General features: G+C 71.6%; 58 protein-coding genes, 1 tRNA gene and 1 riboswitch (1 of these 60 running past the window's edge). Of the genes, 24 read left to right on the forward strand and 35 right to left on the reverse strand.

Annotated elements, in window-relative coordinates; translation table 11 throughout:
* Positions 1-132 precede the first annotated feature (132 nt).
* Positions 133-876 carry a hypothetical protein gene (locus tag ACZ7IF_RS27230; RefSeq protein ID WP_470976316.1) on the reverse strand — a complete coding sequence of 248 codons (744 nt, stop codon included), beginning with the start codon at positions 874-876 and terminating at the stop codon, positions 133-135.
* 436 nt (positions 877-1,312) lie between these two features.
* Positions 1,313-2,416, reverse strand: a complete 1,104-nt coding sequence (locus tag ACZ7IF_RS27235; protein ID WP_470976319.1) for an ROK family transcriptional regulator — start codon at positions 2,414-2,416, stop codon at positions 1,313-1,315.
* A gap of 55 nt (positions 2,417-2,471) precedes the next feature.
* Here ACZ7IF_RS27235 and ACZ7IF_RS27240 point away from each other — a divergent pair, with 55 nt between their 5' ends.
* Complete coding sequence (locus tag ACZ7IF_RS27240; RefSeq protein ID WP_470976321.1) at positions 2,472-3,566, forward strand: Gfo/Idh/MocA family oxidoreductase; 1,095 nt, start codon at positions 2,472-2,474, stop codon at positions 3,564-3,566.
* Positions 3,567-3,664: 98 nt separating this feature from the next.
* A complete protein-coding gene (locus tag ACZ7IF_RS27245) occupies positions 3,665-4,870 on the forward strand; it encodes an ALF repeat-containing protein (protein ID WP_470976324.1) in 1,206 nt (401 codons plus the stop codon).
* 69 nt (positions 4,871-4,939) lie between these two features.
* Here ACZ7IF_RS27245 and ACZ7IF_RS27250 read toward each other — a convergent pair whose 3' ends face one another.
* The 4 genes from ACZ7IF_RS27250 to ACZ7IF_RS27265 form a co-directional block, all read right to left on the reverse strand.
* Positions 4,940-5,797, reverse strand: coding sequence for a fumarylacetoacetate hydrolase family protein (locus ACZ7IF_RS27250; protein ID WP_470976326.1), 858 nt, complete (start codon positions 5,795-5,797; stop codon positions 4,940-4,942).
* A gap of 139 nt (positions 5,798-5,936) precedes the next feature.
* On the reverse strand, positions 5,937-6,584 hold the full coding sequence (locus tag ACZ7IF_RS27255) for a YidC/Oxa1 family membrane protein insertase (protein WP_470976328.1): 648 nt from the start codon (positions 6,582-6,584) through the stop codon (positions 5,937-5,939).
* Between the two features lie 113 nt (positions 6,585-6,697).
* Positions 6,698-7,006 (reverse strand): DUF6412 domain-containing protein, encoded by a 309-nt coding sequence (locus tag ACZ7IF_RS27260; protein ID WP_470976331.1) that lies wholly within the window; start codon positions 7,004-7,006, stop codon positions 6,698-6,700.
* Between the two features lie 88 nt (positions 7,007-7,094).
* Positions 7,095-7,961, reverse strand: a complete 867-nt coding sequence (locus ACZ7IF_RS27265; RefSeq protein ID WP_470976333.1) for a class E sortase — start codon at positions 7,959-7,961, stop codon at positions 7,095-7,097.
* 47 nt (positions 7,962-8,008) lie between these two features.
* On the opposite strand from ACZ7IF_RS27265, the gene ACZ7IF_RS27270 reads away from it, so the two are divergent.
* On the forward strand, positions 8,009-9,010 hold the full coding sequence (locus ACZ7IF_RS27270) for an SEC-C domain-containing protein (RefSeq protein WP_470976336.1): 1,002 nt from the start codon (positions 8,009-8,011) through the stop codon (positions 9,008-9,010).
* A gap of 129 nt (positions 9,011-9,139) precedes the next feature.
* Positions 9,140-12,301, forward strand: a complete 3,162-nt coding sequence (locus ACZ7IF_RS27275; RefSeq protein WP_470976338.1) for a DEAD/DEAH box helicase — start codon at positions 9,140-9,142, stop codon at positions 12,299-12,301.
* Here ACZ7IF_RS27275 and ACZ7IF_RS27280 read toward each other — a convergent pair whose 3' ends face one another.
* Positions 12,302-13,330, reverse strand: a complete 1,029-nt coding sequence (locus ACZ7IF_RS27280; RefSeq protein ID WP_470976340.1) for a hypothetical protein — start codon at positions 13,328-13,330, stop codon at positions 12,302-12,304.
* Between the two features lie 29 nt (positions 13,331-13,359).
* Complete coding sequence (locus ACZ7IF_RS27285) at positions 13,360-13,902, reverse strand: GNAT family N-acetyltransferase (RefSeq protein WP_470976343.1); 543 nt, start codon at positions 13,900-13,902, stop codon at positions 13,360-13,362.
* Between the two features lie 159 nt (positions 13,903-14,061).
* On the opposite strand from ACZ7IF_RS27285, the gene ACZ7IF_RS27290 reads away from it, so the two are divergent.
* Positions 14,062-14,244, forward strand: a complete 183-nt coding sequence (locus tag ACZ7IF_RS27290) for a hypothetical protein (protein ID WP_470976346.1) — start codon at positions 14,062-14,064, stop codon at positions 14,242-14,244.
* Between the two features lie 88 nt (positions 14,245-14,332).
* Positions 14,333-14,632 (forward strand): hypothetical protein, encoded by a 300-nt coding sequence (locus ACZ7IF_RS27295; protein WP_470976349.1) that lies wholly within the window; start codon positions 14,333-14,335, stop codon positions 14,630-14,632.
* A gap of 419 nt (positions 14,633-15,051) precedes the next feature.
* Here the strand turns inward: ACZ7IF_RS27295 and ACZ7IF_RS27300 are convergent, their stop codons facing one another.
* The 5 genes from ACZ7IF_RS27300 to ACZ7IF_RS27320 form a co-directional block, all read right to left on the reverse strand.
* On the reverse strand, positions 15,052-16,395 hold the full coding sequence (locus ACZ7IF_RS27300) for a DUF445 domain-containing protein (protein ID WP_470976352.1): 1,344 nt from the start codon (positions 16,393-16,395) through the stop codon (positions 15,052-15,054).
* An 84-nt stretch (positions 16,396-16,479) separates the two neighbouring features.
* A complete protein-coding gene (locus tag ACZ7IF_RS27305) occupies positions 16,480-17,247 on the reverse strand; it encodes a DUF1707 SHOCT-like domain-containing protein (protein WP_470976355.1) in 768 nt (255 codons plus the stop codon).
* A 79-nt stretch (positions 17,248-17,326) separates the two neighbouring features.
* A complete protein-coding gene (locus tag ACZ7IF_RS27310; protein ID WP_470976358.1) occupies positions 17,327-18,301 on the reverse strand; it encodes an ABC transporter ATP-binding protein in 975 nt (324 codons plus the stop codon).
* Between the two features lie 11 nt (positions 18,302-18,312).
* Entirely contained in the window at positions 18,313-19,149 is an 837-nt protein-coding gene (locus tag ACZ7IF_RS27315; RefSeq protein WP_470976583.1) for an ABC transporter permease, read from the reverse strand.
* A gap of 40 nt (positions 19,150-19,189) precedes the next feature.
* Positions 19,190-19,981: an ABC transporter permease gene (locus ACZ7IF_RS27320; RefSeq protein WP_470976586.1), complete on the reverse strand. Its 792-nt coding sequence runs from the start codon at positions 19,979-19,981 to the stop codon at positions 19,190-19,192.
* Between the two features lie 187 nt (positions 19,982-20,168).
* Here ACZ7IF_RS27320 and ACZ7IF_RS27325 point away from each other — a divergent pair, with 187 nt between their 5' ends.
* Complete coding sequence (locus ACZ7IF_RS27325; protein WP_470976360.1) at positions 20,169-22,598, forward strand: transglycosylase domain-containing protein; 2,430 nt, start codon at positions 20,169-20,171, stop codon at positions 22,596-22,598.
* A gap of 6 nt (positions 22,599-22,604) precedes the next feature.
* Here ACZ7IF_RS27325 and ACZ7IF_RS27330 read toward each other — a convergent pair whose 3' ends face one another.
* The 3 genes from ACZ7IF_RS27330 to ACZ7IF_RS27340 form a co-directional block, all read right to left on the reverse strand.
* A complete protein-coding gene (locus ACZ7IF_RS27330; protein WP_030158619.1) occupies positions 22,605-22,925 on the reverse strand; it encodes a DMT family transporter in 321 nt (106 codons plus the stop codon).
* Between the two features lie 32 nt (positions 22,926-22,957).
* Positions 22,958-23,037, reverse strand: a riboswitch (guanidine-III (ykkC-III) riboswitch).
* A 46-nt stretch (positions 23,038-23,083) separates the two neighbouring features.
* On the reverse strand, positions 23,084-23,425 hold the full coding sequence (locus tag ACZ7IF_RS27335; protein WP_079427293.1) for a GroES family chaperonin: 342 nt from the start codon (positions 23,423-23,425) through the stop codon (positions 23,084-23,086).
* Between the two features lie 57 nt (positions 23,426-23,482).
* The gene (locus ACZ7IF_RS27340; RefSeq protein WP_007264333.1) at positions 23,483-23,800 is read right to left on the reverse strand and encodes a DUF3618 domain-containing protein; all 318 of its coding nucleotides are present in this window, start codon (positions 23,798-23,800) and stop codon (positions 23,483-23,485) included.
* A gap of 116 nt (positions 23,801-23,916) precedes the next feature.
* On the opposite strand from ACZ7IF_RS27340, the gene bcp reads away from it, so the two are divergent.
* The 4 genes from bcp (at position 23,917) to ACZ7IF_RS27360 (ending at position 25,490) form a co-directional block, all read left to right on the forward strand.
* Positions 23,917-24,384: a thioredoxin-dependent thiol peroxidase gene (bcp, locus tag ACZ7IF_RS27345; protein ID WP_469114344.1), complete on the forward strand. Its 468-nt coding sequence runs from the start codon at positions 23,917-23,919 to the stop codon at positions 24,382-24,384.
* A gap of 133 nt (positions 24,385-24,517) precedes the next feature.
* The gene (locus ACZ7IF_RS27350) at positions 24,518-25,081 is read left to right on the forward strand and encodes a hypothetical protein (RefSeq protein WP_470976362.1); all 564 of its coding nucleotides are present in this window, start codon (positions 24,518-24,520) and stop codon (positions 25,079-25,081) included.
* A gap of 133 nt (positions 25,082-25,214) precedes the next feature.
* The gene (locus ACZ7IF_RS27355; RefSeq protein WP_470976589.1) at positions 25,215-25,364 is read left to right on the forward strand and encodes a hypothetical protein; all 150 of its coding nucleotides are present in this window, start codon (positions 25,215-25,217) and stop codon (positions 25,362-25,364) included.
* Positions 25,365-25,406: 42 nt separating this feature from the next.
* A tRNA-Leu gene (locus tag ACZ7IF_RS27360) sits at positions 25,407-25,490 on the forward strand.
* A gap of 60 nt (positions 25,491-25,550) precedes the next feature.
* Here ACZ7IF_RS27360 and rdgB read toward each other — a convergent pair.
* The 4 genes from rdgB to ACZ7IF_RS27380 all read right to left on the reverse strand — a co-directional run bounded on the left by rdgB (position 25,551) and on the right by ACZ7IF_RS27380 (position 27,787).
* Positions 25,551-26,153, reverse strand: a complete 603-nt coding sequence (gene rdgB, locus ACZ7IF_RS27365; RefSeq protein ID WP_470976365.1) for an RdgB/HAM1 family non-canonical purine NTP pyrophosphatase — start codon at positions 26,151-26,153, stop codon at positions 25,551-25,553.
* Positions 26,154-26,161: 8 nt separating this feature from the next.
* On the reverse strand, positions 26,162-26,548 hold the full coding sequence (locus ACZ7IF_RS27370) for a hypothetical protein (RefSeq protein ID WP_470976368.1): 387 nt from the start codon (positions 26,546-26,548) through the stop codon (positions 26,162-26,164).
* 100 nt (positions 26,549-26,648) lie between these two features.
* Positions 26,649-27,383, reverse strand: coding sequence for a ribonuclease PH (gene rph / locus ACZ7IF_RS27375; protein WP_361597624.1), 735 nt, complete (start codon positions 27,381-27,383; stop codon positions 26,649-26,651).
* A gap of 95 nt (positions 27,384-27,478) precedes the next feature.
* Positions 27,479-27,787 carry a PTS sugar transporter subunit IIB gene (locus ACZ7IF_RS27380; RefSeq protein WP_469114350.1) on the reverse strand — a complete coding sequence of 103 codons (309 nt, stop codon included), beginning with the start codon at positions 27,785-27,787 and terminating at the stop codon, positions 27,479-27,481.
* Between the two features lie 157 nt (positions 27,788-27,944).
* On the opposite strand from ACZ7IF_RS27380, the gene ACZ7IF_RS27385 reads away from it, so the two are divergent.
* Together ACZ7IF_RS27385 and ACZ7IF_RS27390 are read left to right on the forward strand one after the other, a co-directional pair.
* The gene (locus ACZ7IF_RS27385; protein WP_470976372.1) at positions 27,945-29,246 is read left to right on the forward strand and encodes a PTS transporter subunit EIIC; all 1,302 of its coding nucleotides are present in this window, start codon (positions 27,945-27,947) and stop codon (positions 29,244-29,246) included.
* A gap of 242 nt (positions 29,247-29,488) precedes the next feature.
* Positions 29,489-30,745: a PTS transporter subunit EIIC gene (locus ACZ7IF_RS27390; protein WP_470976375.1), complete on the forward strand. Its 1,257-nt coding sequence runs from the start codon at positions 29,489-29,491 to the stop codon at positions 30,743-30,745.
* 114 nt (positions 30,746-30,859) lie between these two features.
* On the opposite strand, the gene ACZ7IF_RS27395 is transcribed toward ACZ7IF_RS27390, so the two are convergent.
* Positions 30,860-31,612, reverse strand: a complete 753-nt coding sequence (locus ACZ7IF_RS27395) for an MBL fold metallo-hydrolase (RefSeq protein WP_470976378.1) — start codon at positions 31,610-31,612, stop codon at positions 30,860-30,862.
* 195 nt (positions 31,613-31,807) lie between these two features.
* Between ACZ7IF_RS27395 and ACZ7IF_RS27400 the strand changes: the two genes are divergently transcribed.
* Positions 31,808-32,224 (forward strand): hypothetical protein, encoded by a 417-nt coding sequence (locus ACZ7IF_RS27400; RefSeq protein WP_470976380.1) that lies wholly within the window; start codon positions 31,808-31,810, stop codon positions 32,222-32,224.
* Positions 32,221-32,574: a DUF488 domain-containing protein gene (locus tag ACZ7IF_RS27405; protein ID WP_470976383.1), complete on the forward strand. Its 354-nt coding sequence runs from the start codon at positions 32,221-32,223 to the stop codon at positions 32,572-32,574. Before ACZ7IF_RS27400 ends, ACZ7IF_RS27405 begins: the two co-directional genes overlap by 4 nt.
* A 59-nt stretch (positions 32,575-32,633) precedes the next feature.
* Here the strand turns inward: ACZ7IF_RS27405 and ACZ7IF_RS27410 are convergent, their stop codons facing one another.
* The 8 genes from ACZ7IF_RS27410 to clpS all read right to left on the reverse strand — a co-directional run bounded on the left by ACZ7IF_RS27410 (position 32,634) and on the right by clpS (position 37,997).
* Complete coding sequence (locus ACZ7IF_RS27410) at positions 32,634-33,059, reverse strand: DUF7144 family membrane protein (protein WP_470976386.1); 426 nt, start codon at positions 33,057-33,059, stop codon at positions 32,634-32,636.
* Positions 33,060-33,233: 174 nt separating this feature from the next.
* Positions 33,234-34,184: a PLP-dependent cysteine synthase family protein gene (locus ACZ7IF_RS27415; protein ID WP_470976388.1), complete on the reverse strand. Its 951-nt coding sequence runs from the start codon at positions 34,182-34,184 to the stop codon at positions 33,234-33,236.
* A complete protein-coding gene (locus ACZ7IF_RS27420; protein WP_361597648.1) occupies positions 34,184-34,462 on the reverse strand; it encodes a MoaD/ThiS family protein in 279 nt (92 codons plus the stop codon). Before ACZ7IF_RS27420 ends, ACZ7IF_RS27415 begins: the two co-directional genes overlap by 1 nt.
* Positions 34,463-34,544: 82 nt before the next feature.
* Positions 34,545-34,652, reverse strand: coding sequence for a putative leader peptide (locus ACZ7IF_RS27425; RefSeq protein ID WP_311736929.1), 108 nt, complete (start codon positions 34,650-34,652; stop codon positions 34,545-34,547).
* 77 nt (positions 34,653-34,729) lie between these two features.
* Complete coding sequence (locus ACZ7IF_RS27430; protein ID WP_470976391.1) at positions 34,730-35,152, reverse strand: M67 family metallopeptidase; 423 nt, start codon at positions 35,150-35,152, stop codon at positions 34,730-34,732.
* A 141-nt stretch (positions 35,153-35,293) separates the two neighbouring features.
* Positions 35,294-36,739: an amino acid permease gene (locus ACZ7IF_RS27435; RefSeq protein WP_470976394.1), complete on the reverse strand. Its 1,446-nt coding sequence runs from the start codon at positions 36,737-36,739 to the stop codon at positions 35,294-35,296.
* 341 nt (positions 36,740-37,080) lie between these two features.
* A complete protein-coding gene (locus tag ACZ7IF_RS27440; RefSeq protein ID WP_470976397.1) occupies positions 37,081-37,683 on the reverse strand; it encodes a DUF2017 domain-containing protein in 603 nt (200 codons plus the stop codon).
* Positions 37,683-37,997: an ATP-dependent Clp protease adapter ClpS gene (gene clpS / locus ACZ7IF_RS27445; RefSeq protein WP_470976400.1), complete on the reverse strand. Its 315-nt coding sequence runs from the start codon at positions 37,995-37,997 to the stop codon at positions 37,683-37,685. Before clpS ends, ACZ7IF_RS27440 begins: the two co-directional genes overlap by 1 nt.
* Before the next feature lie 81 nt (positions 37,998-38,078).
* On the opposite strand from clpS, the gene ACZ7IF_RS27450 reads away from it, so the two are divergent.
* Together ACZ7IF_RS27450 and ACZ7IF_RS27455 are read left to right on the forward strand one after the other, a co-directional pair.
* Positions 38,079-39,410, forward strand: coding sequence for a nicotinate phosphoribosyltransferase (locus ACZ7IF_RS27450; RefSeq protein ID WP_470976403.1), 1,332 nt, complete (start codon positions 38,079-38,081; stop codon positions 39,408-39,410).
* 339 nt (positions 39,411-39,749) lie between these two features.
* A complete protein-coding gene (locus ACZ7IF_RS27455; RefSeq protein ID WP_470976406.1) occupies positions 39,750-40,334 on the forward strand; it encodes a nicotinamidase in 585 nt (194 codons plus the stop codon).
* A 6-nt stretch (positions 40,335-40,340) separates the two neighbouring features.
* On the opposite strand, the gene ACZ7IF_RS27460 is transcribed toward ACZ7IF_RS27455, so the two are convergent.
* Together ACZ7IF_RS27460 and ACZ7IF_RS27465 are read right to left on the reverse strand one after the other, a co-directional pair.
* Positions 40,341-40,643 (reverse strand): hypothetical protein, encoded by a 303-nt coding sequence (locus ACZ7IF_RS27460; protein WP_470976408.1) that lies wholly within the window; start codon positions 40,641-40,643, stop codon positions 40,341-40,343.
* 112 nt (positions 40,644-40,755) lie between these two features.
* Entirely contained in the window at positions 40,756-43,167 is a 2,412-nt protein-coding gene (locus ACZ7IF_RS27465) for an immune inhibitor A domain-containing protein (protein WP_470976411.1), read from the reverse strand.
* Positions 43,168-43,563: 396 nt separating this feature from the next.
* Here ACZ7IF_RS27465 and ACZ7IF_RS27470 point away from each other — a divergent pair, with 396 nt between their 5' ends.
* The gene (locus tag ACZ7IF_RS27470; protein ID WP_470976414.1) at positions 43,564-43,917 is read left to right on the forward strand and encodes a hypothetical protein; all 354 of its coding nucleotides are present in this window, start codon (positions 43,564-43,566) and stop codon (positions 43,915-43,917) included.
* Positions 43,918-43,989: 72 nt separating this feature from the next.
* Here ACZ7IF_RS27470 and ACZ7IF_RS27475 read toward each other — a convergent pair whose 3' ends face one another.
* Both ACZ7IF_RS27475 and ACZ7IF_RS27480 read right to left on the reverse strand, forming a co-directional pair.
* On the reverse strand, positions 43,990-44,733 hold the full coding sequence (locus ACZ7IF_RS27475) for an RDD family protein (protein ID WP_470976417.1): 744 nt from the start codon (positions 44,731-44,733) through the stop codon (positions 43,990-43,992).
* 77 nt (positions 44,734-44,810) lie between these two features.
* A complete protein-coding gene (locus ACZ7IF_RS27480) occupies positions 44,811-46,343 on the reverse strand; it encodes an RDD family protein (protein ID WP_470976420.1) in 1,533 nt (510 codons plus the stop codon).
* A gap of 290 nt (positions 46,344-46,633) precedes the next feature.
* On the opposite strand from ACZ7IF_RS27480, the gene ACZ7IF_RS27485 reads away from it, so the two are divergent.
* Positions 46,634-47,113 (forward strand): SsgA family sporulation/cell division regulator, encoded by a 480-nt coding sequence (locus tag ACZ7IF_RS27485; protein WP_470976423.1) that lies wholly within the window; start codon positions 46,634-46,636, stop codon positions 47,111-47,113.
* Positions 47,114-47,148: 35 nt separating this feature from the next.
* Here the strand turns inward: ACZ7IF_RS27485 and ACZ7IF_RS27490 are convergent, their stop codons facing one another.
* Positions 47,149-48,519, reverse strand: coding sequence for an FAD-binding oxidoreductase (locus tag ACZ7IF_RS27490; protein ID WP_470976426.1), 1,371 nt, complete (start codon positions 48,517-48,519; stop codon positions 47,149-47,151).
* A gap of 96 nt (positions 48,520-48,615) precedes the next feature.
* Between ACZ7IF_RS27490 and ACZ7IF_RS27495 the strand changes: the two genes are divergently transcribed.
* Positions 48,616-50,133, forward strand: coding sequence for a tetratricopeptide repeat protein (locus ACZ7IF_RS27495; RefSeq protein ID WP_470976429.1), 1,518 nt, complete (start codon positions 48,616-48,618; stop codon positions 50,131-50,133).
* Between the two features lie 164 nt (positions 50,134-50,297).
* Here ACZ7IF_RS27495 and hppD read toward each other — a convergent pair whose 3' ends face one another.
* Entirely contained in the window at positions 50,298-51,443 is a 1,146-nt protein-coding gene (gene hppD / locus ACZ7IF_RS27500) for a 4-hydroxyphenylpyruvate dioxygenase (RefSeq protein ID WP_470976432.1), read from the reverse strand.
* 129 nt (positions 51,444-51,572) lie between these two features.
* Between hppD and ACZ7IF_RS27505 the strand changes: the two genes are divergently transcribed.
* The 4 genes from ACZ7IF_RS27505 to ACZ7IF_RS27520 all read left to right on the forward strand — a co-directional run.
* Positions 51,573-52,043 (forward strand): Lrp/AsnC family transcriptional regulator, encoded by a 471-nt coding sequence (locus ACZ7IF_RS27505; RefSeq protein WP_470976435.1) that lies wholly within the window; start codon positions 51,573-51,575, stop codon positions 52,041-52,043.
* Positions 52,044-52,131: 88 nt separating this feature from the next.
* Positions 52,132-52,740: an ArsR/SmtB family transcription factor gene (locus ACZ7IF_RS27510; RefSeq protein WP_470976438.1), complete on the forward strand. Its 609-nt coding sequence runs from the start codon at positions 52,132-52,134 to the stop codon at positions 52,738-52,740.
* A gap of 37 nt (positions 52,741-52,777) precedes the next feature.
* Positions 52,778-53,002 carry a hypothetical protein gene (locus ACZ7IF_RS27515; RefSeq protein WP_470976441.1) on the forward strand — a complete coding sequence of 75 codons (225 nt, stop codon included), beginning with the start codon at positions 52,778-52,780 and terminating at the stop codon, positions 53,000-53,002.
* Positions 52,999-53,939: the 5' portion of an MFS transporter gene (locus ACZ7IF_RS27520; protein ID WP_470976444.1), read on the forward strand. 355 nt of this gene lie beyond the right edge of the window; 941 of the gene's 1,296 nt are visible here — the first part of the coding sequence; its start codon is at positions 52,999-53,001; its stop codon lies beyond the right edge, outside the window. The genes ACZ7IF_RS27515 and ACZ7IF_RS27520 overlap by 4 nt, the downstream gene beginning before the upstream one ends.

Raw genomic sequence — 53,939 nt, forward strand, 5'->3', positions numbered from 1 at the left:
CCGCGGGGTCTGGTGCGGTGCATCGCAAGGCGGAGGAGCGCAGCTCGTACTCGGCCGTACTCGCGCGCTCCGACAACGCGGCGAGGTGCCGTGCCAGACCCCGCGGGCCCGCGAAGATCGCCCGGACAGGGCCTAGGAGGGCGTCCTCATCCTCCGGGCCCCGAGCAGCAGCCCGCCCCCGGCGGCGAGGGCGGCGACGGCCGCGCCGCCGTAGGCCCACTCCCGGGGGCCGGTGTGCGCGAGCGAGCCCGCCTCGGCCGGGTCCTGCGGCCCCTGCACCGAGAAGCGGTACCCGCCGGCCTCGCCGACCCACTCGCCGTCGTCGGCCTTGCGCTGGACCAGCGCGGCGTCGGCGACGACCTCGCCGAGCGGAGCGTCGGGGGCGAAGGCCAGCCGCACCTTGACGGTGGCCGAACCCCCGGCCGGGACGGAGAAGCCGGAGAACCGGCTCCCGCCGTCGAACACGGCGATGATCTCGTCGCGGTCCGAGCGCTCCAGGGTGACGGGGTAGGGGCCGCCGGGCGCTTCGAACTCCATCCGGAGGTGGGCGGGGCGCAGGGCCCGGGCGGCGTCGGTGAAGACGACCACGGGGTGGATGGCCGTGCAGGTGCCGCTCGTGGTGTTGGTCAGGTCCAGCAGCCAGCTCTGCGGCCCGGCACCGGCCCGGTAGACCGCCGGCCCGCCCCGGATCCGCGCCCCGATGGGGAACGCGGTGGCCTTGCCGTCGCCGCAGGTGGCGTGGGCGCGGGAGGGCAGCGCGGGGGCGGGGCGGGCACCGCCGCCGTTGCCGATGTCGGCGGTGGCGGCGGTGGGGGTGCCGAGGGCGAGCAGGAGGGCGGTGAGGGCAAGGGCGTCGCGGACGTTGCGCAGTCGCATGGAAGACCCTTTGCTGCTCGCCGGACGGAACCATGAACGGAACGATGATCGGACGAGGCGACAATCGCCCCGCCCCGTGCCCGCACCCTGCCACGACCCCCCGCCCCCGGGCCCGCACCCCACGCCCGAGCCCTGCCGGTTTACGCCCAAACGGCGGCCGGGGTCAAACGCACCCCGCCCCGCCGACGCCGACCCAGCCCCGCCGGCGTTTGAGGCGCGGGATTCGGGGCGGAGCCCCGAGGAACGGTGGAAGGGCGGGCAGGGGACCTCGCCCCGCGCAGCGGCCCACCCCGCCGCACCCCATTGACCCCGCCCACCGGCATCCCACCAGCCCCGCCCGGCCCCGCCCGGTCCCGCCCGGCCCCGCCCGGCCCCCGCACCCCCGGCCAGGGGAACGGCCCGCCCCCACCCCGCCCGGCCAGGGCAAGGGCAGAGGTCAGGTCCAGCCGAACACCCGGCCCCGGACCAGGGCCGCCGCGCCCTCCGCGACGCCGGCCGGGGAGCGCGTGACCGACGGGGGGTGCTCCAGCAGGACGCGGGACGCCAGCGCCGAGCGGACCCCGGCCACGAAGGGCTCCGGGTCCGCGTCCACCACCCGGCCACCGAGCAGGATCCTGTCCACGTCCAGCAGCGCGGCCAGGTTCGCCGCCCCCTCCCCCAGGATCCGCGCCGCCTCCGCCAGGTCTCCCCGGGCCACCGCCGCCAGGCAGAGCACCTCCAGGCAGCCGCGCCCCCCGCACCGGCACGGCGGGCCGTCCAGCCGGAGCACCTGGTGGCCGAACTCCCCCGCCGCCGAGCGCGCCCCCCGGTGCACCGCCCCGTCGAGCCGCAGCCCGGCCCCGAGTCCGGTGCCGACGTGGAGGTACACCGTGGTGCCCGAGCCGGGCCCGGCCGGAGCCCCCGCCGCGACCCCGGCGTTGGTGTCCTTGTCCAGCACCACGGGCAGCCCCAGCCGCCCCGCCAGTACCTCCCGCAACGGATACCCCGCCCAGTCCGGGAACCCCGTCACCCTCCCGAGCACCCCGCTGCGCCAGTCCAGCGGGCCCGGCGCGGCGGCGCCCACCCCGAGCAGCGGCGGCCCCGCCCCCGCCTCACCGGAAACCCGCGCGACCGCTCGTACGACGCAATCCACCACCGGTTCGGGGCCGGCCCCGAAGTCCAGCGGCCCGCTCCACCGCGCGAGCACGCCGCCCGCCAGGTCGACGCGGACCGCGCTCAGCTCGTCGCGGTCCAGGTGCACCCCGACTGCGTGCCGGGCCCCGGGCACCAGCCGCAGCAGGGTGCGCGGCTTGCCGCCGGTCGAGGCGCCGCGGCCGGCCTCGGCCACCAGCCCCTCCGCCGCGAGCCGGGCGGTGATCTTGCTGACGGCCTGCGGGGTGAGTCCCGTACGGGCGGCGAGTTCCGCGCGGCCCAGCCCGGGCGCGCCCGCGGCGCGCAGCAGGTCCAGCAGCAGCGCCTCGTTGTGCCCGCGCAGCGCCGGCAGGTTCACCCCGACACCGCGGCCGCCACCGCCCTCACCATCCCCGTTACCCCTGTTCACCAGCCCATTGTCCACCCTCCTTGCACTTACGCAACGCTGTTGCCAAAGTGGTCCCATGAACGCCTCCCCCTCCGCCTCCTCCCCGCTGCGCGTCGCACTCATCGGCTACGGACTCGCCGGCTCCGTCTTCCACGCCCCGCTGGTGTCCGCGACCGGGGGCCTCCTCCTCGACACCGTCGTCACCTCCGACCCCGGCCGGCAGGCCCAGGCGCGCGAGGCCTACCCCGACGTCCGCATCGCCGCCTCCGCCGACGAGCTGTGGCAGCGGCCGGACGCCCCCGACCTGGTCGTCGTCGCCTCCCCCAACAAGACCCACGTCCCCTTCGCCACCGCCGCCCTCACCGCCGGCATTCCCGTGGTCGTGGACAAGCCGCTGGCCGCCACCGCCGCCGAGGCGTACGGACTGGCCGCGCTCGCGGAGCGCACCGGGACCTTCCTCTCCGTCTTCCAGAACCGCCGCTGGGACAACGACTTCCTCACCCTGCGCCGCCTCCTCGCCGACGGCGAGCTCGGCGAGGTCCAGCGCTTCGAGTCCCGCTACGAGCGCTGGCGTCCGCAGCTCAAGGGCGGCTGGCGGGAGTCCGGAGCCCCGGAGGAGATCGGCGGCCTGCTGTACGACCTCGGCAGCCACGTCGTGGACCAGGCGCTGGTGCTCTTCGGTCCGGCGGTACGGGTCTACGCGGAGACCGACGTGCGCCGCCCGGGCGCCGAGGCCGACGACGACACGTTCATCGCGATCACGCATGCCAACGGCGTCCGCTCCCACCTCTACGTCAGCGCGACCGCGGCCCAGCTCGGCCCGCGGTTCCGCGTACTCGGCTCGCGCGCCGGCTACGTCAAGTACGGCCTGGACCCGCAGGAGGCCGCCCTGCGCGAGGGCCTGCGGCCGGGCGGCCCCGACGGGCAGCCCTGGGGCGAGGAGCCCGAGCACCTGTGGGGCCGGCTGGGCTCCGGCGAATCCCCGCTCACGGGCGGCGGCATCCCGGTGCCCACGGCCCCGGGCGACTACCCCGCGTACTACGCGGCGGTCGCGTCGGCCCTGCGTACGGGCGGCCCCGCGCCGGTCACCGCCGAGGAGGCGGCCCGCTGCCTGGCGGTACTGGAGGCGGCCCGCAGGTCCTCCCGCGAGGGGGTGGCGGTGGACGTGTGATCCGTCCGGCGTGACCGCACTTTGTCGGAAAATCGATGCATAGCGCACCGAATTGCGATCTATCCTGCACAGGCTGCCGATCATCACACGTGTGAAGAATGGAAACCCTGCCTGTGAAGCTGCCCCGGATCGCGTCCGTCGTGGCCACCGCCGCGATCGCCCCGGCTGTCCTGCTCTCCTCGCCCGCCTTCGCCGCTGATGCCGCGTCGGCGGCAGCCCCGTCGTCGCCGACCGCGCCCGACCAGGCCGCGAAGCCCGCGGAGACCCCGGCGACGACTCCGGCAACGACCCCGGCGAAGACCCCTGCCGAGGACCGGGCCGAGATCCAGGGGATCCTGAACGACCCGGCGAGCGGTCCCGGCGTACGGGAGGCCGCCGCGAAGGCGCTCAAGGGCGACGCCGCCGCCATGCGGCACTTCCTGACGGTCGAGCGGGCCGTGCAGCAGCACATCGACGACTACGTCCGGATCTCCCAGATCCACTACGCCGGCGGGAAGGCCGTCAAGGCCGCGGCCAAGGAGGCCCTGCTCAAGGACACCAAGGAAGCCTTCGACGCGTTCCTGAGGGAGGGCCAGCACGTGGCCCGCCTCGAGGACGACCGCGTCGAGATGCTGCGCATGCTCAACGGCGCCGGCAGGGGCATCACCCAGGCCGTCAACGACCTGCTGAGCAACGGCACGCGCGAGCAGATCCGCGAGTTCGTCGCCACCGGCCAGCACAAGATCCGCGCCGTGGACGACCGGGTCGCGCTGTTCTCGATGCTGAACGGCGCGGGACCGGGCCTGAAGGAGGGGATCATCAAACTCCTGGAGGGCAACGCGACCCCGGAGCAGCTGCGCGAGTTCGTCAAGACCGAGCAGCACGTGCTGCGCGACGACGACAACCAGGTCCTGATCTCGAAGATGGTCAACAACGCCGGCCCGGAGCTGAAGAAGGCCGCCCTCGCCGCGCTCAAGGGCACCCCCGAGGACCGCGCCGCGTTCCTGAAGACCGGCCAGCACGTGGCGCGGGCCAAGGACCAGGCCGCCGGCAACACCGGCGGCTCGGGCAACACGGGCAACACGGGCGGCACCACCGGCACCGGCACCGGCACCGGCAGCACCGGCGGGGTCCAGCCGGCCGTCGCCAAGGGCACGACCGGCAACGGCAACGTCACCCCGGCGGGCGGCTCCGGCTCCGGCCCGCTCGCCAGCACGGGCGCCGGCTCGGAGACGTGGATCGCCGGCACCGGCGCCGCCGCGCTCGCCGCCGGCGCCGGCCTGGTGTTCGCCAACCGCCGCCGCCGCGCCTCGGACGAGGGCTGACCGGAACCGCCACACGCACGGGGAGGGGCGGGCCGCCACCGGCAGCCCGCCCCTCCCCGCACTCACGCCCTACGCGCTCTTGAACTCCTGGCGCTGCCGGCCGAGCTTCTCGATCTCCAGCTCCACCACGTCACCGGCCCGCAGGTACGGCTTCGGCTCCGGCTGGCCCATGGCCACGCCGGCCGGGGTGCCGGTGACGATGACGTCACCCGGGTACAGGGTCATGAACTGGCTCAGGTACCGCACGACCTCGCCGACCGGGAAGATCTGGTCCGACGTGTTCCCGTCCTGCTTGAGCTCACCGTTGACCCACAGCTTGACCCCGAGCACCTGAGGGTCCGGGATCTCGTCGGCCGTGACCAGCCACGGACCGAGCGGGGTGAACGTCTCGCAGTTCTTGCCCTTGTCCCAGGTGCCGCCGCGCTCGATCTGGAACTCGCGCTCCGAGACGTCGTTGACCAGCGTGTAGCCGCCGACGTGCGCGAGGCCCTCCTCGGCGGAGCCCAGGTAGCGGGCGGTGCTGCCGATGACGACGCCGAGCTCGGCCTCCCAGTCGGTCTTCACGCTGCCGCGCGGGATGAGCACGGTGTCGTCGGGGCCGACCACGGTGTCCGCGGCCTTCAGGAACAGGATCGGCTCGGCCGGCGGCTCGGCACCGATCTCGGCCGCGTGCCCGAAGTAGTTCAGCCCGATGCCCACGACCTTGCCGATCCGGCCGACCGCGGAGCCGATCCGCAGCCCCTCGGCGTCCAGCACCGGCAGCTCGCCGCCCGCCGCGGCCTCCCGTACCCGGGACAGCACGGACTCGTCGGACAGCAGGGCGCCGTCCACATCCGTGATCAGGCCGGACAGGTCCCGCAGGGTCCCGTCCTGGTCGAGCAGCGCGGGGCGCTCCGACCCTACGGGTCCGACACGCAGCAGCTTCATGGGCATTCTCCCGTGGTCGTGGATGGTCGACCCATGGGCATGCCGGTGGAACGGGCATGGCACGGGCCGGCCGATGGGTTGCGGCCATCGGAGGATTGGTCGATCCTCCAAGATGTCCGACCAATCCGCAAGACCCTGTTCACAGACTGGAACGCGCTGCTCCGTCCTTGCGGTACTGGAGCCACGCCCGCTCCCCCACCGACCAGGCGGTGGTGGTCAGCAGGTAGAGCCCGGCGGCCAGCGGGACCACGGCCGCCGTGACCAGCGTCCCGAACGACAGCAGGGGCAGTACGCCGCCCAGCTTCCGCATCGCCGCCACCTGCTCGGCACTCAGCGCGGGCTGCGCACCCTTGCCCTTCCCAGCGGGCATGACAGGCGCCGGCGCGGCCGCGGCGGCACGCCGCCCCCGCACCGCACTCCAGGCGGCCACCACCGCGATCGCCGCGAACAGCCCGAGGAACACCAGCCCCTGCGCCCCGAACAGGCCGCCCTCCTCCAGCGCCCCCGTCCAGCGGGCGCCGAGCGGCGCGGCGAACAGCCGGTGCCCCAGCAGCTCACCGCCCGAGGAAAACGCCTGGTACATCAGGTAGAACACCGGCAGCTGCAACAGCATGGGCAGGCAGCCGGCAGCCGGGGTCGCCGCACGGAACGCGGCACGCCCCAGCGGGTGCAGCGCCAGCCGTACCAGAACGGTGAACAGCACGATCGCGGCAGCGGTCGCGGACTCGGCCAGCACCGGCTCCAGAAGCCGGCCCAGCTCGACAACAAGATCAGCGAAAACGGACACGCGGGCCCTCCAGGGGTCTCGTCGAACGTCGAAGGAAATGCGCTTCGGCGTGACGACCCGCGAGGGGCGACAACAGCGATGGATCAGCAGAAGGCAGGAGGCACTGCGCGCCCCTACGCGGCCGTCATGACCAGACGGCCGGGTGCCCTGGGCCGAGACCGGCCCGAGGCGTCGGGATCGCGCTGCGGCAGGAACGCCGTGCGCTGCTCGCGATCACGGATCGCGGTACGTATTCGGTGCGGCGGCACGGGCCGTACGAGGCACGCGGCCAGCACGGCGGCCCCGACGGCGACGGCAGCGGCCAGGACGACCACACCGGCGGCCAGCCCGGCCTCCCCGGACACCAGCCCGAGGAACCCGCCGAGCAGGAGCAGGGCGACGAGCAGCTGCGCCGCTCGCGAGGACGACAAGGCGGAGGACACGACGGAAGACCGCGCACGAACGAGCCGCTCGAACACCATCCCCACCCCCTCCTCGAATCCTCATCGAATGACGAACTCACGACCGATACTAACGGTCCGCACTGACAACGGTCTTGAGAGCCCCCCACACCACCAGCCGGTACTTGGAGGTGTACTCGGGCGTGCACGTGGTCAACGTGATGTACGACCCCACCACCTCGTACCCGTACCCGGGCTTCACCCCGCTCCGCGGCACCGGCGCGATGACCCCCACGTCCCCCGGGCTCGTCTCCGCCAGCACCTTCCCCACCACGTACACGTACCGCCGCCCCCGCACGTCGACGAACACCTCGTCCCCGTCCCGCAGCCGGTTCAGGTACCGGAACGGCTCCCCGTGCGTGTTCCGGTGCCCGGCGAGCGCGAAGTTCCCCTCCGCACCGGGCTGCGCGCTCCCCGGGTAGTGGCCGGCGTACCCCTTGTCCAGCACGGCCCGCTTGTCGACCCCCTCCGCGACGGGCACGGCGAGCCCGAGCCGCGGAATCCGCAGCACGGCGTACGCCTCGTCGCGCGCCGGGACCCGGGCCGCCGGCCCCTTCCCCGGATCGGGCTTCCCGGGCGAGGGCGACGCCACCCCACCCGTCCCCGGAGCACGCGATGCCGGAGGACCACTGGAACCCCCCTCGACAACCACCGGATCCCCACCCCCGCCCCCACCCACATCCCCACCGGAATCAGAACGGGCCCCGGAATCGGAACGGGCCCACCCCTCCTCCAATGCCTGGACCTGCTCCTGCGCGGCGGCCGCGGCCTGCCGGTTGGTCCACCACACCTGGTGCACGACCAGCAGCGCCACGACCACACCCAGCGTGGTGAGCGCCTCGGCCCCCACCCACAGCAACCGCGCGAAACCGGCCCGCCCCACCGGCCGGCCGCCCCCCTGCACCACCACCCGCACGCGATCCCGCACGCCGGGCACCCTAAGACCTCCCCCCGCAACTGACCAGCAGCAGTACCGTGTGAACCATGCGCCCCGACACGCCTGCCGAGCACATCGCCGAAGCCGAGCGCCTGATCCGCACGGCGACCCGCTACCCCGAGGACCAGGAGCCCTTGCTCCTCCAGGCCGCGGCCCACCTCGAACTGGCCGACTCCCGGGAGCGCGCGAGCGCCCTGTACGACCAACTCCTCTCCGCCTCCCCCGCCAACCCCCACCTGATCAAGGCCCGCCAGGCCGCGAACCTGTGGGAGTACGGCCACGAGGCCGAGGCCCGCGCCCTCATCTCGGGCATCCGCGCCGCAGCGCCCACGGACCCGGCCCCCTGGGAAGTCATCGCCGAAGCCCTGGAATCGCACGACGAACTGGAAGCCTCACACGAGTGCTTCACCGAGGCGGCGACCCTCCTCACCTCGGAGGACACCCCCCTCACCCACGCCACCACCGCACTCCTGACGGGCCGCCACCGCGTCCGCCGGCTCCTCGCCCTCCCCCACGACGACTGGGACATGGTCGCCGACACCCGCCACATCGGGCCGATCCCGCTGGACGAACTCCACGACCCGAAGCGCATCTGGGCCCTGGGCTCCAACGACCCGGCCGAACTCCGCGCCGAGATCGCCCGCCTGCGCGCCGAACTCGGCGACCGCCGCGCCGCCCTGTCCCGCCCCTTCCCGGTGGCGATCCTGCACTGGCCGGCGCGCGAACTGGCCGAACTCCTCACCTCGTACCCCACCCTCGCGGCGGAGTACCCCACCCGGGAGGCCCACCTCACGGCGGTGGAATCCTCCCTCCGCGCCCTGGCCGCCTCGGGCACCACGAACCTCGGCATCGTGACGGGCAGCGTCCCCTCGTACGAAGCCTTCGCGGCCTCGGAGAAAACCTCCCCGGCCTCCCCGGCCCTCCTCCCGGAATACGCCACCACCCTGGCCGCCCGAGGCAAAGCCACCCCCTGGCCCCCCACCCCCACGGCCCCCTGCTGGTGCACCTCGGGCAAGCCGTACGCGGAGTGCCACGGGGCGAACCTCTGACCTGAACCAGCCAACATTTGACCGGAAAATCCCCTCATAGGCCATCAGCACATCGTATTTCGGCAGCTACCGTCGGCCACCCTTGCTACAACCGACGTGCCGATGATCCATTTACGAGTGGGGGGTTCCGTGTCTTCAGATGTGCGCCCGAGTGGGCCGAAGCCAGTGATCGGCGTGCATGAAACGCTGATCACGACTGCGTTGGAAGAACAGCTCAAGGAGCTCATTGCCACTGGAGCCGTCGTGATAGACGGCCAAGTGAGCGTGGACTCATCGCAGCACGTTCTGACTCGGCACGTGGCCCACGCCGTCGGCGAGGTGTTGAAGAGGCTGCCCCCTGGTGAGCAGGTCCGCGCGGCGAATGAAATCCTCCACTCCCTGAGCGCCTACGAGGGCGCTCAGGAGTGGGTCGGCCCCATCGCCAACGGGCCACGTCAGCTGCTCGCCGTGACGGAGCCGGCAACGGTGGCGCCTTCTGGGGCTGCGGCTCCCCACGTCGTCCGCCCTTCAACCCCCTTCTCCGACACGGCGCTCATCACCAACTCCCCGGAGGACCCGAGCCTCGGAGCCGAGCTGCGCGCAGAGCTCGCCACGGCAGACCGGATCGACCTCCTGTGCGCCTTCGTGAAGTGGACAGGGCTTCGCATCCTCGAAAAGCCCTTGAAGGCGGCAGCCGCCCGCGGCGTCCCCATCCGCGTGATCACCACCACGTACATCGGGGCTACCGAGCGCCGCGCCCTGGACCGGCTGGTCCGGGAGTTCAACGCCGAAGTGAAGATCAACTACGAGCTACGGTCGACGCGCCTCCACGCCAAGGCTTGGCTCTTCCGCCGCCACTCACGCTTCGACACCGCCTACGTCGGCAGTTCGAACCTTTCCAAAGCGGCGCTGCTGGACGGCCTGGAATGGAACGTCCGCCTCTCCGGGATTGCAACCCCGGACGTGTTGCGCAAGTTCGAGGCCACTTTTGATGCGTACTGGAGTGAGCGCGCCTTCGAGTCGTACGACCCTGATCGCGACGCCCAGCGACTGGACGAAGCCCTGAAGATCGCAGGCAGCTCGGGTGGCATCAATGCCGCGCGGGCGATCAGCCTGTCCGGCCTGGAGGTACACCCGTTCCCGCACCAGCGCGACATGCTGGAGCGCCTTGAGGTGGAGCGTGCGGTGCACGACCGCCATCGCAATCTGCTGGTTGCCGCCACTGGCACCGGAAAGACCGTAATGGCGGCTCTCGATTTCAATAAGCTACAGCTCAAACTGGGCCGCAAGCTGCGCCTCCTTTTCGTCGCACACCGTAAGGAGATACTCGACCAGTCTCTCCGCACATATCAAAACATCCTCAATGACGCAGACTTCGGCGAGTTGTTGTACAGCGGTGAGATCCCAAAGGAATGGAACCACGTCTTTGCCAGTGTGCAGTCATTGAACGAGCGCATACTGGAACGACTCCCGGCCGCCCATTTCGACGTCATCGTCATCGACGAATTTCACCACGGCACCTCGCCCACCTATCGCAGGATCATCGAACACTTCAGGCCCCTCGAACTTCTGGGCCTGACGGCAACGCCGGAGCGGATGGACGGCCTCACCATCCAGGACGAGTTCTTCGATGGGCGGATCGCTGCGGAGATGAGGCTGTGGGAAGCCCTTGAGAACGATCTCCTCTGCCCCTTCCATTACTTCGGCATCAGCGACAACACCGACATGAGTGCCGTGGCATGGAAGCGCGGGGACTACGACGCCTCCGCCCTCAGCAGCGTGTTCACCGGCAACAACGAGCGAGCCCGGCTGGTCGTTCGGGCACTCCAGGAGAAGCACACAGCACCTGAGGCCATGCGCGCCCTCGGATTCTGCGTCTCCGTCGCCCACGCAGAGTTCATGGCTGACTTCTTCAACCAGGCCGGATTCCAGGCGGTCGCACTGTCGGGCGAGACTCCGCGCCCCCTTCGCAAGGCCGCACTCGATGACCTTCGAGCGGGGAAGCTGAACATCATCTTCTCCGTCGACCTCTTCAACGAGGGGCTCGACGTCCCCGATGTCGATACCTTGCTGCTGCTCCGCCCGACGTCCAGTGCCACCGTCTTCTTGCAGCAGTTGGGGCGAGGTTTGCGTCGCAGCGAGAACAAGCCGGTCTTGACGGTCCTCGACTTCATTGGTCAGCACCGCAAGGAGTTCCGCTTCGAGGAACAGTTCCGCGCGCTCACCAATTTGACCAGGAACCGACTGATCAGCAGCATCGAGCGAGACTTTCCGCAGTTGCCGTCCGGCTGCCAGATCCTCCTTGAGTCGAAGGCCAAGGAAAACATCCTTGCCAACATCCGCAACCAGATCAACGTCAACGTGAAACAGCTCGCCCGGGAAGTCGCCGCGTACGGCGAGGCAAATATCTCCGCCTATCTCAAGGAGAGCGGTCGGGAGATCAAGGAGATCTACCGAGGGAACGGGAACTCGTGGACGGGGTTGCTACGGAGGTCCGGACTCCTGACCACGCCGGCACCGGAGGGCGAGGACGCCCTACTCAAGCGCGTCCCTGCCTTCCTCCACGTAGACGATCAGGCTCGGGTACAGGCATACACCGCACTACTCGGGGACAACGCCCCCAAGTACGCGGCTCTCGATGAACTCGGGCAGGCCTACGCCCGCATGTTCTTCTTCTCCCTGTGGCCGCTCGGCACCAGCGTCTCCAGCTACCAGGAGGCGTTCGACTCCCTCCAATCCCAACAGGCCTTCCGCAGCGAGCTGCGTCAGGTACTGGCCCACGGCCTGGACCGGGCCGACCACATGCCGCTGCCCCTGATCGGCGATCATGCCTCGCTACCGCTGTCCGTCCACGCGTCGTACAGCCGCGAGGAGATCCTGCCGGCACTGGGCCAGTCGGTGATAGGCGGCTTCATGCCGGGGCACTTCCGAGAGGGCGTGAAGTGGTGCGAGAACATCCAGACCGACGCACTGCTGATCACCCTGGAAAAGGATGAGAAGGACTTCTCCCCGCAGACCCGGTACAAGGACTATGCGATGAACGAGGTCCTTTTCCACTGGGAGTCACAGAACCAGACCTCCGAAAGCTCCCCCACCGGCATTCGGTACCGGGAACACGTCAAGAACGGTTCACGCGTGCTGCTCTTCGTCCGGCGCTTCAAGAAGACGGACATCGGCGGTCCCCAGGCATGGATGCTGCTCGGGCCCGCCGACTACGTCCGCCACAACGGCAGCAAGCCGATGGCGATCGAGTGGAACCTCCACCACGAGATGCCGGCTGACGTGTGGTCGTACTCCGCCATCACCAACTAGTCACGTAGCGGTAGGGCCATCCCCCACCCCCGGGAAAAGAGTGAGCTGTTGGTGGCCGCGGGCCGTGGCCGTGGGTGGGGTGGGACGGGTGGCGCCCAGGGTCAGGAGGGTGTGGAGGGCCGCGATGACTTCCGTCGGGGTGTCGCGGATCATCGACGGGGTCGCGCTGACCACCAGGATCCCGTGGGCCTCCAGGCGCAGGCGCCGGCGGAGGGTGGCCTGCCAGGCGTCCCGCGTGTAGTGGTACTCCGCCGAGTCGACCTCCAGGGCCACGCCCTCGTCGGGCCAGTAGGCGTCCGGGCTGGCCAGGAAGGTGCCGTCCGGGGTGTAGAGGCGGGCGTTCCACAGCGGGGTCGGGAGGTCGGTGCCGGTGAGGACGTCGCGGGCCCGGGCCTCGGCCACCGAGCGGACCCCGGCCAGGAGTTCCGCCGCCGCGGCGCGGACGGCGGGGCGGGCCAGGAGGCGGGAGGCACGGAGTTCGGCGTGCAGGTCGTGCGGGTGGCACCAGCCGGCCTGGACGACCTGGGCCAGGACCGAACGGACCCGGTCGGGGTGCGCCTCGGGTCCCGGGCGGGCGGCGAAGTCGGCGGCGGCGCGGACCGGGCGGGCGCTGGGGACGCCCGCGACCGTGATGGTGCGCGGCCAGCGGGAGGTGGTCAGGGGCCGGACCTCCGGGGTGCCGGTGAGCCGGCGCGGGGCGCGGATCAGTACGTCGGCCGGGGCGGGCGGGGTGTCGCGGATGCCGAGGAGGGAGAGGGCCGCGGCGCCGGTGAGGGCGGCGGTCTCGCCGGAGAGCGGGTCCCCGGCCGGTTCGGCGGCGTACAGGACTGCGGCCAGGGCGCGTTGGCGGTGGTCGGGCGGGCCCGTCTGGAGGAGGTAGACGCGGGGCAGCAGGCGTTGCCAGGGGCCGCCGGGGCGGGTGCGGGAGGTGACGGTGCCGTCGGGGACCCCGGCGGTGGCGGTGAGCTGGCGGCGGGTGGCGAGGCCGAGCTGGCGGCGGGCCACTTTGACGTTTCCGGGAGCGATCATGGCCCGGTCATGCCCGCTGCGCATCCGGTCTAGCCGGGGCGGCCAGGGTGGTTCGGGGACAGGAAGACGACGACGCCCGTCTGGGTGCCGGGAAGCGCCGGTACCTCGTGCCAGCCCAGACGGCGGTACGTGGCCACCGTGTCCGTGGCCAGCCGCGAGGTCAGCAGCCAGGCCCGCCGCTGCGGGGCGTCCTCGGTGATCTCCGCGAGCAGGGCCCGGCCGGTGCCGTGGCCGCGCGCGTAGGCCCGTACGGCGAGCTCGTCGACCTCCAGCGCCCCGACGAGCAGCTCCCGCACCCGGCCGGGTCCGAGCTGGGCGGCGACCTGGGGGTACGCACGGTGCTGCGGGAAGGGGTTCGGCGTCAGCCAGCCGGTGGCGAACCCGTCGACGCCGGCCTCGGACTGCGCGAAGGCCATACGGAACCCCGGGCGCCGGACGTCCGTCTGGAGGCGGGTGGAGAACTGACGAATGGTTTCTTCGCATTCGTTCCAGGGCGCGGCGGAGAAGACGTCGGCGTAGGCGTCGACCAGTTCGTCCTGGAGGTCCAGGACGGTGCGTCCATAGGAGATCACTGTGTCGACTCCTGGGGTGATTGGGGCTGATTCCTGCTGGAAGACCGAATTTACGCCCAACAGGTTCCCGCACCCGGTGATGCGCAGAAGCGGCGAGTGTGCGACAAATCGCCTCCGCGTCGTCCGTGTCGCGGACCGGGGTGGGGCGTTGAGCAACCCGTGAACACGGACAGACTGCTGCTGGCGGCGGGACGGTGCGCGCTCGCCTTCCTCCTCGTCCTCGGGGTCGTCGCGCTGTTGCCGCGCACCGTGCGGGAGGCGGTGCCGGACGCCGTGGTGGGCGGGGCGGTGCTCGTGCTCGGGGCGGTGGGGGTCCGGCGGGCGTCGAGACGCCCGCGTTAGGTTTGACGGAGTGGCTGCGGTCCCGGCGCCGGCGCCGGCCGTGTGCAGAGCAGTTCATCGGAAGACACGACGTGTGAGGGAGTTCGAGATGGCTCGGGTACCGAGTTCCGCGGTGGCGGCGGCAGGGCTGGTCGGCGGTTACGCCGTGGCCCGCTGGACCAAGAAGCGGCCGCTGGGCGGTGTCGTCCTCGGCGCCGCCGGGCTCGTGGCCGGCCGGGAGTGGCACAAGCGCGGCGGGGTGCCCGCGGCGGCCGGGCTGGGAGCGCTGTACCTCGCCGGCTTCGCGGGGGCGCATCCGCTGGCGAAGAAGGTCGGGGCGTGGCCGGCCGTTGTCGGGGCCGCCGGTGTCGTCGCCGCGACGGCCTGGGCCGTGGCCGACCGGGGCTGACCAGTCCCGCCGGGGGGTGTCCCGTCCCCCTGGCCGGGGCCGTTCCCCTGGCCGGGGTTGCGGGTGGGCCGCTGCGCGGGGCTGTTCCCCTACCCGCCCTTCCACCGTTCCCCGGGCGCTGCCCGGACCCGCGCTTCAAGCGCCGGCGGGGCTGAAAGACCCTGGGGGCTCCGCCCCCGGACCCTCCCCCGGCTACCGCTGGATGGTGCCGCAGGGGTGGGTGGGGCGCCTGGAACGCCGGCGGGGCTGGACGGTGCTGCGGGGGTGGGCGGGGCGCCCACGTGCCTGCGAGGCCGGAAGGGCCGCCGGACGCCGAACCGGGAGAAGCGTGTAGCGATCTGGCGCGCCCATCGGCTTCCCGCGCCGGTCTGTTGGTCCTCTGGTGCAGGTATCAGCCCCAGACGGGCCGGGGACGCCCCCTACCCCCCCAACGCCCGTGACACCGTATAGATCAGCAGCCCCGCCAGCGCGCCCACCACGGTGCCGTTGATGCGGATGAACTGGAGGTCGCGGCCGATGTGGGCCTCGATCTTGCGGGAGGTGTGTTCGGCGTCCCAGGCCGCCACCGTGTCCGTGATCAGCGAGGTGATCTCCCTCCGGTACGTGGTGACCACGTACACCACCGCGCCCTCGATCCAGCCCTCCACCTTCCCCTGCAGCCGCCCGTCCGTCGCCAGGCGCGCGCCCAGGGACATCAGGGACGCGCGGACCCTCAGCCGCAGCTCGCTCTGCTCGTCCTCCGCCGCCGAGATGATCATCGTGCGGATCGCGGACCACGCCGAGGCGATCACGTCCTGGATCTCGTCCCGCGCCAGGATCTCGGACTTCAGCCGCTCCACCCGCGCCCGCGTCTCCGTGTCCGACTGGAGGTCCGCCGCGAAGTCGCGCAGGAAGCGGTCCACCGCCCCGCGCGCCGGGTGGCCCGGCATGTCGCGCATCTCCGTGACGAAGCGCAGCAGCTCCTTGTACACCCGGTCGCCGATCTTGCGGTCGACGAAGCGCGGGGTCCAGCCGGGGGCTCCGCCCTGGACCGCGTCCATGACGGAGTCCCCGTGGGTGACCAGCCAGTCGTGGGCCTTCGCGCACACCAGGTCCACGGCCCGGTGGTGCCCCCCGTCGGCGACGACCCGTTCCAGGGTCTTGCCGATGCCCGGGGCGATCTCCGCCGCCTCCGCCCGCCGCGTGATCGCCTCGCCCACCACGGCCTGTACGTCGGAGTCCCGCAGCACGGTCAGGGCTCCGCGCAGCGCGGTGGCCAGCTCCGCCGTGACCCGGTCGGCGTGTGCGGGCTCGGCCAGCCAGGCGCCGAGCCGGCCGCCGATGCCGAGGGAGTGAAGCCGTGCGCGCACCACGTCCGCCGACAGGAAGTTCTCGCCGACGAACTCGCCCAGGGTGACGCCCAGCTGGTCCTTCTTGGTGGGGATGATCGCGGTGTGCGGGATGGGCAGGCCCAGTGGCCGCCGGAAGAGGGCCGTCACCGCGAACCAGTCCGCGAGCGCGCCCACCATGCCCGCCTCGGCCGCAGCGGCGACGTACCCGGCCCAGGCACCGGCGCCCCAGGCGTTCTGCGCGCACTTGGCCAGTACGTAGACCAGCGCGACCAGGATCAGCAGCCCCGTCGCGGTCGCCTTCATCCGGCGGACACCGCGCTGCCGCTCCTCGTCCGCCGCGTTGAAGACGAACGCGCCCCGTGGCGGGGCCGACGGGCCCCTCGTACGCTCACCCGTGCTGCTGTTCACGTGCCGCTCCTGCCCTTCCCCCATGGCCGGTTTTGTCTGCATAGCATCCGACTCCCGGGAGGTCCGGGGAGTTCCCGGCGCGCCGCCGGAGGAGCTGTGGCTGCTCCGCTAGAGCTCCTTGCGGGTCGTATCCCCGCCCAGCCCGTCCGGCCCCTTGGGCCCCTTGGGCCCCTTCGGCTGCTTGACCTTGACCGCGACCCCGCCCCAGAAGGCGAGGCCGTTGACGACGACGCGCGGGGCGCCCGGCTCCGGCCGGTTGTCCTGGGACTCGCCCTGGTCGAAGGCGCCCATGATGCCGATGCCTCGTACGTCGACCTCGACGCCCGGCGGGACGGTGATCTCGATGCCGCCCATGACGGCCACGCAGGTGATGACGACCTCGCGCTCCGCGAAGTCCGCCTCGCGCAGGTCCAGCTCGCCGCCGCCCCAGATCGCCACGGCGTTGAAGCGTCCGGGCACGGTCCATCGGCCCTTGCGCTGGAAGCCCGACATGACGGCGACGGCCGTGGCGGAGGTCCCCGTACCGCCGATCCGGTCCGGCCAGGACGAGGACGGGGAGGAGGCGGGGGAAGGGGGAACGGCAGACGGACCGGACCCGGCCGCCGGCAGGTCGCGGGTCAGCGGTTCGAGTTCCGCGTACGTACGGGACTTGTACGCCGCCTCCAGCCGTTCCTCGAACTCCTCCATGTCGAGCCGGCCCTCGGCGACGGCGTCCCGCAGCCGGTCCACCACCCTTTCGCGGTCGGCGTCCGACGCCCTCAGCGCGGGCGGATCGGCCTCCTCCAAAGAGCTCTTCTCCAGCGGAGCCTTCTCCAAAGAGCTCTTCTCCAGCGAGGTCTTCTCCGGCAACGGCTTCTCCGGCCGCTCGTCACTCATACGGCCCACCCTATGCAGAGACCCGACGCCCCACCCCGGGGCGAACCCTGATTTCCCCCTACCTCAAACCCCCACCCCCTCACCCCCGCCCCGCGTACATCCGCGCGATCACGTCCTCGATGTCCGGATCCCGCACCGACAGGTCCAGCAGCGGGTACCGGGCCGCCACCGCCGCCACCAGCGGCGCCGCCGACTCCCCCGCCGGGAACGCCAGCCACTGCCGCGGCCCTTCCACCCTCACCACCCGGGCCCCCTCCACCTCCACCGGCGGGAGCTCCCGTTCCAGGTCGACCACCAGCGTCCGCTCGCTGCCCTCCCCCAGGGCGTGCAGTCCGCCGAGCGCCCCGTCGTACATCAGCCGGCCGTGGTCGATCACCATCACCCGCTCGCACAACTGCTCGATGTCCTGGAGGTCGTGGGTGGTGAGCAGCACCGTGGTCCCCAGCTCCTCGTTCAACTGCCGCAGGAAGCCCCGTACCTTCGCCTTGCTCACCACGTCCAGCCCGATCGTCGGCTCGTCCAGGTAGAGCACCTCCGGATCGTGCAGCAGCGCCGCCGCGATGTCCCCGCGCATCCGCTGCCCCAGCGACAGCTGCCGTACCGGTACGTCGAGCAGCTCGCCCAGGTCCAGCCGCTCGACGCACCTCTCCAGGTTCTCCGCGAAGCGCGCCGGCGGGATCCGGTACATCCGGCGCATCAGCCCGTACGAGTCCTTCAGCGGCAGGTCCCACCACAGCGTCGTGCGCTGCCCGAACACCACCCCGATCCGGTGCGCGAGCCGCATCCGCTCCCGTGCCGGGTCGATGCCCGCGACGCGCAGCCGGCCGCCGCTCGGGGTGAGGATCCCGGTCAGCATCTTGATGGTGGTGGACTTGCCGGCCCCGTTGGGCCCGATGTAGCCGACGACCTCCCCGCGCGCGATCTCGAAGCCGATCCCGTCCACGGCCCGCACCTGCCGTTTCTCCCGGCGCATCAGCCCCGTCCGACGGCGCACGTCGAAGACCTTCTCCACCTGCTCCAGCGAAATGAGCGCATCCCCGGACACGGCTGCCACGACCAGCTCCCCTAACTCCCCGTACTCCGGTACGAACGCACACCCGCACGCCACGCCAGCGACGCGGGCAGGAACACCGCGAAGGCCACCAGCGGGCTCAGGAACGCCACCCACCCCGGCAGCCCCAGCGGATCGGGCCGGCCCAGCACGTACAGCGCGGGCAGCCAGTTGACGAAGGCCAGCGGGACCACGAACGTCGCCCCGCGCAGCAGCTCCTTCGCGAACACCGTCGGCGGGTACTGGAGCATGGTGCAGCCCCCGTACGTGAAGGAGTTCTGCACCTCCGCCGCGTCCCCGGCGAGGAACTGGAAGGCCGCTCCGGCCACCAGCACCCCGCCGAAGATGCCCGCCCCGGCCACCACCATGACCGGCACCAGCAGCACCTTCGCCGGGGTCCAGTGCACGTCCAGCACCGAGACGGCCCAGCCCAGCACCCCCAGCCCCTGCACGATCCGCCCCAGCCGGCGCAGCGCGAACCGGTCCGCGGCGACCTGGGCGAGCAGCGGGACGGGGCGCACGAGCATGGTGTCGAGGGAGCCGTCGCGGATCCGGGCGCCGACCCGGTCGGTGTTGCCGAGGAGCAGGTCCGCCAGGCCCAGGGAGGCCGAGCAGGCCCCGTACAGCAGCGCGATCTCGGGCAGGGTGAAGCCGCCCAGCGCGTCCACGTGGGAGAACATGACGCTGATCGCGACGAAGTCGAGGGCCGTGATCGCCGCGTTCCCGAAGGTGGCCAGCAGGAACGACATCCGGTACGTCATGGTCGAGCGGATCCACATCCCGGCGATCAGCCCGTAGCCGCGCAGCCCCTCGCGGAGCCGGCCGCCGGGCCGTGTCCCCTCGTACGGCAGCCCGCGCCCGGGCGTCCGCGTACGGCGGTCCACCGTCGCCTCAGCCACCCTGGACCACCACCTTCCGCGTCGCCGCCGACTGGACCAGCCGCCCCGCGCCCAGCAGGGCCAGCGCCCACGCGGCCTGGAAGCCCAGCGCCCGTACGGCTCCCCCGGCCCCGGTGTGGGTGCCGAGCAGCACGTCCAGCGGGACCTGGAGCATCGCGGCCCACGGCAGCAGCCGCACCAGCTCGCCGAAGCCGCCCGGGAAGACGGTCAGCGGCAGCAGCATCCCGGAGCAGAAGACGGTCACGACGGTGGCCATCAGGTTGACGCCCGCGCCGTCCAGCAGCCAGAACGCCGCCAGCCCCAGCAGGTACCGCACCCCGAACCCGACCACCAGCCCGAGGCAGACCGACACCAGGAACAGCAGCCAGCGCAGCGGATCGGACGGCAGCGCGAGGGTGAAGGCGCACGCCCCGGCCAGCAGGGGCAGCACCCCGCGCCCCAGCAGCTGGAAGCCGGCCCGGCCGAGGTCGGCCGCGAGCCACCACGCCTGGAGGTCGGCCGGGCGGTACAGGTCGACGGCGATGTCACCCGTACGGATGCGCTCCTGGAGCTCCTCCTGGAAGCCGCCGCCGATGAGCGAGCCGGCGGCCAGCAGGGACTGGCTGACCCAGACGAAGGTGAGGGCCTGGGCCTGGTCGTAGCCGCCGAGGTGGGGGCGCTCGTCCCACAGGGCGACGTACGTGTACGCGACGATGAAGCCGAAGACGGTGTTGGTGAACACCCCCGCGGCCGTCGCCGTCCCGTACGTGGCGTAGCGCCGGAACCCGCCGGCCGCGACGGCCATGTACAGACGCACCGTATCCCTCCGTTTCCACACATCGTTCCCACGTCGGCCAAAGCGCGCGAGCTTAGTGCGGAGGGGCGAGCCACGCGACCGTTTTATGCCCGTCCGGAGCCAAATCACCGGCCATCGGGTAGACACCATGAGGTACGGATGTGGATGTTTCAGACGGCCCCGAGGAGCCCCGGCGATGAGCGACCAGTCACCACCAACGGGCTGGACCCCTCGTGACCCGGACACCCCGGACCGACCCCCGGCAGGCCCGTCAGGCCCGGCCGCGGCCCGCCCCGCCGACGGGGGCAAGGGCCCCAAGGCCCGCCCGCGGCGCACCGGATGGCGCCGCTTCCTGCCCACCTGGCGCATGGTCGTCGGCACCCTGCTGCTGGTCGCCCTGCTGATCGGCGGCGCGCTCGTCGCCGGCTACCTGCTGGTCGACATCCCGCCGGCCAACGCCGCCGCCACCGCCCAGTCCAACGTGTACCTCTACGCCGACGGCTCCCAGCTCGCCCGCGACGGCGAGGTCAACCGCGTCAACGTCCCGCTGTCGCAGGTACCCCGGGGCGTCCAGGAGGCCGTACTGGCCGCAGAGGACCGGGACTTCTACTCCGAACGGGCGGTGGACCCCAAGGCGATGGTCCGCGCCGCCTGGAACACGGCGACCGGCAAGGGCACGCAGTCCGGTTCGACCATCACCCAGCAGTACGTCAAGAACTACTACCTGGGCCAGGAACAGACGATCAAACGGAAGGTCAAGGAGTTCTTCATCGCGATCAAACTCGGTCGCGAGAAGTCGAAGGACTACATCCTGGAGGGGTACCTGAACACCAGTTACTTCGGCCGCAACGCCTACGGCATCCAGGCCGCCTCCCAGGCCTACTACGGCAAGGACGTCAACAAACTGACCCCCGCCGAAGGCGCCTACCTCGCCACCCTCCTCAACTCCCCCAGCGCCTTCGACGTCGTCTCCCACCCCCAGAGCCGCGACCGCGCCGTCGCCCGCTGGAACTACGTGCTCGACGGCATGGTCAAGAAGAAGTGGATGACGGCCGGGGAGCGCACCGCCGTGCAGTTCCCCGAGCCCGGCAAGGTCCGCGCGGCCGCCGGCCTCTCCGGGCAGCGCGGCTACCTCGTCGAAGCCGTCAAGGACTACATCGCCGAACACAAGATCCTCGACGACAAGACCCTCGCCGAAGGCGGCTACCGGATCACCACCACCATCGACAAGCGCCGCCAGACCGCCTTCGTCGACGCCGTCCAGAAGCAGCTGATGGACAAGCTCGACCCGCAGGCACGCCCGGCGGACCGCGTGGTCCGGGCCGGCGGGGCCTCCATCGACCCGGCCACCGGCAAGGTCGTCGCCCTCTACGGCGGCATCGACTACACCAAGCAGTACGTGAACAACGCGACCCGGCACGACTACCAGGTCGCCTCCACCTTCAAGCCGTTCGTCTTCGCCTCGGCCGTCCAGAACGACTCCCGCACCCAGGACGGCCGCCGGATCACCCCGAACACCATCTACAACGGCGACAACAAGCGCCGCGTCGTCGGCACCCGGATCCCCTACGCCCCCGAGAACGAGGGCCAGCAGTCGTACGGGGACATCACCGTCAACACCGCCACCGACCTCTCCGTCAACACCGTCTTCGCCCAGATGGTCGTGGACGTCGGCACCGAGAAGGTGAAGCGGACCGCCATCGACCTCGGCATCCCCGAGAACACCCCGAACCTCGTCGTCGGCCCGGCCATGGCCCTCGGCACCATGCAGGCCAGCGTCGTGGACATGACCCAGGCCTACGCGACCCTCGCCGACCACGGCCGGTACACCCCGTACACCTTCCTGGAGAAGATCTCCAAGGACGGCGACGACATCCACCTCCCCGACCGCACCCCCCGCCAGGCCGTCAGCCGCGAAGCCGCCGACACGACCACCTCCATGCTGGTCAGCGTCGTCGACAACGGCACCGGTACGGAGGCCCTGGCCGCCGGCCACCCGGCCGCCGGCAAGACGGGCACCGCCGAGCTGGACCGCGCGGCCTGGTTCGCGGCGTACACCCCCGACCTGGTCACGGTGGTCTCGGTGATGGGGCAGGACCCCGACACCGGCACCCTCCAGTCCCTGTACGGGGCGCTCGGCGAGGCCCGCCTCGGCGGCGGCGGCTACCCCGCCCGGATCTGGGCCGCCTACACCAAGACGGCCCTGGAGGCCGCGGACCCCGAGGACTTCGACCTGGAGCTCCAGCCGGGCGCGGCCCAGCTCCCGCCGCCCCCGCCGGTCCAGCCCACCACCCCCCAGCAGCCCGAGGGCAGCCGCCCGCCGTGGCAGCGCCCCGACCGGCCGACCCCGCCGGGACCGCCCACCCCGCCGACCCCGCCGAACGGCGGCCAGACCAACGGGGGCCAGACCACCGGAGGCGAGACGACGGGCGGCCAGACCAACGGGGGCCAGACCACGGGGGGCGAGACGACGGGCGGCCAGACCAACGGGGGCCAGACGAACGGCGGCCAGACCACCGGAGGCGAGACGACGGGCGGCCAGACCACCGGAGGCGAGACCACCGGCGGCCAGACGAACGGCGGCACCACCCAGGGCCGCCGCCCGCCGTCACACTTCCTCGAATGAGGGTGATCAGTGCCCGGAGGTGGCCTTCAGACCCACCACCGCGACCAGCAGCAGACAGATGAAGAAGATCCGGGCGGCGGTGACGGGCTCCCCCAGCACCGCCATCCCGAGCACGGCCGCCCCGGCCGCGCCGATGCCCACCCACACGCCGTACGCCGTACCGATGGGCAGGGTCTTCGCCGCGTACGACAGCAGCACCATGCTGGCGACGATGCCGGCACCGGTGAACACGGACGGCCACAGCCGGGTGAAGCCCTCCGTGAACTTCATGCCGATCGACCAGCCGACCTCCAGCAGACCGGCGACGAGAAGAAGAACCCAGGCCATGACAGGCACCTCCGGGACGAGACGGAAACGGGGGTGCGTCGTCTTTGCGTCCTGCTACCCGGTACGGCGCGTCTCGTCGGGGGTTCCGCCCCACCGTAGCAAAGGGCACACGAAAGGGCCGGTGACGCTGGTCACCGGCCCTTTCGCAGATCCGAACCTCAGAGATACAGCCCGGTGGAGTCCTTGGACCCCTCCAGCCGCTCCGCGGCCACGGCGTGCAGGTCCCGCTCGCGCATCAGCACGTACGTCGCCCCGCGCACCTCGACCTCGGCACGGTCCTCCGGGTCGTACAGCACGCGGTCGCCGGGCTCGACGCTGCGCACGTTCTGTCCGACCGCGACCACCTCGGCCCAGGCGAGCCGCTTGCCCACCGCGGCCGTCGCCGGAATCAGGATGCCGCCGCCGGAGCGCCTCTCTCCCTCGGGCGTGTCTGACTTCACGAGCACGCGGTCGTGGAGCATGCGGATGGGCAGCTTGTCGTGGGTGGTGTTCTCGCTCACGACCTGAACCTACCTGCCGCCGTCCGCCCTGTAAGCCGGAGGGTCGTCACCGCGGCGTCACCGCTTGCGGCGCGAGGAGGCCACGAGCAGCCCCACCACGCCGACCGCGAGGAGCGCGACCGGTACGATCCGCTCGAAGCGCGGGGCGCCGTCCTCGTGGCGCAGACCGTCCTTCACGTCGGTGACGAGCCGGTTCACGGCGACGAAGGCGCGGCCGGCCGTGTGGTCCACCGCCGAGGCGACCCGGGCCTTCGCGTCCCCGATGATCGTCTGCGGGTGCATGCGCACGCCGATCTCGTCGAGCGTCTCGGCGAGCTGCTCGCGGCGGCGGACGATGTCCGCCTCGATCTGTGCGGGGGTCCTGGCTTCCGGCACCGCGCTGCCTCCGTCGTCGTTTCGTCGTCTGTGGGCTTGATCCGTCATGGACAGTCTGTCAGCTAAGTCAGCTTAGGCTCATGCCGTACGGATCCCCTCCCGAGGAGAGCACTGACATGAGCGAGCGACTCCAGCCGGGCGACATCGCCCCCGCCTTCACCCTGCCCGACGCGGACGGCAACGAGGTCTCGCTGGCCGACCACAAGGGCCGGAAGGTGATCGTGTACTTCTACCCGGCGGCCCTGACGCCGGGCTGCACCAAGCAGGCCTGCGACTTCACGGACAACCTGGACGTCCTGGCCACGGCCGGCTACGACGTCATCGGCGTCTCCCCGGACAAGCCGGAGAAGCTGGCGAAGTTCCGCGAGCAGGAGCACCTGAAGGTCACCCTGGTCGGGGACCCGGAGAAGGAGACCCTGACGGCGTACGGCGCCTTCGGCGAGAAGAAGCTGTACGGCAAGACGGTCACCGGGGTCATCCGCTCCACGGTGGTCGTGGACGAGGAGGGCAAGGTCGAGCACGCCTTCTACAACGTCAAGGCCACCGGCCACGTTGCGAAGATCATCAAGGACCTGGCCATCTGACCCCGCCCGGCCCCACCCCGCGAAGTCCCGCACCAGAAGTGGTGCGGGGCTTTCCGTTTATCGCACGTAACGCTCCGCATATCGGTTCGTTAGCCCATACGAGGCCGGAACACACGGCCGGGACGGGGGAGTCATGACCGACCCGTACGCGCGGGGCACACTGGCCGCGGCAGCAGCCGCATCGACGGGCCGGGCCGATCCGATGCGGCGCCTCGGCCTGAAGGAGAGCGGCGGGCGGCGGCGCGCGCTCCGGGAAAAGGTCACCCTCTACGGGATCGACACCAGCCACTTCCCGGCTGTGGAACGGGGTCGCGTCGAGCTGCCGTTCACTCCCGCGGAACTCGCCGCGGCAGCGGGCTCCGCCGACAGCATCCGCGGAACGGCTCGCGCCCTGGGCGTCCCCGACGACAGCCGGTCCCGCGCCGCACTCGGAAGGATGCCGAAAGAGCACGGCATCGACACTGCCCACTTCCGCAACTCCCGCCGGGCCATCCCGGAGGAGGCCGTCCGCGCCGCCGTTCGGGAAGTGACCAGCTTCGCCGACCTGATGCGGGCCCTCGATCTCGAAGTGAACGACGTCAACCATCGCCGGGTGCGGCGGCGCGTCACTCAACTCGGACTCGACGTCAGCCATTTCAAGCGGCGCACTGGGCAGCCCCGACGACGACGCGCCGACCCGTCGCATCCGGCGCACTGACCGTGCTTCCCGAGGGCTCCCCCCGGACCAACCGCAGCCAACTGCACCGGGCCCTACAAGAAGCCGGCACCCTTACACCTGCGCCACGTGCGGGAATCCCGGCGAACGGCCGGGACAGCCGATCACCCTTCAGATCGACCACATCAGCGGCGACCGGCTCGACAACCGGCGCGAGAACCTCCGCTACCTGTGCCCCAATTGCCATGCGTTGACGGACACCTGGTGCCGCGGAAGCCGTCGCCGCAATGATGTCGCCCGCCGGCCCCCCGCAGTCGTAGACTGACCGCAGCCGGCCAGGACCAATGTCCGAATTGGCCGGTTAGTCGCGGTCGTGGTGGAATTGGCCTACACGCAACTTTTAGGTAGTTGTGGGAGAAATCCCTTGAGGGTTCGAGTCCCTCCGACCGCACCGACACGAAGGCCCCGTACACGCATCCGCGTACGGGGCCTTCGGCACGTCGGCCCGGCCTCAGCCCAGCAGCTCCCGCAGGACCGGGATCAGGCCGCGGAAGGCCTGGCCGCGGTGGGAGATGGCGTTCTTCTCGTCCGCCGTCAGCTCAGCGCAGGTGCGGGTCTCGCCCAGGGGCTGGAGGATCGGGTCGTAGCCGAAGCCGCCGCCGCCGACCGGGGTGTGGCGGAGGGTGCCCAGGAGGCGGCCCTCGACGACGCGTTCGGTGCCGTCCGGGAGGGCCAGGGCGGCGGCGCAGAAGAAGTGGGCGCCGCGGTGCTCGTCGGCGATGTCGCCCAGCTGGGCCAGCAGCAGTTCGAGGTTGGCGCGGTCGTCGCCGTGGGCGCCCGCCCAGCGGGCGGAGAAGATGCCGGGGGCGCCGTTCAGGACGTCGACGCACAGGCCGGAGTCGTCCGCGATGGCGGGGTGGCCGGTGGCCCGCGCCAGGGCGTGGGCCTTCAGGAGGGCGTTCTCGGCGAAGGTGACGCCGGTTTCCCTGACGTCGGGGATCTCGGGGTACGCGTCCGCGCCGACCAGCTCGTGCGGCAGGCCGGCGGCGGACAGGATGGCGCGGAGCTCGCTGACTTTGCCCGCGTTGCGGGTCGCGAGGATCAGGCGGGTCATGGTCCCCATTATCCCGGGGTGCAGACCTTGGAGATCTCGGCGGCGGCGTCGGCGACGGGCTTGACGTCGGGGGTGGTGTCGCCGTTGTTGACGGCGGTGCGGACGTTCTTGACGGCCGTGCTCATGGAGTCGACGGCCTTGCCGAGGTCGGCGTTGCCCGTCGTGTCCTTGATCTTCTTGAGGTTGGTGTCGACCTGGTCGAGCGCGTTCTGGGTGTCCTGGATGCTGTTGCCCGCGTTGGAGACGGCCTGCTGGAGGTTGTTGACGCTGTCCGCGATGGCGACGGCGGTGTTGGCGCAGTCCATGGCGGTGGAGATGGCGTCGCAGCTGGTCACGGCCGGGACGGTGAGGGTCGCGGCCAGTGCGATGGCGGCGATGCGGAGTTTCGGCTTCATGGATCGGTCCCCCCGGAAAGGCTCGGATGCGTGGACGGGCGCACGGTGGTGACACCGTGCGCCCGTACCTGCGTAGACGCGTGCCCGCGCCCGGTGGTTGCTAGGGGACCTGGAGGTCCAGGGCGCCGAGCTGGAGGGCCTCCAGGTCGGCGCAGCCGCCGGCGGCGAGGTCGAGGAGCGCGTTGAGTTCCTTGCGGTCGAAGGGCTCGCCCTCGGCGGTGCCCTGGACCTCGACGAAGCGGCCGTCGCCGGTGCAGACGACGTTCATGTCGGTCTCGGCGCGCACGTCCTCCTCGTAGCAGAGGTCGAGGAGCGGGACGCCGTCGACGATGCCGACGGAGACGGCGGCGACGGTGCCGGTGAGGGGCTTGCGGCCGGCCTTGATGAGCTTCTTCTTCTGGCCCCATGCGACCGCGTCGGCGAGGGCGACGTAGGCGCCGGTGATGGCGGCGGTACGGGTGCCGCCGTCGGCCTGGAGGACGTCGCAGTCCAGGACGATGGTGTTCTCGCCGAGGGCCTTGTAGTCGATGACGGCGCGGAGCGAGCGGCCGATGAGGCGGGAGATCTCGTGGGTGCGGCCGCCGATCTTGCCGCGGACGGATTCGCGGTCGCCGCGGGTGTTGGTGGAGCGGGGCAGCATCGAGTATTCGGAGGTGACCCAGCCTTCGCCGCTGCCCTTGCGCCAGCGCGGGACGCCTTCGGTGAAGGAGGCGGTGCAGAAGACCTTGGTGTCTCCGAAGGAGATGAGGACGGAGCCCTCGGCGTGCTTGCTCCATCCGCGTTCGATGGTGACCGGGCGGAGCTGTTCGGGCGTGCGGCCGTCGATGCGAGACATGGCTGTGAGCCTAGTCGGTGCGGGGGTACGCGTGGACCCCGTCCGGTGTGCCCGGTACGGGGTCCTCGTACTGCCTGCCGAGCGCTGGGCTCAGCTCACATCATGTCTTCGATCTCGCCGGCGATCGGGTCGGCGTCGGTGCCGATGACGACCTGGATGGCGGTGCCCATCTTGACGACGCCGTGGGCGCCGGCGGCCTTGAGGGCGGCTTCGTCGACGAGGGAGGGGTCGGCGACCTCGGTGCGCAGGCGGGTGATGCAGCCCTCGACCTCTTCGATGTTGTCGATGCCGCCGAGCCCGGCGACGATCTTCTCAGCCTTGGTGGCCATGTGTTTCTCCCTGAGTGGTTCGAAGAACGAGTCTCTGCGGCCGTGCCCGGCTACCCGCTGCGTCCGCTTTGTCACGGTAGCTCAGGTCGCTCACGGTTGGCCTATCTGCGCGAGCGTGAGCCCGGCCCCTGCCGAAGGATGACGATCAGCAGCAGCCTGCCCACAACTGGTCTACACCAGTGTGCCGCACGTACTGCGACTGCCAAAACGGGCCGGTCGAGGGAGGACGCGGATGAGTGCGAGCAGCGCGGCGGCGGTGCCGCGCAAGCAGTGGTGGAACGGACTGTTCCAGGGGCTGCAGAAGATGGGGCGCAGCCTTCAGCTGCCGATCGCGGTGCTGCCCGCGGCGGGCATCCTGAACCGGCTCGGGCAGCCGGACGTGTTCGGCAAGGACGGTCTGGACTGGAGCGCGGTCGCCAAGGTGATGGCCGGGGCGGGCGGGGCGCTGCTGGACGCCGACCTCGGGCTGCCGCTGCTGTTCTGCGTGGGTGTCGCGATCGGCATGGCCAAGAAGGCGGACGGTTCGACGGCGCTGGCGGCGGTGGCGGGGTTCCTCGTGTACCGGGGGGTGCTGCACGCGTTCCCGAAGCCGTGCCCGTCCGGGACGAAGGACGTCGGGGGCGGCTGCCTGACGCCCACGGACACCTTCGCCGGGTACGCGTACCAGAATCCGGGGGTGTTCGGCGGCATCGTGATGGGTCTGCTGGCGGCCTGGTTCTGGCAGCGCTACCACCGGGTGAAGCTGGTGGACTGGCTCGGCTTCTTCAACGGGCGGCGGCTCGTGCCGATCATCATGTCGTTCGTGGCGATCGTGTTCGCGGCGCTGTGCCTGTGGATCTGGCCGCCGGTCGGTGACGCGCTGGAGAGCTTCTCGGACTGGCTGGTGGGGCTGGGCGCCTGGGGTGCGGGCATCTTCGGCGTAGCGAACCGGGCGCTGCTGGTGATCGGCCTGCACCAGTTCCTGAACGTGCCGGTGTGGTTCCAGTTCGGCAGCTACACCAAGCCGGACGGGGCGACGGTGCACGGGGACATCAACATGTTCCTGGCGGGCGATCCGGATGCGGGCCTGTTCCTCTCCGGCTTCTTCCCCATCATGATGTTCGCCCTGCCGGCGGCGGCGCTGGCGATCACGCACTGTGCGAAGCCGCAGCGGCGCAAGGAGGTGGGCGGGCTGATGCTGTCGGTGGGCCTGACCTCGTTCGTCACGGGGATCACGGAGCCGCTGGAGTACTCCTTCCTCTTCGTGGCGCCGGCGCTGTACGTGGTCCACGCGGTGCTGACGGGCGTGTCGATGGCGGTGACGTGGGCGCTGGGGGTGCACGACGGGTTCAGCTTCTCGGCCGGTCTGATCGACTACGTCATCAACTGGGGTCTGGCGACCAAGCCGTGGCTGATCATCCCCATCGGGCTGGGGTTCGCGGTCGTCTACTACGCGGTGTTCCGCTTCGCGATCACCAGGTGGGACATCCCGACCCCGGGGCGGGAGTCGGACGAGGAGATCGCCGTGATGCAGGCGGAGAACACCAAGGCGTAGCGCCCCTTGTGACACAAGGCCAGGGCCTTCGGATCCAGCGATCCGGAGGCCCTTCGTCCTGTGGCGCAGGCCACACAAAATCGAAGGTTCCTTATCTAACCCCGACCGTGCTACAACTGGTCTACACCACCCAATGGTGTAGACCATGCAGCTGCCGAGCAGCCAGTGGTCCCCCATTTCCGAGACGCCGCCACCCCCATTTTCCATGTCCCCAGGCAGCGCCTTGTCCTCTGGAGGAACCCATGTCCACAGCGACCGCTGCGGAGAAGAAGAAGGGCGCTGGCGTGATGGCCGTCATGCAGCGCATCGGCCGGAGCCTCATGCTCCCCGTTGCCGTGCTGCCGGCCGGCGCTCTGCTCATCCGCCTCGGCCAGGACGACATGCTCGGCAAGGCGTCGCTCCCGGACTTCATCAACAAGATCGCCACCTACATGGCGGCCGGTGGTGACGCGATCATCGGCAACATGGCGCTGCTGTTCGCCGTCGGCATCGCGATCGGCTTCGCCAAGAAGGCCGACGGCTCGACGGCCCTGGCCGCCGTCACCGGTTACCTGGTCTTCCAGAAGGTGCTCGCCACCTTCACCGACCCGAGCCTGCCGAAGGTCGCCAAGGTGGTCGACGGCAAGATCGCCATGGTCGAGGCGCCCGTGGACGCCAAGGTCCTCGGCGGTGTCGTGATGGGCATCGTCGTCGCCCTGCTCTACCAGAAGTTCTACCGGACCAAGCTGCCGGACTGGGCGGGCTTCTTCGGCGGCCGCCGCCTGGTCCCGATCCTCTCCGCCTTCGCGGGCCTGTTCATCGGCATCGTCTTCGGTCTGATCTGGCCGGTGCTCGGCAAGGGCATCCACGGCTTCGGTGAGTGGCTGGTCGGCTCCGGCGCCGTCGGCGCGGGCATCTTCGGTGTCGCCAACCGCGCGCTGATCCCGGTCGGCATGCACCACCTGCTCAACTCCTTCCCGTGGTTCCAGGCGGGCGAGTACAACGGCAAGAGCGGCGACATCGGCCGCTTCCTCGCCGGCGACCCGAGCGCCGGACAGTTCATGACCGGCTTCTTCCCGATCATGATGTTCGCCCTCCCGGCGGCCTGCCTCGCGATCGTCCACTGCGCCCGCCCCGAGCGCCGCAAGGTCGTCGGCGGCATGATGTTCTCCCTCGCGCTCACCGCGTTCGTCACCGGTGTCACCGAGCCGATCGAGTTCACCTTCATGTTCATCGCCCCGGCGCTGTACGCGGTCCACGCGGTCCTGACCGGTGTGTCCATGGCCCTGACCTGGGCGCTCGGCATGAAGGACGGCTTCGGCTTCTCCGCCGGCGCGATCGACTTCTTCCTCAACCTCGGCATCGCGACCAAGCCGTGGATGCTCGTCCTGGTGGGCCTGTGCTTCGCGGCCCTCTACTACGCGATCTTCCGCTTCGCGATCACCAAGTGGAACCTCCCCACCCCGGGCCGCGAGTCCGACGAGGAGCTCGCCGAGCTGGCCAAGGCCGAGGCCAAGTAAGGCCGGCGGCCCCCGCAGGCCCCGCGGTTTCGTAGGCGGCAACTACGCGACGGAGCCCCCGCTCTCCCGGAAGGGAGGGCGGGGGCTCCGTCGTTCTCGGCGTACTCCTGAGGATCAGACCTCGTACACGGCGCCCGCGTGCGCGAGGTCGACCCGGCCGTCGTAGACCGCGCGGGCGTCCGCCAGGTTCTGCGCGGCGTCCGTCCACGGCGGGATGTGCGTCAGCACGAGCCGTCCGACCCGGCCGTCGCGCGCGTACTCGCCGGCCTCGCGGCCGTTGAGGTGGAGGTCCGGGATGTCCTCCTTGCCGTGCGTGAAGGAGGCCTCGCACAGGAACAGGTCGGCGCCCTCCGCCAGCATCCCCAGCTCGGGGCAGACCCCGGTGTCACCGGAGTACGCCAGCACGCGCCCGCCGTGCTCGACGCGGATGCCGTACGACTCGACCGGGTGGCAGACCTTCTCCGTGCGGACGGTGAACGGGCCGATCTCGAAGACGGCGGACTTCAGGGTGCGGAAGTCGAAGACCTCGCTCATCGAGCGCTCGTCCGGGACGTCCTCGTACGCCGTGGTCAGGCGCTGCTCGGTGCCCTCGGGACCGTAGACGGGGATGGTTCCGCAGCGGCCGCCCTCGTGCCGGTAGTAGCGGGCGACGAAGTACGCGCACATGTCGATGCAGTGGTCGGCGTGCAGGTGGCTCAGGAAGATCGCGTCGAGGTCGTAGAGACCGCAGTGGCGCTGGAGCGCGCCGAGGGAGCCGTTGCCCATGTCGAGGAGCAGCCGGAAGCCGTCGGCCTCGACGAGATAGCTCGAACATGCCGAATCCGCGGCCGGGAAGGACCCCGAACAGCCGACGACGGTGAGCTTCATGGAGCGTGAACCTCCGGGGACGGTCCGTGGACGGAATGCGGGCCGTGCGTGGGTCGAGCGTAAGGCGCGAAACCTCCGGTCGCTCCTCCGCGGCGGGCCGTTGTGGGGGGAATCACCTGTGGTGTCACCCAGGGGAGCGACGAGGGGCGCGGGCGTTGCCGCGCCGGGGGCCGCGTGCGCGGCTACGGTCGGAATATGGACACGTCGTGGTGGCCCGCCGTACTGGCGGCGGTCGCCGTGGCGGTGGTGGTGCTGCTCCCCCGGCGGGCCACGGCGGTGGCGGTGGCGCCCCCGCCCCACGGGCAGGCGCCGCCGCCGCGGGTGCGGCCGGGTGAGCTGTGGCGGCTGGCGGACGGCCGGACCTGCCTGGTGCTGGCGGTACGGGCGCACCGGGAGCGGGCGCGGGTGGCGTGGGTCGCCGGGAAGTACGACGACCGGCGGGCAGGGGTGATCCCGCTGCCGCCGGGGATGGCCGGGTGGCACGGGCGGGGCGGCTTCCTGGAGGCGGACCGGCCCGAGGAGGTGTCGCTGTGGGAGTTCCGCACGCTGGTGGGGACGCTGGACCCGGTGTTGTGGGACGAGGCCAAGGGGCTGGCAGGCGGTGCGCAGTGATCCGGCTGCGGCGGGTCTACGATCCCCCCGAGCCGGGGGCGGACGGCGTGCGGGTGCTCGTGGACCGGCTGTGGCCGCGCGGGCTGTCGAAGGAGGCGGCCGCGGTGGACGAGTGGCCGCGGGACGTGACGCCGTCGGCGGAGCTGCGGAAGTGGTTCCACGCGGGCGGTTCGCCCGAGGAGTTCCGTCGGAGGTACGAGGCGGAGCTGGCGGCCCCCGGGGCGCGGGACGGCCTGGACCGGCTGCGTGAGCTGGCGGCGGCGGGCCCGGTGACGCTGCTGACGGCGGTCAAGGACCCGGACCACAGCCATGCGGCGGTGATCGCGGAGCTGCTGGGCGGCGGCGCGTGAGCGCGTTCCGCCCCCGCCGCGGGTGTGCGGCGGGGGCGGAACGGACGGCGGGGGCGGGGTCAGACGTGGGCGACGGGCCGCTCCGTGCACAGGGCCCAGATGACGAACACCCCGATGGCGATCGCGATGAGCGCCCACAGGGGCTGGTAGGGCAGCCACAGGAAGTGGAAGATCACCGAGATGGCGGCCAGGACGACGCCGGCGGCCCGGCCCCACTGGGCGCCCTTGAGGATCCCGACGCCGACGGCGAAGACGATGACGCCGAGGATCAGGTGGATCCAGCCCCAGGCCGTGAGGTCGAACTTGAAGGTGTAGTCGCCGACCGGCAGGTACACCTCGTCCTTGGCGAGGGCGGCGATGCCCTCGAAGACGCTGAATACGCCGTTGACTGCCATCAGGACACCGGCGAAGGTCGAACCGCCGGTGGCCCAGGCGTTGGGGGTGGTCCTGCCCTGGGGGGTGGTACTGCCCGGGGTGGTGGTCATGTCGCCACCTTCCTGCTGGGGGAACCGGTCGGTACCGAGCGTGCGCGCGCGGGGCGGGGCGGGCGACCCCGAGGGGGCCGAACGGGTGAACCGTCAAACGCCGACGCCGCCGGACCCGCGTGCTGCGGGTCCGGCGGCGTCCGGTGCGTTCCGTGCGTGCCGTGCGTACGGGCCTCAGGCCCAGAGCTGGCCCTGGAGGACCTCGATGGCCTCTTCGGTGGTCGCCGCCGTGTAGACGCCGGTCGACAGGTACTTCCAGCCGCCGTCGGCCACGACGAAGACGATGTCGGCGGACTCCCCGGCGGCGACCGCCTTGCGGCCCACGCCGATCGCCGCGTGCAGCGCGGCTCCGGTGGAGACGCCCGCGAAGATGCCCTCCTGCTGGAGGAGTTCACGGGTGCGGGTCACCGCGTCGGCCGAGCCCACCGAGTAGCGGGTGGTGAGCACCGAGGCGTCGTACAGCTCGGGGACGAAGCCCTCGTCGAGGTTGCGCAGGCCGTAGACGAGGTCGTCGTAGCGCGGCTCGGCGGCGACGATCTTCACCCCGGGGACGTTCTCGCGCAGGTAGCGGCCGACGCCCATGAGGGTGCCGGTCGTGCCCAGGCCCGCCACGAAGTGGGTGATCGACGGGAGGTCGGCGAGGATCTCCGGGCCGGTGGTGGCGTAGTGGGCGCCCGCGTTGTCCGGGTTGCCGTACTGGTAGAGCATCACCCAGGAGGGGTTCTGCTCCGCCAGTTCCTTCGCCACCCGCACCGCGGTGTTCGAACCGCCCGCGGCCGGCGACGAGATGATCTCGGCTCCCCACATCGCGAGAAGGTCGCGGCGCTCCTGCGAGGTGTTCTCCGGCATCACGCACACGATCCGGTAGCCCTTGAGCTTCGCGGCCATCGCGAGCGAGATGCCCGTGTTGCCGGAGGTGGGCTCCAGGATGGTGCAGCCGGGGTACAGGCGGCCGTCCTTCTCCGCCTGCTCGACCATGTGGAGCGCGGGGCGGTCCTTGATCGAGCCGGTCGGGTTGCGGTCCTCCAGCTTGGCCCAGATCCGGACGTCCTGCGAGGGGGACAGCCGCGGCAGGCGCACGAGCGGGGTGTTGCCGACCGCCGCGAGCGGGGAGTCGTAGCGCATTACTTCGAGCCGCCGGCCACGGCCGGGAGGATGGTGACGCTGTCGCCGTCCTTGAGGGCGGTGGAGATGCCGTCGAGGAAGCGGACGTCCTCGTCGTTGAGGTAGACGTTCACGAAGCGGCGCAGCTGGCCGCCGTCGACGATGCGCTCCTCGATGCCCTTGTGACGGGTCTCCAGGTCCGCGAACAGCTCGGAGAGGGTGGCGCCCTCGCCGTTCACGGCCTTCTCGCCGTCGGTGTAGGTGCGGAGGATGGTCGGGATGCGGACCTCGATGGCCATGGCGGGCTCCAGTGTCGTGAAGGGGGCGAAGAAGTGTGCGGGCGCGCGTTCGTGCAGCCCCCGCGCGGAAGGGGCCCGGTGCTCAGGCGGCAGGACAGATGGCGCTGGCGAGGCGGCACAGGTCGACGTGCAGCCGCGCCACGAGCAGCAGCCTGCCGGGCGTCTCGATGCTCACGTCGTGGGAAACCATGCGGTCATGTTAACGATTCCCGGTCCCGTGTTTGGAGTGTGATCCCGCATCGTGGACGCCGACGGCTCACATGGTGGTCAGTAGGCGGCCACGACCTGCACTTCTTCCTCCGTGATCACGCCGTCGACGATCCGGTAGGAGCGGAACTGGAACTCGCCGAGGCCGTCCTGGTCGGCCGTGGAGACGAGGACGTAGTGCGCGCCGGGCTCGTTCGCGTACGTGACGTCCGTGCGCGAGGGGTAGGCCTCGGTGGCGGTGTGCGAGTGGTAGACGATCACGGGCTCCTCGTCCCGGTCGTCGAGCTCGCGGTAGAGCTTGAGCAGATCCTTCGAGTCGAACTCGTAGAACGTGGGCGACCGGGCCGCGTTGAGCATCGGGATGAACCGCTCGGGGCGGCCGGCGCCCGCCGGGCCGGCCACGACGCCGCACGCCTCGTCCGGGTGGTCCTTGCGGGCGTGCTCCACGATCTGGTCGTACAGGGCCTGGGTGAGGGTCAGCATGAGCCACAGGATAAACAGACGGGCCCTCCCGTACCGAGGAGTGGTACGAGAGGGCCCGAATGGTGGACACGTCGCCTTGGGCGCAGGGCCCGGGTGCGGGTTCCCGGCCGCGGCAGGCGGCCGGGAACCACGTTCAGCCGGTCAGCGGGTGACCTTGTTGAAGGCGGCGCCCTGCGGGTTGCGGGCCTTCAGGACCAGGTAGGAGACGCCCAGGATCAGACCCCACAGCGGGGCGCAGTACAGCGAGACGCGGGAATCCTTGTCGACGCCCATCATCACGATGACCATGCCGATGAACAGCAGGGCGAACCAGCTGGTCCACGGGGCGCCGGGGGCGCGGAAGGCGGACCCCGGCAGCTCGCCGCGGTCGGCCTTGGCGCGGTAGCGGATCTGGCAGACCAGGATCATGATCCAGGCCCACATGCCGGAGATGGTGGCGAAGGAGACGACGTAGTCGAAGGCCTTGCCCGGGGCGACGTAGTTGATCCAGACGCCCACCAGCATGAGTGCGGCGGAGAAGGTGGTGCCGGCCAGCGGGGTGCCGTTCTTCGTGAGCTTGGTGAAGAACTTCGGGCCCTGGCCGTTGAGCGCGAGGTCGCGCAGCATGCGGCCGGTGGAGTACATGCCCGAGTTGCAGGAGGACAGGGCGGCGGTCAGCACGACGAAGTTGACGATCGCGGCGCCGATGCCGAGGCCCATCTTCTCGAAGGCGAGGACGAAGGGGCTCTCGCCGGCCTTGAAGTTGGACCACGGGATGACCGACATGATCATGATGAGCGCGCCGACGTAGAAGACGGCGATGCGCCACGGCACGGTGTTGATGGCCTTGGGCAGGGTCTTCGCGGGGTCCTTGGACTCGCCGGCGGTGACGCCGACCAGCTCGACCGCGAGGAAGGCGAACATCACGATCTGCAGGGTCATCAGCGTCTCGCCGATGCCGTTGGGGAAGAAGCCGCGGTCGTTCCACAGGTTGGAGACGGAGGCGGTCGCGGCGGCGTCGGAGAAGCCGATGGTGAGGATGCCGGCGCAGATCAGGATCATGCCGACGATGGCGGTGACCTTGACCATGGAGAACCAGAACTCCAGCTCGCCGAAGAGCTTCACGGAGATCAGGTTGGCGGCGTAGAGGATCACGGTGAAGATCAGCGCGTACGCCCACTGCGGGAAGCTATCGTTGGTCCAGTACGACATGTACTTCGCGGCGGCGGTGACCTCGGTGATGCCGGTGACCACCCAGAACAGCCAGTAGGTCCAGCCGGTCGCGTAGCCCCAGAACGGGCCCAGGAACTCGCGGGCGTAGTCCGAGAAGGAACCGGAGACGGGCCGGTACATGAGCAGTTCGCCCAGGGCCCGCATGATGAAGAAGATGACCAGTCCGGCGATGGCGTAGGCCAGGATCAGGCTCGGCCCGGCCTTCGAGATCGCCTTGCCCGCGCCCAGGAACAGGCCGGTGCCGATGGCTCCGCCGATCGCGATCATCTGGATCTGGCGGGCTCCGAGCGCCCGGTGGTAACCCTCCCCGTCGCCCTCGCCCTGACCGCCCTCGCCGGGCGTCCTGTCGTGCTGCTCGACCTGCACAGAGGTCATGTCTTGGTGCGCCTTTCTCCACGCCGACCCGCGCCTCGAACGGCTGCGGATCGGGTTTCCTCGATCCCCCCGGATACGGATGGAGTTGCACGCCGGCGGTCAGCCGGTTCAAGCGGGCCGGGGGACATGGGTGGCGTCCCGTCGGCGATCGTGAAGATCTATCACGTGCTCGCGGGCGGGAGAAAGGGCGGAAAAGCGGCACAGGGCACGGCAATATCAGGACATGGCGGCGGAAATGCATCAGATCACCGCATGGCGGTGATCTGATCGTTATCCGGATTTGAGCGTCCGCTGAGCGAACACTCACGTGCCCTTGACGTCCGCGGGGCGGACGGCCTCCGTCAGAGGGTCTCGATGAGCGTCTCCTGGAGGCCGCCCAGCCAGAGGTACGCCATCACCATCGGCTTGCGCGGGTCGTCGTCCGGGAGCCGGAACAGCACCGCGCTCTCGTCGTCCTCGGTGATGTCGAGCCGGGCCGCGATGGTCAGCCGGAGGTCGTTGAGCGCGCCGAGCCAGCGCAGCGGCAGCTCGCCGGTCAGCTCCAGCACCGCCACCCCGTCACCGGCCGGGGTGAGGGAGTCGAGGCTGCGTACGACGGCCAGCGCGTCCTCCCGCTTGCGGGTGCGCAGGTCGTTCTCGGTGAAGCGGCGGAACTCCGCCGAGTGGGCCCGCAGCTCCTCCGGGTCCTCCCCGGAGCCCGCGCCGCCGGGGCCCCCGTAGGCGTCGGGGAAGAGCCGGGCCAGCGCCGGGTCGGACGGGGGCTCGGTGGGGCCGTCGGAGGCGAACAGCACCGCCAGCGGATCGGCGTCCGCGGCGGGCTCCGGCTCGCCGGGGCCGATCAGCTCCAGCAGCTGCACGGCCAGCGAGCGCAGGATGGAGATCTCGATCTCGTCCAGGGCCACCGCGGCCCCGCCGCCCTCAAGGGGCTCGAACACGCCGCCCATCAGAAGCGGTCCTGCGAGAGGGTCGCCCAGAGCCCGTAGCCGTGCATGGCCTGCACGTCGCGTTCCATTTCCTCCCGGGTGCCGCTGGAGACGACCGCCCTGCCCTTGTTGTGGACGTCGAGCATCAGCCTGGTCGCCTTGTCCTTGGGGTAGCCGAAGTAGGCCTGGAACACGTACGTCACGTAGCTCATGAGGTTGACCGGGTCGTTGTGCACCAGGGTCACCCACGGGACGTCCGGTTCGGGGACCGCGAAGGTCTCCTCGGCCGATTCGGTGCGTTCGATCTCAATAGGAGCAACACTCACTTGTCCCATGCTGCCACTGTGACGGGCCGGTCGCACAAACCGGCCCCTACATCTCGTCACTTTGACGAGATGTGCGCTAGCATCCGTGACATGAACCCTGCGGACCTGGGCCTGCCGGTGGACGTGCCGTCGACAGCGCTCTTCACGGATCACTACGAGCTGACGATGCTGCAGGCAGCGCTGGCCAACGGCACCGCCGAACGCCGCTCGGTCTTCGAGGTCTTCACCCGGCGGCTGCCCGAGGGGCGGCGCTACGGGGTGGTGGCCGGGACCGGGCGCGTCCTGGACGCCGTGGAGAACTTCCGCTTCGACAGCGCGGTGCTGGAGTTCCTGCGGGAGCGGGCCGTCGTCGACATGCGGACGCTGGACTGGCTGGCGTCGTACCGCTTCTCGGGTGACATCTGGGGGTACCCGGAGGGGGAGGTCTACTTCCCCGGGTCGCCGATCCTGCGGGTCGAGGGCAGCTTCGCCGAGTGCGTGCTGCTGGAGACCGTGATCCTTTCGATCCTCAACCACGACTCCGCCATCGCGGCGGCCGCCTCCCGGATGGCCTCGGCCGCGGGCGACCGCCCGCTGATCGAGATGGGGGCGCGCCGGACGCACGAGCTGGCGGCGGTCGCGGCCTCGCGGGCCGCGTACGTGGGCGGCTTCGCCTCCACCTCGGACCTGGCGGCCGGCTTCCGCTACGGGATCCCGACGGTCGGGACCTCGGCCCACGCCTTCACGCTGGTGCACGACACCGAGCGGGACGCCTTCACCGCGCAGGTGGCCTCGCTGGGCAGCGGGACCACCCTGCTGGTGGACACCTACGACGTCGCGGAGGCCGTACGGACGGCCGTCGAGATCGCCGGGACGGACCTGGGCGCGGTGCGCATCGACTCCGGCGACCTGCTGCTGGTCGCGCACCGGGTGCGGCAGCAGCTGGACGAGCTGGGCGCGACGCGCACCCGGATCGTGGTCACCTCCGACCTGGACGAGTACGCCATCGCCTCGCTGGCGGCGGCGCCGGTGGACGCGTACGGGGTGGGCACCCAGCTGGTGACCGGCAGCGGCCACCCGACGTGCTCGATGGTCTACAAGCTGGTCGCACGGGCGGCCTCGGGCGACCCGAAGGCGCCGCTGGTGCCGGTGGCGAAGAAGTCCACGGGCGGCAAGACCTCCGTCGGCGGCCGCAAGTGGGCGGCGCGCCGGCGGGACTCCGAGGGGGTCGCGGAGGCCGAGGTCGTCGGCACCGGGCCGGTGCCGACCGCGCTGGCCGACTCGCAGCTGCTGGTGCAGCTGGTGAAGGCGGGCGAGGTGGTGGCCCGCGAGCCGCTGGAGGCCGCCCGCGACCGCCACCGGGCGGCCAGGGCCGGGCTGCCCCTCTCGGCGACCCAGCTCTCCCGCGGCGAGGCCGTGCTCCCGACCGAGACGCCTTCCTGACGCGCCGCCGCCCTTCTTGACGCGGCCCTCGCGCCACTCGGCCCTGGCGGGTCTCCCGGGCTCCGGCCCGCTGCGCCGGGCTCCGTCCGCAGGCCCGCCGGGCGGGGCCGGGCCCGACTCGGTCGCCGGCGCGGCTCGGAGCACTGCGCTACCGCGCCCGCGCCTCAGTCGCCGGCGAGGCTGAAAGCGCGGGAAGGGCCGGTAGGGGTAGCGGCCCCGCGCAGCGGTGCCCCGCGCGGAACAGAACGCGGGCCCGCCGGGGCTTGAGCTGCGGGAGGCCGGGGGAAGAGCCCCCGCAGGGTCCCGCCGTACATCACCGTCTACCTAAGGACACGCGACATGCACCGCGCACTGATCGTCGTCGACGTACAGAACGACTTCTGCGAGGGCGGCAGCCTCGCGGTCACCGGCGGGGCCGACGTCGCCGCCGCGATCACGGAGCTGATCGGGCAGACCACCCCCGGCTACCGGCACGTCGTGGCGACGCGGGACCACCACGTCGACCCCGGGTCCCACTTCGCGCGGCCCCCTGCCGAGCCGGACTACGAGACGTCCTGGCCGGTGCACTGCGTCGCCGGGACCGAGGGCGTCGGGTTCCACCCGAACTTCGCCCCCGCCGTCGCCTCCGGGGCGGTCGCCGCCGTCTTCGACAAGGGTGCCCACGAGGCCGCGTACAGCGGTTTCGAGGGCACCGACGAGAACGGCCAGGGACTGGCCCAGTGGCTGCGCGAGCGCCACGTGAGCGAGGTCGACGTGGTCGGCATCGCCACCGACCACTGCGTGAAGGCCACCGCCGTCGACGCCGCCCGCGCCGGGTTCACCACCCGCGTGCTGCTGGACCTGACGGCCGCCGTGGCCCCCCACACCACCGAGAAGGCGCTGGAGGAGCTCCGGGCGGCCGGAGTCACCCTCGTGGGCGGCTGAGCCCCCTCAGCGGCCCAGGAGGGCGCGGATCGGGTGCCAGAGTTCCTGTGCGGCGTCCGGGGCCCCGCGCCACAGCAGGCCGTCGGGGTGGTGGAGGACGGCGGTGACCTCGTCCGGGGTGGGGGGCTGTGCGTTGCCCCTCAGGTACACGGCCCGCATCCCGAGGTTCCGCAGCCTGGTCAGGGCGCGGGCCCGGTTCACGGCGTGCACCAGCACGCGCACGTCGCCGCCGTCGCCGGACGGCCTCGGCAGCGTGAGCGCGACCACCACGCTGCCGCCTGGCAATCTGACGAAACCTCCACCGGGCATGATCTTCAGCTCCCCCGTCAATAAGAACAGTCGCCCCCGCATCTAAACGCGATCGGCCGCCGCCCGCTAGAGGGCGACGGCCGATCATGCTTTGACCTGCGGATTTACCGAATTACTTGGCGGCGGGGCCGACCTCGATCGTCATCTGGAGACCGTCGTAGGTCTCCTTCGCGATCTTGATCTTGGTGTTGGTGTCAGTGACCTTCACCGAGCCGGTCGGGTTCTCGTCGTAGTAGTACTTGCCCTTGTGGTCGTCGAAGACCAGGTTCGCGGGCTTCGGCTTGACGAAGAGCGACTCGCCCTTGTTGTGCAGGGTGAACGCGTCCGTGGAGTACGCGCTGAACGTGGCGTCGTACGGCTGGATCTTGTTCCGCAGCAGGGTGCCGTCCGACCACTTCATCGGCTTGGCGTTGGCGTCGACCGGCAGGATCAGACCCTGGCCCGGGTGCTGGCTGGTGTTGTTGTCCTTCTGGGACTTGTCCCACAGCCAGATCAGCAGGCCGTCCTGGTACGGGTAGTGCTCGACCCAGCCCGGCTTGGTGTTGGCCCAGCCGAAGTTGTACGGGCCCACCTTGAGGGTGGAGTCGTACGAGACGTAGCGGCGGTTCTCCGCGATGTAGTACTGCGGGTACTCCTTGGTGAAGCCCGCGCCGATCCGCTCGAAGCCCTTGCCGGTCCAGCCGTTGTCGCCGTTCTCGGCGCCGTCGGTGAACAGCGCGGCGCCGTCCGCGGTCAGGGTGACGGCGTCGGCCGTGAAGCCCTTGCCGCCCGCGCCGCCGTCCGTCTGGTAGCGGAAGCGGAGGTCGACCTTCTTGCCCGCGTAGGCGTCCAGCGGGAAGTTCAGGGACTTCCAGGCGCCGGAGGCACCGGTCAGCGACGGGCTGCCGGAGGCGTCGGCCGGGATGGCCGCACCGTCGGCGGTGCCGGCCAGCGCGTTCCAGGTGGCGCCGCCGTCCGTGGACACCTCGGTGTAGAGGAAGTCGTAGTCGGCCTCGATGTCCCACCAGCCCTTGAGGGAGAGGGCGGCGGACTTCTTGCCGGTCAGGTCGACCGAGCGGGTCAGGGTGTTCTTGAGGTCGTCACCCATCTGGCTCCACCACTGCGAGGAGCCCTCGGCGGGAGCGACGATGTCGGTCTTGACCTGCTTCTTCGGCAGCTCGACGACCAGCGCCTGCTTGTCCTTGGTGTTGTACTCCGCCACACCCAGCTTGTGGGTGGACTTCGTCGCGGCCTTGGCCTGGTCGTAGTTCAGCCAGCCCAGCTGGAGCTTGTCCCAGGCGGTCATGTCGCCCGGGAGGTCGCCTATGGAGTCCTTGCCCTGGCCGAGCCAGGAGCCCGCGGACATCAGGGACCAGAAGCCGACCGAGTTCTCGCCGCCACCGGAGGTGTCGTAGAGGTCCGGCAGGCCGAGGTCGTGGCCGTACTCGTGCGCGAAGACGCCGAGGCCGCCGTTCTCCGGCTGCATCGTGTAGTCGCCGACCCAGATGCCGGTGTCGCCGATCTGGGTACCGCCGGCCTTGTTGTCGGCCGGGCCGGTCTTGCCGACGTCGGTGCCGTACGCGTACCAGCGGTGCGCCCACAGCGCCGTCTTGCCCTGCACGCCGCCGCCGGCCGACTCGTCCTCGCCCGCGTGGACGATCTGGAAGTGGTCGATGTAGCCGTCGGGCTCGTTGAAGTTGCCGTCGCCGTCGAAGTCGTTGCGGTCCCACTGGTCGTACTGCGCCAGCTGGGCCTTGATCTGGGCGTCGGTCTTGCCGGCCTTCTTCTGGGCCTCCGTCCACGCGGTGACGCCGTCGCGGACGGTGTCCCACACGTTGGAGCAGTTGGTCTGGCCGCAGAAGTTCGAGCCGTAACGGGCCTCGTTGTACGGGACCTTGACCCAGTCGGCGACCTCACCGTCGACCGAGTAGCGGCCCGAGGAGGTCTTCTCGTAGTAGGTCTTCAGCGAGTTCTTGCCCTGGCCGGTACCGAAGTACAGGTCCTGGAAGTAGTCGCGGCTGAAGTCCTTGCGCCAGGCCGTGCTGTTGTTCTTCGCGCGGTCGGGCTGCTCGATCGTGTTGTGCAGCGGACCGGGGGTGCCGCCGAACTTCGGCTCGGCCGGCTTCGGACCCTCGGGGCCGTCCGGGTCGAACATGGTCGTGCTGTCGACCTGGTCGCCGAACTCGACGAGGATCGTGAAGATCTTGTCGGTCTTCTCGCGGCCCAGCTCGACGTACTTCTTGTCGTCGAGCTTGACGACCTTCGAGGCGCCGCGCTGCTCGACGTTCTTCTTGCCCGCCAGCACCTGGTCAAGGGCGGCCTCGCGCGCCTGCGCGTTCTGCTTGCTGAACGGGGTTTCGAGGTTGTGCTGGACCTGCTCCTTCGCGGGGGAGCTCGGGTCCTGCTTGTCCGCGGCCGGGGCGTCGCCCCAAGCGGTGGTGGCCTGGGCCGTGGTGAAGAAGGCGCCGGTGGCCGCGGTCGCGGCCAAGGTCACGCCGACGGCGGCGGCGCGCAGCGCGCGACGCCTGGTGGAGTTTCCGGTCACTTGATGTCGTTCCCCTCCCGCGGCCGCGACGTAGGTCGGAACATCTCCGTAGGAGTGGGGGGTTCCGCGCGGCGCGCGTCTCAAGTGACGACATTTGACCGGAGAGTCTAAAGAAAAGACAGACCTTGACTTCTTCCTTACAACTGCACTATGCGGTCAGCGAGTTCCGCTATTCGGACGTTCCGTCGCCATACGGTCCCATCCGGGGCGAACGCCTCCGGTTGCCGGGTCCCGCGACCGGGCGTGCGACGTCGTGCGCCCCTCCGTGCCCCGACACCGTGGGTAAGGTCACGCTTACCTGTTGCTCCGTCCGGGCATCCCCTACGGGAGTCACTTGACGCGTGCGCGAACTGTCGATGCGACTCCCCCCTCCACGCCTTGAGGACGGAAAACGCCATGCCGCGTCCGACTGCCGCACAGCTCGCCTACGGCTCCGCCACCGTCGTCGTGTCGACGATCGCCATGCTGCTGCTCTCGCAGACGAGCACCGGGATCGGAGTCGCGGTCATCTCCGCCGCCGCGCTCGCCCTCGGGCTGCTGGTCGCGCTCACCGTGCCGATCCCGCGGCGGCGGGGCCGGCACGCGGCGCGGCGGGGCGGTGCGCAGGCGGCTGCGGGCGAGCCCGCCGGGGGTTCCGGCGGGGGGTCCGCCGGGGGTTCCGCCGCGCGGGGCGGGCCGGCGGCGGGGGCGGGCGGCTCCCGGGTGCCCGGGCCCCGGACGGCCTCCGCGGACCACCCCGTCCACCACTGACCGGACACCGGCGCGGGCGGCCGCCCCCCCACCGGGGTCGGCCGCCCGCGCGTGCCCTCGTAGGACTTCGGCTCAGGTCGAGGTGACCACCACCGTCTTGGCCACCTTGTCGTGGAGCCCCTGCCGGTACGGCTTGTCGACGAGCATCGACACGATCAGCGCGAGCGGCCACAGGCAGAAGCAGCACACCAGCGTCGGCACCCAGAGCACGGCGCCGCGGCCGAGCGCGGCGCCGGACGGCGGCACGCTGCCGTCGTTGAGCATCGCGACGCGCAGACCCATGGCCTTCTTGCCGACGGTCTGGCCGTTCTTGTGCGTGAACCACCAGTCGTAGCCGACGTACGCGACGATCGCGATCAGCGTCCACAGCAGGCCCGTGCCGCCGTACGACTTCGTGATGACCTCGGTGACGTCCTCGCCCTTGTCGGTGTCCACGGCGTACCGCCGGGTGCCGAAGGGCAGTTGGATGAGGAACAGCGGTACGCCGACGATCAGCGTGTCGATCACGCGAGCGACGAGCCGCTTGCCGAAGTCGGCGAGCGGGGGCATCCCGGCGAGCGGATCGGGCATGCCGTAACCGCCACCGCCGCCGTACGGGTCCCCGGGCCCGCCGCCGTACGGGGGCGGGGGCGGAGGCGGAGGCGGGTATCCCCCGCCGCCGCCGGGGGGTGGGGGCGGGGGCGGGGGGTAGCCGCCGCCACCGGGCGGCGGCGAGCCGTACGGCGAACCGCCCGACGGAGGCGTCGGCTCCTGGGGCTTCTTGAGGAACGGGTCGTCCTCGGGCCGGTCGCCCGGCGGCGGCTGGTCGGTGCTCATGGCCCGAGTCGAACCCGGCTCCGCCCGCCCCGCAACGCGGCCGCGTCCGTCCGGGGCACGGTCGGGCACCGGCCCGGTCAGCGCGTCACGAACGTCCCGGCCGCCCGGTCGTGCCAGGCCCGCCTGCGGGGGCGGTCCACCAGGCACCACAAGCTGCCCGGCAGCCCCAGGAAGGCGTACACGAGCCAGCGGCGCAGGGCCGCCCCGAAGGTGGGCGGGCGCAGGGTGGCGGTGGACAGCACGCGCACACCGAGCAGCTTCTTGCCCGGCGTGCGGCCCCAACGGGCGGTGGGCAGGGCCTCGTAGAGGACGCCGAAGAGCAGCACGGCACCGAGTACGACACCCAGGTGCCCGGCGGTGGTGGCGTCGAGCAGGTACACGGTGGTGGTGCGCCCGCTCGCCCGGGCGGCGTCGACCTTCGCCTCCAGATGGGCCGTCACCCGGGGTACGACGGGCACCGCGACGGCCGCGGCGACGGCGGCGAGCACGAGGGAGTCCAGCACCCGTGCCACCCCCCGCCGCCCCAGCCCGGCGGGCCGCACGGCCCGCTCCGCCATCCGCTCGAAGACGGCCCGGCCGTCCTCCCGGGCGGCCGCCGGCGCCTGTGCCTCCGGCGGGGGGACGGGGGATGCCGCGCGGGACTGCGGGGGCTCGGGTGCCGGTGCCTCCGGCCGGGGTACGGGAGCGGCCGCGCGGGACCGCGAGGGCGCGGGTCCCTCGTGCGCCCGGGGGGCGCGGCGCTCCGGCTCGGGGGCGCACACCGGCTCGGGGGCCCGGCGCTCCGGCTCGGGGGCCCGTACCGGCTCGGGGGCCCGTACCGGCTCGGGGGCCCGTACCGGCTCGGGGGTCCGGCGCACCGTCGCCGGCTGCGGCTGCGGCTGCGAGCGCTGCGGCGGGGCTTCCGGGGCGGCCTCCGGCCAGCTGGAGGTGAGGCCCGACGCGCCGGCACCCGGGGCGTCGGGCCAGGCCGGCGGGCGGGCCGACAGGATCCCGACGCTCTCGGCGGCGGCCTGCGCCGGGAGCCGCTGCGCGGTGCCTGCGGCAGCGGCAGCGGGCCGGGCCAGGGAGATCCCGGCGGGCCGGGCGGGCTCGGACTCCGCCGGGTCGCCCCAGGAGACCCGCGCGTCGCGGGGCCCGCCGAAGCCGGCCTGGTGCACGGGATCGACCTGCCACCCGCCCTGCCCCCGCCCCTCCCCGGCACCGGGCCCGCCGCCGCCCGGGCCGCCACCCGCGTCCGCCCCGGAACCCCAGTCCCGGGCCGGGGCGTGGTCCGGCTCCGGTCCGTCGGCCGCCCGCGGGCCGGAGCCCCACGCGGGGCCCGGGGCGGAGTCCCGGGCCCGGCCCGCCCCGGCACCGCCGTGGCCGGCGGACCCCCAGCCGGCCGGGGGCTGCGGCGTCGGGCCCGGGTCCCGCAGGGCCTCCGTCATCGATGTCTCGTCCAGGAAGACCGGCCCCGTCTCCTCCACCCGAACGGCGGCGGGAACGGCAGGACGGCTCGTACCCGGAACCCAGGACGCGCCGTTCCAGTACCGGACGTACCCGGGGATGGACGGGTCGGGGTAGTAGCCCTCGCGGGCCGCGTGCTCTCCGTCACCAGGGGAGGCCGTCAATGTCCCCAACTCCGATCGTGGCTTGAGGCTTGTGCAGGGGAGGACCCAAGGGGAGGACCATAGCCAAGAACCCCCGCCCGGCAGGTCCGGTAACGGGAGATTCCAAGCGTTCGGGCGAACCTCGCCCCGCCCCCACCCCAGCCGACGGATTCCGGTCACCCGACAGGTTTCGGCCAACCTGACATTCGGTGCGGAAACCCGCGTCATACCCGGGCACGAGGGGGCTCTCTCCCAGTGCGGGGCGAGAACCGCCCCGCGTCCGCAGACGAACGCACCGAAGTGAGGCCGCGATGCACCACCCCGTCATCGAGCGCGAACTCGAACTGAAGCTGGTCCTGTCCCCCGAGCGCAGCATCCCCGTCCCCGCGAAGCTGCTGTACCTGACCGACGACCCCTACGCCGTCCACGTCACCTTCCACACCGGCTCCAGCACCCCGGTCAACTGGACCTTCGCCCGCGAGCTGCTCGTCGAGGGGGTGTTCCGCCCGTGCGGCCACGGAGACGTCCGGATCTGGCCCACGAAGATCGACAGCCAGTCCGTCCTGTGCATGGCACTGAACTCCCCCGACGGTGACGCCCTCCTGGAGGCCCCGGCCGGCTCGGTGTCGGCCTGGCTGGAGCGCACCCTGCGCGTGGTCCCGCCGGGCACGGAGGCGGAGCGGCTCGGCCTGGACGACGCCCTGGCCGCACTGCTCACCCCCACCCCCGCCGACGAGCTGTGGCTGCGCGACCCGTGGCCCTCGGACGAGTCCGCGGACGGTGACCTGTGACCGGGACCGGCGACCCGTACGGCGGGACCGGGACCTCAGAAGAGCTTGCCGGGGTTCAGCAGCCCGAGCGGGTCGAAGGCCTGCTTGACGGTTCGCTGCATCTCCAGCCCGACCGGGCCGAGTTCACGGGCCAGCCACTCCTTCTTCAGCACCCCCACCCCGTGCTCCCCGGTGATCGTCCCGCCCAGGGACAGCCCCAGGGCCATGATCTCGTCGAAGGACTCGCGGGCCCGCCGCGTCTCGTCCTCGTCGGCGGGGTCGAAGCAGACCACCGGGTGGGTGTTGCCGTCGCCGGCGTGCGCGCAGACGCCGATGAGGAGGTCGTACGCCCCGGCGATGGCGGCCGTCCCGTCCAGCATCTCGGCGAGCCGCGACCGCGGCACGCACACGTCGTCGATCATCGTCGCCGGCCGGAGCGCCTCCAGGGCGGTGAGGGACATCCGGCGGGCCCGGAGCAGCAGTTCCGACTCCGCCTCGTCCTCGGCGGGTACGACGGCGCCCGCCCCGGCGGCGGCGCAGAGCCTGCCGACGGCCTCCAGATCGGCGGGCGCGTCCGGGGTGTCGAAGGCGGCCAGCAGCAGCGCCTCCGTGCTCTCGGGCAGGCCCATCTTCCCGAGGGCGTTGACGGCGCGGACGGTCGTACGGTCCATCAGTTCCAGCAGCGAGGGCGTCAGGCCCGCCTCCATGACGGCGCACACGGCCTCGCAGGCGGCCGCGACCGAGGGGAACTCGGCGGCGAGCGCCAGCTGCCGGGGCGGCGCCGGCCGCAGCGCGAGGACGGCCCCGACCACCACCCCGAGCGTGCCCTCGGAGCCGACGAACAGCCGCGTCAGGTCGTACCCGGCGACGCCCTTGGCGGTACGCCGCCCCGTGCGCAGCAGCCGCCCGTCGGCCAGGACCACGTCCAGCCCGAGCACGTACTCGGCGGTGACCCCGTACTTCACGCAGCACAGCCCGCCGGACGCGGTGCCGATGTTGCCGCCGATGGTGCACTGCTCCCAGCTGGAGGGGTCGGGGGGGTAGTGGAGGCCCCGTTCGGCGACGGCCCGGGAGAGGACCGCGTTGACCACGCCCGGCTCGACGACGGCGATCCGGTCGACGGTGGATATCTCCAGGATCCGGTCCATCTTGACGAGGGACAGCACGATGCAGCCCTCGGAGGCGTTGGCGGCCCCGGAGAGGCCCGTACGGGCGCCCTGCGGGACCACGGGGACCCGTAGGGCGGTGGCGGTGCGCATGACGTGCCGCACCTGCTCCACCGTCCGCGGCAGGACGACGGCGGCCGGGGTGCCGGCGGCGCAGAAGCCGGCCGTGTCGCGGGCGTAGGAGGCGGTGACCTGAGGGTCGGTCAGCAGTGCCTCGGACGGGAGTCCTTCGCCGAGTCGCACGATGAGATCGTCAGTCATGGGGCCACCGTGACAGCCGGGGCCATCGGTGTGAACACGGCCGCGACCGGCTTCGGACACCTCGGCGGGCTCTTCATATTGACGCACAGTGAGCGCATGCACGGTTTCGACGAGCAATCCCAGCAGCCCGCGCCGCCCGTGACCTTCACCGGACGCAAGACGGTCGTGGCGGCCGCGGTCGCGGTGGTCCTGATCGCCGGGGCCCTGCTGATCCGCCCGGCCCGTACCGGCGACGACGCGCGCCCGCCGGGGCCGAGCGAACGGGCCGCGTCGGCGGTGGGCATGGGCGCCCCCGCGGCGGCGGTGGACCTGACGGCGCTGGTGGCCGACCGGGAGAAGTGGGTCGCCACGCACGCCGACGACGACGCTTCGTGGGCGGTGCTCGGCTCGGCGTACCTGGAACAGGCCCGGCGGACGGCCGATTCCGCCTGGTACCCGAAGGCGGAGAAGGCGCTGAAGCGGTCGCTGGAGGTCCGCCCCGCCGAGAAGGGCAACTTCGACGCGATGACGGGCATGGGCGCGCTGGCCGGTGCCCGGCGCGACTTCGCGACGGCGCGGAAGTGGGGCGAGCTGGTGCGGGCGCAGGCGCCGCGGCGCTGGACGGCGTACCCGGTCCTCGTGGACGCGTACACGGGCCTCGGCGACTACAAGGCCGCGCAGCGGGCGATGGACCGGCTGATGGAGCTCAGGCCGGGCCTGGCCGCGCACCTGAGGGCGGCCCAGGTGTACCGCGACCGGGGCTGGCGCGAGGACGCGGTGGTGGCGCTGGAGGCGGCGGGCGGGGAGGCGAAGTCCCCGGCGGAGAAGGCCTACGTGCTGTTCCGGCTCGGGGAGCTGGCGTGGGAGCGCGGTGACCCGGCCGAGGCGCTGCGCCAGCACGAGGCCGCGCTGCGCACCGACCCGGCGCAGGGCGAGGCGCTGGGCGGCCGGGCCAGGGCGCTGGCCGCGCTGGGGCGGGGCGGGGAGGCCGTGCGGGACTACCGGCTGGCGCTGGGCCGTACCCCGGTGCCGCGGCTGGCTCTGGAGCTGGGCGAGCTGCTGGACTCGCTGGAGCGGCCGGAGGAGGCCCGGGCGCAGTACCGCTCCCTCGCCGTACTGGCGGCGGCGGGCGGCGCGAACGGGGTCAACGAGGAGGTCGTCCTCGGCCTGTACGAGGCGGACCACGGCGATCCGGCACAGGCGGTACGCCGCCTGTCGGCGGAGTGGACGCGGCACAAGAGCGTGCAGGTGGCCGACGCGCTGGGGTGGGCGCTGCACAAGGGCGGTGAGGACGCGCAGGCGCTGGAGTACGCGAAGAAGGCGACGGATCTCGGGCTGCGGAACGCCGACTTCTCCTACCACCGGGCGGTGATCGAGCGCGGGCTGGGCGACGAGGCGGCGGCCCGCCGGAGCCTGCAGACGGCGCTGCGCACGAACCCGGTGTTCTCCCCGGTCCGGGGCCCGCTGGCGAAGCAGGCCCTGGCGTCGATCGGCCAGCCCCCCGCGGGCGGACCGGAGAACATGCAGCCCCGCACTCCGTGGGTGGCGCCGGAACTCCCGAAGCCGAGGCCTGCGGCGCAGAAGCCGAAGCCCGCGGCGGCCCCGAAGCCGAAGTCCCCCTCCGCCGGGACGTAGCCCGGCCCGCTGCGCGGGGCCGGGCCCCTACCCCGCCCTTCAACCGTTCTCGCCCTCAGTCGCCGGGCGCGGCCACGGACACGGCGCTACCGCGCCCGGCCAGGGCGGCGGCGGCCCCGCCGGAGGCGACCGGCGGAGCCGCACCGGGCCCGAAGCCAGGCGGGCTACAGGTTGCCCCGCTTCTCCTGCTCCCGCTCGATCGCCTCGAACAGCGCCTTGAAGTTGCCCTTGCCGAAGCCCATCGACCCGTGCCGCTCGATGATCTCGAAGAACACCGTCGGACGGTCCTGCACCGGCTTGGTGAAGATCTGCAGCAGGTAGCCGTCCTCGTCCCGGTCCGCGAGGATCTTCAGCTCGCGCAGCTCGTCGATCGGCACGCGCGTGTCGCCGACCCACTCGCCGAGGGTGTCGTAGTAGGCGTCCGGCACGGACAGGAACTCCACGCCCGCGGCCCGCATCGTGCGCACGGTCGCGACGATGTCGTTCGAGGCCAGCGCGATGTGCTGGACGCCCGGGCCGTTGTAGAACTCCAGGTACTCGTCGATCTGCGACTTCTTCTTCGCGATCGCCGGCTCGTTGATCGGGAACTTCACCTTCTTGGTGCCGTCCGCGACGACCTTCGACATCAGCGCCGAGTACTCGGTCGCGATGTCGTCGCCCACGAACTCCTTCATGTTCGTGAAGCCCATGACCTTGTTGTAGAACGCGACCCACTCGTTCATGCGGCCCAGCTCGACGTTGCCGACGCAGTGGTCGATCGCCTGGAAGGTCCGCTTGGCCGGCGGGGCCACCATCGGCTCGACGGCCGTGTAGCCGGGCAGGTAGGGGCCGGTGTAGTCGACGCGCTCGACCAGGGTGTGGCGGGTCTGGCCGTAGGTGGCGATGGCGGCGAGCACGACGGTGCCGTTCTCGTCCTTGACCTCGTACGGCTCGTCCAGGCCGCGCGCGCCCTGCTCGACGGCGTACGCGTAGGCGGCGCGGACGTCCGGGACCTCGATGGCGAGGTCGATGACGCCGTCGCCGTGCTCGGCGACGTGCTCGGCCAGGAAGCGGCCGTGGTCGGTGGTCGCCTTGATGACCGAGGTCAGGACGAACCGCGCGGAGCCGTTGGTCAGGACGTAGCTGGCGGTCTCGCGGCTGCCGTTCTCCGGTCCGGAGTAGGCCACGAGCTTCATGCCGAAGGCGGTCGAGTAGTAGTGCGCGGCCTGCTTGGCGTTGCCGACGGCGAAGACGACCGCGTCCATGCCCTTCACCGGGAAGGGGTCTGCCTCACGCGCGGTCTGCGGGGTGGTGTCCAGGGTCTCAGTCATGAGCGCAGATTCCCGCGCTTCCACAAGCTGCGCAATAGTTTCCATTTCCGCTGTACAGAACGCCCAGCGAAGGCCGAGCATGGCTGAGAGATCTGTGCAGTATGACCAGCCGATCCGGGGAAGGCTTCCATGGGCATCGACGAACTCGACGGCCGCCTCATCGTCCTGCTGGCGCGCGAGCCCCGGATCGGGGTCCTGGAGGCCTCGCGCCGGCTCGGGGTGGCCCGCGGCACGGTGCAGGCGCGCCTGGACCGGCTCCAGTCCAGCGGGGTCATCCGCGGCTTCGGCCCGCAGGTGGACCCGACGGCGCTGGGGTATCCGGTGACGGCCTTCGCCACCCTGGAGATCAAGCAGGGGCAGGGGGCGGACGTACGGGCCCACCTCTCGGGCGTCCCGGAGGTGCTGGAGCTGCACACGACCACGGGGCACGGGGACATGCTGTGCCGGCTCGTGGCGCGGTCGAACGCCGACCTCCAGCGGGTCATCGACCGGGTGGTCGGCTTCGAGGGGATCGTGCGGGCGTCGACGGCGATCGTCATGGAGAACCCGGTACCGCTGCGGATCATCCCGCTGGTGGAACAGGCGGCCGCGGACAGCTGAGCCCGCCCTCCCCCCGGCCCCGGAGTTCCAAAGAAAACGTTGCAAAGAAACCCTTGCAGAGAAACCTTTGCAACTCTACGGTTGAGGCATGCCCGAAAAGAACGCCGAAGCCCCTCAGGAGCAGCCGCGCCAGCCCAAGGTCCGGACGCTGGACTCCCGCTCCCTGCGGGGCCTCGCCCACCCCCTGCGCATACAGCTGCTGCGCGCCCTGCGCATGAGCGGCCCGGCCACGGCCTCCCAGCTGGCGGAGCGGCTCGGCGAGTCCAGCGGCTCGACCAGCTACCACCTGCGCCAGCTCGCCGTGCACGGCTTCGTCGAGGACGCTCCCGGGTACGGCAAGGGCCGCGAGCGCTGGTGGCGGGCGGCCCACGAGGGCACGGCCTTCGACGAGTCCCTGATGTACGACGACGGCGACCCGGAGACGCGCGGCGCCGCCGACACCTTCCTCCACGAGATCGCGACGATCCACGCCCAGGAGATCACCTCCTGGCTCGGCGAAGCCCACAACTGGCCCAAGGAGTGGCGCGCTTCGTCGGACCTCAGCGACTTCACCCTGTCCCTGACGCCCGCCCAGAGCCACGAGCTGATCCACAAGATGCACGAGCTGGTCAACAGCTACCGCGACCTGCCCGAGGCCGAGGGCGCGCAGACGGTCCGCCTCCACACGCACGCCTTCCCGCGCCGCAACCACTCGTAACGGCCCCATCCCGCGTACTTCCAGAAGGAGTTCTGCCATGCACGCCTTCCAGCACGCCCAGATACACGCCGCCCGCACCATCGAGCTGGCCGCCGAGGCCGCCGCCCGGCACCTGGCCCGGGAGGCCGCCCCCGCCGGCTCCCCCGCCCTGCCCTCCCTGCCCTCCCTGCGCAACCGGCTGGGCGAGGCCCTGGTCACCGTCGGCACCCGCCTGATACGGCCGGCCCCCGCCCACGCCCGCGTGCGGCACCACGCCGCATGAGCCGGCGCCCCTTCGCGGCGGTCCTGGCCGCCAACACGATTTCCATCGCGGGCAGTTCGCTCACCCTGATCGGCGTCCCGTGGTTCGTGCTCCAGACCACGGGAAGCGCCGGCCGGGCCGGGGTCGTCGCCTTCTGCGCCACCCTCCCGGTCGTCGTCGCCGCCCTGATCGGCGGCCCGGTCATCGACCGGATCGGCCGCCGCCGGGTCTCCGCGGCCTCCGACGCGATCTGCGCCGTGTCGGTCGGGGCGATCCCCCTCCTCCACTACGCGGGGCTCCTGGACTTCTGGCTGCTGTGCGCGCTGATGGCCGTCAGCGGCCTCGTGCACACCCCGGGCCTGACCGCCCGCTACGTCCTGCTGCCCAGCCTCGCCGAGCACGCCGGCACCACCGTCGCCCGGGCGGCCAGCCTCTACGACGCCGTCTCGCGCGGCGCCCGGATGATCGGCGCCGCGGTGGCGGGCGTACTCGTCACGGTCCTCGGCGCCGAGACCGTGCTCCTCATGGACGCGGCCACCTTCGCCGCGTCCGCCCTCCTGGTCTCCGCCTTCCTGCGCGGGGTCCCGGCCGCGGAACCCCAACGCGCCACGGAGAAGCCCTCGTTCGCCGCGTACCGCACCGAACTGGCCGAAGGCTGGCGGTTCCTGACCCGCTCACGGCTCCTGCTGGGCATCACCCTCATGGTGATGGTGACCAACGGCCTGGACCAGGGCTGGTCCTCCGTGCTCCTCCCGGTCCACGGCCGCGAGGACCTCGGCGGCGCCACCACCCTCGGCCTGATGGTCTCCCTCTTCGGCGGCTTCGCACTGCTCGGGGCCCTGCTCTACGGGGCCTGGGGCGAGCGCTTCCCCCGCCGGGCGGTCTTCGCGGGCGCCTTCCTCGCCTCGGGGGCAACCCGCTACGTGGTCGCCGCCGTCACCGACACCCCGCTGCCCCT

The organism is Streptomyces sp. NPDC037421, assembly GCF_055602105.1.

Excerpts from the sequence above, each read along its gene's own strand:
- ACZ7IF_RS27515 (WP_470976441.1), top strand. The coding sequence starts at position 52,778 with ATGCACGCCTTCCAGCACGCCCAGATACACGCCGCCCGCACCATCGAG.
- ACZ7IF_RS27440 (WP_470976397.1), bottom strand. The coding sequence starts at position 37,683 with ATGGGCGGCGTGTTCGAGCCCCTTGAGGGCGGCGGGGCCGCGGTGGCC.
- ACZ7IF_RS27230 (WP_470976316.1), bottom strand. The coding sequence starts at position 876 with ATGCGACTGCGCAACGTCCGCGACGCCCTTGCCCTCACCGCCCTCCTG.
- ACZ7IF_RS27245 (WP_470976324.1), top strand. The coding sequence starts at position 3,665 with ATGGAAACCCTGCCTGTGAAGCTGCCCCGGATCGCGTCCGTCGTGGCC.
- ACZ7IF_RS27300 (WP_470976352.1), bottom strand. The coding sequence starts at position 16,395 with ATGGGGGAAGGGCAGGAGCGGCACGTGAACAGCAGCACGGGTGAGCGT.
- ACZ7IF_RS27455 (WP_470976406.1), top strand. The coding sequence starts at position 39,750 with ATGCACCGCGCACTGATCGTCGTCGACGTACAGAACGACTTCTGCGAG.
- rdgB (WP_470976365.1), bottom strand. The coding sequence starts at position 26,153 with ATGACCCGCCTGATCCTCGCGACCCGCAACGCGGGCAAAGTCAGCGAG.
- rph (WP_361597624.1), bottom strand. The coding sequence starts at position 27,383 with ATGTCTCGCATCGACGGCCGCACGCCCGAACAGCTCCGCCCGGTCACC.
- ACZ7IF_RS27325 (WP_470976360.1), top strand. The coding sequence starts at position 20,169 with ATGAGCGACCAGTCACCACCAACGGGCTGGACCCCTCGTGACCCGGAC.
- ACZ7IF_RS27470 (WP_470976414.1), top strand. The coding sequence starts at position 43,564 with ATGCCGCGTCCGACTGCCGCACAGCTCGCCTACGGCTCCGCCACCGTC.
- ACZ7IF_RS27430 (WP_470976391.1), bottom strand. The coding sequence starts at position 35,152 with ATGCTGACCCTCACCCAGGCCCTGTACGACCAGATCGTGGAGCACGCC.
- ACZ7IF_RS27250 (WP_470976326.1), bottom strand. The coding sequence starts at position 5,797 with ATGAAGCTGCTGCGTGTCGGACCCGTAGGGTCGGAGCGCCCCGCGCTG.
- ACZ7IF_RS27240 (WP_470976321.1), top strand. The coding sequence starts at position 2,472 with ATGAACGCCTCCCCCTCCGCCTCCTCCCCGCTGCGCGTCGCACTCATC.
- ACZ7IF_RS27510 (WP_470976438.1), top strand. The coding sequence starts at position 52,132 with ATGCCCGAAAAGAACGCCGAAGCCCCTCAGGAGCAGCCGCGCCAGCCC.
- ACZ7IF_RS27475 (WP_470976417.1), bottom strand. The coding sequence starts at position 44,733 with ATGAGCACCGACCAGCCGCCGCCGGGCGACCGGCCCGAGGACGACCCG.
- ACZ7IF_RS27495 (WP_470976429.1), top strand. The coding sequence starts at position 48,616 with ATGCACGGTTTCGACGAGCAATCCCAGCAGCCCGCGCCGCCCGTGACC.
- ACZ7IF_RS27370 (WP_470976368.1), bottom strand. The coding sequence starts at position 26,548 with ATGAAGCCGAAACTCCGCATCGCCGCCATCGCACTGGCCGCGACCCTC.
- ACZ7IF_RS27295 (WP_470976349.1), top strand. The coding sequence starts at position 14,333 with ATGGCTCGGGTACCGAGTTCCGCGGTGGCGGCGGCAGGGCTGGTCGGC.
- ACZ7IF_RS27400 (WP_470976380.1), top strand. The coding sequence starts at position 31,808 with ATGGACACGTCGTGGTGGCCCGCCGTACTGGCGGCGGTCGCCGTGGCG.
- ACZ7IF_RS27385 (WP_470976372.1), top strand. The coding sequence starts at position 27,945 with ATGAGTGCGAGCAGCGCGGCGGCGGTGCCGCGCAAGCAGTGGTGGAAC.
- bcp (WP_469114344.1), top strand. The coding sequence starts at position 23,917 with ATGAGCGAGCGACTCCAGCCGGGCGACATCGCCCCCGCCTTCACCCTG.
- ACZ7IF_RS27395 (WP_470976378.1), bottom strand. The coding sequence starts at position 31,612 with ATGAAGCTCACCGTCGTCGGCTGTTCGGGGTCCTTCCCGGCCGCGGAT.
- hppD (WP_470976432.1), bottom strand. The coding sequence starts at position 51,443 with ATGACTGAGACCCTGGACACCACCCCGCAGACCGCGCGTGAGGCAGAC.
- ACZ7IF_RS27390 (WP_470976375.1), top strand. The coding sequence starts at position 29,489 with ATGTCCACAGCGACCGCTGCGGAGAAGAAGAAGGGCGCTGGCGTGATG.
- ACZ7IF_RS27280 (WP_470976340.1), bottom strand. The coding sequence starts at position 13,330 with ATGATCGCTCCCGGAAACGTCAAAGTGGCCCGCCGCCAGCTCGGCCTC.
- ACZ7IF_RS27330 (WP_030158619.1), bottom strand. The coding sequence starts at position 22,925 with ATGGCCTGGGTTCTTCTTCTCGTCGCCGGTCTGCTGGAGGTCGGCTGG.
- ACZ7IF_RS27420 (WP_361597648.1), bottom strand. The coding sequence starts at position 34,462 with ATGGCCATCGAGGTCCGCATCCCGACCATCCTCCGCACCTACACCGAC.
- ACZ7IF_RS27490 (WP_470976426.1), bottom strand. The coding sequence starts at position 48,519 with ATGACTGACGATCTCATCGTGCGACTCGGCGAAGGACTCCCGTCCGAG.
- ACZ7IF_RS27485 (WP_470976423.1), top strand. The coding sequence starts at position 46,634 with ATGCACCACCCCGTCATCGAGCGCGAACTCGAACTGAAGCTGGTCCTG.
- clpS (WP_470976400.1), bottom strand. The coding sequence starts at position 37,997 with ATGGGACAAGTGAGTGTTGCTCCTATTGAGATCGAACGCACCGAATCG.
- ACZ7IF_RS27415 (WP_470976388.1), bottom strand. The coding sequence starts at position 34,184 with ATGCGCTACGACTCCCCGCTCGCGGCGGTCGGCAACACCCCGCTCGTG.
- ACZ7IF_RS27460 (WP_470976408.1), bottom strand. The coding sequence starts at position 40,643 with ATGCCCGGTGGAGGTTTCGTCAGATTGCCAGGCGGCAGCGTGGTGGTC.
- ACZ7IF_RS27270 (WP_470976336.1), top strand. The coding sequence starts at position 8,009 with ATGCGCCCCGACACGCCTGCCGAGCACATCGCCGAAGCCGAGCGCCTG.
- ACZ7IF_RS27320 (WP_470976586.1), bottom strand. The coding sequence starts at position 19,981 with ATGGCCGTCGCGGCCGGCGGGTTCCGGCGCTACGCCACGTACGGGACG.
- ACZ7IF_RS27410 (WP_470976386.1), bottom strand. The coding sequence starts at position 33,059 with ATGACCACCACCCCGGGCAGTACCACCCCCCAGGGCAGGACCACCCCC.
- ACZ7IF_RS27305 (WP_470976355.1), bottom strand. The coding sequence starts at position 17,247 with ATGAGTGACGAGCGGCCGGAGAAGCCGTTGCCGGAGAAGACCTCGCTG.
- ACZ7IF_RS27505 (WP_470976435.1), top strand. The coding sequence starts at position 51,573 with ATGGGCATCGACGAACTCGACGGCCGCCTCATCGTCCTGCTGGCGCGC.
- ACZ7IF_RS27450 (WP_470976403.1), top strand. The coding sequence starts at position 38,079 with ATGAACCCTGCGGACCTGGGCCTGCCGGTGGACGTGCCGTCGACAGCG.
- ACZ7IF_RS27425 (WP_311736929.1), bottom strand. The coding sequence starts at position 34,652 with ATGGTTTCCCACGACGTGAGCATCGAGACGCCCGGCAGGCTGCTGCTC.
- ACZ7IF_RS27350 (WP_470976362.1), top strand. The coding sequence starts at position 24,518 with ATGACCGACCCGTACGCGCGGGGCACACTGGCCGCGGCAGCAGCCGCA.
- ACZ7IF_RS27435 (WP_470976394.1), bottom strand. The coding sequence starts at position 36,739 with ATGACCTCTGTGCAGGTCGAGCAGCACGACAGGACGCCCGGCGAGGGC.